At 60.0% G+C, this 56,384-nt stretch carries 53 protein-coding genes and 2 pseudogenes (1 of these 55 running past the window's edge); 26 read left to right on the top strand and 29 right to left on the bottom strand.

What is annotated here, in order from left to right; all coding sequences use genetic code 11:
- Positions 1-466 carry the 3' portion of a LysR family transcriptional regulator gene (locus tag ACM6I5_RS05235; protein WP_017335902.1) on the top strand. Its footprint begins 425 nt before the window's first position, so 466 of the gene's 891 nt are visible here — the last part of the coding sequence; its start codon lies off the left edge, out of view; its stop codon occupies positions 464-466.
- 163 nt (positions 467-629) lie between these two features.
- Entirely contained in the window at positions 630-1,667 is a 1,038-nt protein-coding gene (gene mgrA, locus ACM6I5_RS05230; protein ID WP_017335903.1) for an L-glyceraldehyde 3-phosphate reductase, read from the top strand.
- Positions 1,668-1,830: 163 nt separating this feature from the next.
- Here mgrA and tauD read toward each other — a convergent pair whose 3' ends face one another.
- From tauD to ACM6I5_RS05195, 7 genes are all read right to left on the bottom strand, one after another.
- Positions 1,831-2,673: a taurine dioxygenase gene (gene tauD, locus ACM6I5_RS05225; protein ID WP_414883316.1), complete on the bottom strand. Its 843-nt coding sequence runs from the start codon at positions 2,671-2,673 to the stop codon at positions 1,831-1,833.
- Between the two features lie 54 nt (positions 2,674-2,727).
- Entirely contained in the window at positions 2,728-3,561 is an 834-nt protein-coding gene (tauC, locus tag ACM6I5_RS05220; protein ID WP_414883315.1) for a taurine ABC transporter permease TauC, read from the bottom strand.
- Positions 3,558-4,352: a taurine ABC transporter ATP-binding subunit gene (gene tauB, locus ACM6I5_RS05215; RefSeq protein ID WP_414879888.1), complete on the bottom strand. Its 795-nt coding sequence runs from the start codon at positions 4,350-4,352 to the stop codon at positions 3,558-3,560. The genes tauC and tauB overlap by 4 nt, the downstream gene beginning before the upstream one ends.
- A gap of 16 nt (positions 4,353-4,368) precedes the next feature.
- Positions 4,369-5,346 carry a taurine ABC transporter substrate-binding protein gene (gene tauA / locus ACM6I5_RS05210; RefSeq protein ID WP_414883314.1) on the bottom strand — a complete coding sequence of 326 codons (978 nt, stop codon included), beginning with the start codon at positions 5,344-5,346 and terminating at the stop codon, positions 4,369-4,371.
- 304 nt (positions 5,347-5,650) lie between these two features.
- Positions 5,651-7,234 (bottom strand): glutamate--cysteine ligase, encoded by a 1,584-nt coding sequence (gene gshA / locus ACM6I5_RS05205; RefSeq protein ID WP_031318224.1) that lies wholly within the window; start codon positions 7,232-7,234, stop codon positions 5,651-5,653.
- Between the two features lie 272 nt (positions 7,235-7,506).
- The gene (locus ACM6I5_RS05200; RefSeq protein ID WP_017335909.1) at positions 7,507-7,890 is read right to left on the bottom strand and encodes a PaaI family thioesterase; all 384 of its coding nucleotides are present in this window, start codon (positions 7,888-7,890) and stop codon (positions 7,507-7,509) included.
- On the bottom strand, positions 7,890-10,214 hold the full coding sequence (locus ACM6I5_RS05195; RefSeq protein ID WP_414883313.1) for a Tex family protein: 2,325 nt from the start codon (positions 10,212-10,214) through the stop codon (positions 7,890-7,892). Before ACM6I5_RS05195 ends, ACM6I5_RS05200 begins: the two co-directional genes overlap by 1 nt.
- Before the next feature lie 360 nt (positions 10,215-10,574).
- Between ACM6I5_RS05195 and ompR the strand changes: the two genes are divergently transcribed.
- Both ompR and ACM6I5_RS05185 read left to right on the top strand, forming a co-directional pair.
- Complete coding sequence (ompR, locus tag ACM6I5_RS05190) at positions 10,575-11,315, top strand: two-component system response regulator OmpR (RefSeq protein ID WP_008149284.1); 741 nt, start codon at positions 10,575-10,577, stop codon at positions 11,313-11,315.
- A gap of 103 nt (positions 11,316-11,418) precedes the next feature.
- Positions 11,419-12,732, top strand: a complete 1,314-nt coding sequence (locus ACM6I5_RS05185; protein ID WP_017335911.1) for an ATP-binding protein — start codon at positions 11,419-11,421, stop codon at positions 12,730-12,732.
- 129 nt (positions 12,733-12,861) lie between these two features.
- On the opposite strand, the gene rimK is transcribed toward ACM6I5_RS05185, so the two are convergent.
- The 3 genes from rimK to ACM6I5_RS05170 are packed head-to-tail and all read right to left on the bottom strand — an operon-like array spanning position 12,862 to position 15,039.
- A complete protein-coding gene (gene rimK, locus ACM6I5_RS05180) occupies positions 12,862-13,767 on the bottom strand; it encodes a 30S ribosomal protein S6--L-glutamate ligase (protein ID WP_007949201.1) in 906 nt (301 codons plus the stop codon).
- Positions 13,764-14,225 (bottom strand): ATP-dependent zinc protease, encoded by a 462-nt coding sequence (locus tag ACM6I5_RS05175; RefSeq protein WP_193393014.1) that lies wholly within the window; start codon positions 14,223-14,225, stop codon positions 13,764-13,766. The genes rimK and ACM6I5_RS05175 overlap by 4 nt, the downstream gene beginning before the upstream one ends.
- A gap of 34 nt (positions 14,226-14,259) precedes the next feature.
- The gene (locus tag ACM6I5_RS05170; RefSeq protein WP_017335913.1) at positions 14,260-15,039 is read right to left on the bottom strand and encodes an EAL domain-containing protein; all 780 of its coding nucleotides are present in this window, start codon (positions 15,037-15,039) and stop codon (positions 14,260-14,262) included.
- A gap of 116 nt (positions 15,040-15,155) precedes the next feature.
- Here ACM6I5_RS05170 and ACM6I5_RS05165 point away from each other — a divergent pair, with 116 nt between their 5' ends.
- Positions 15,156-15,563, top strand: a complete 408-nt coding sequence (locus tag ACM6I5_RS05165) for an RNA-binding S4 domain-containing protein (RefSeq protein ID WP_017335914.1) — start codon at positions 15,156-15,158, stop codon at positions 15,561-15,563.
- Positions 15,564-15,775: 212 nt separating this feature from the next.
- On the opposite strand, the pseudogene ACM6I5_RS05160 reads toward ACM6I5_RS05165, so the two are convergent.
- Positions 15,776-16,012 (bottom strand): annotated as a pseudogene (locus ACM6I5_RS05160) (phosphoesterase); the annotation flags it as partial.
- Between the two features lie 101 nt (positions 16,013-16,113).
- Between ACM6I5_RS05160 and hslO the strand changes: the two are divergent.
- The gene (hslO, locus tag ACM6I5_RS05155; RefSeq protein ID WP_017335916.1) at positions 16,114-17,016 is read left to right on the top strand and encodes an Hsp33 family molecular chaperone HslO; all 903 of its coding nucleotides are present in this window, start codon (positions 16,114-16,116) and stop codon (positions 17,014-17,016) included.
- A 182-nt stretch (positions 17,017-17,198) separates the two neighbouring features.
- Positions 17,199-18,740 carry a phosphoenolpyruvate carboxykinase gene (locus tag ACM6I5_RS05150; protein WP_017335917.1) on the top strand — a complete coding sequence of 514 codons (1,542 nt, stop codon included), beginning with the start codon at positions 17,199-17,201 and terminating at the stop codon, positions 18,738-18,740.
- A 143-nt stretch (positions 18,741-18,883) separates the two neighbouring features.
- Here ACM6I5_RS05150 and ACM6I5_RS05145 read toward each other — a convergent pair whose 3' ends face one another.
- The 5 genes from ACM6I5_RS05145 to ACM6I5_RS05125 form a co-directional block, all read right to left on the bottom strand.
- Positions 18,884-19,237, bottom strand: coding sequence for a DUF1493 family protein (locus tag ACM6I5_RS05145; protein WP_017335918.1), 354 nt, complete (start codon positions 19,235-19,237; stop codon positions 18,884-18,886).
- 101 nt (positions 19,238-19,338) lie between these two features.
- Positions 19,339-19,638: a type II toxin-antitoxin system RelE/ParE family toxin gene (locus tag ACM6I5_RS05140; RefSeq protein ID WP_017335919.1), complete on the bottom strand. Its 300-nt coding sequence runs from the start codon at positions 19,636-19,638 to the stop codon at positions 19,339-19,341.
- On the bottom strand, positions 19,638-20,081 hold the full coding sequence (locus tag ACM6I5_RS05135; protein ID WP_031318228.1) for a hypothetical protein: 444 nt from the start codon (positions 20,079-20,081) through the stop codon (positions 19,638-19,640). Before ACM6I5_RS05135 ends, ACM6I5_RS05140 begins: the two co-directional genes overlap by 1 nt.
- Before the next feature lie 153 nt (positions 20,082-20,234).
- Positions 20,235-20,531 carry a hypothetical protein gene (locus ACM6I5_RS05130; protein WP_017335921.1) on the bottom strand — a complete coding sequence of 99 codons (297 nt, stop codon included), beginning with the start codon at positions 20,529-20,531 and terminating at the stop codon, positions 20,235-20,237.
- A gap of 280 nt (positions 20,532-20,811) precedes the next feature.
- Positions 20,812-21,087, bottom strand: a complete 276-nt coding sequence (locus ACM6I5_RS05125) for a hypothetical protein (RefSeq protein ID WP_414883312.1) — start codon at positions 21,085-21,087, stop codon at positions 20,812-20,814.
- 295 nt (positions 21,088-21,382) lie between these two features.
- On the opposite strand from ACM6I5_RS05125, the gene ACM6I5_RS05120 reads away from it, so the two are divergent.
- On the top strand, positions 21,383-21,886 hold the full coding sequence (locus ACM6I5_RS05120; protein WP_414883311.1) for a polysaccharide deacetylase: 504 nt from the start codon (positions 21,383-21,385) through the stop codon (positions 21,884-21,886).
- Positions 21,887-21,932: 46 nt separating this feature from the next.
- On the opposite strand, the pseudogene ACM6I5_RS05115 reads toward ACM6I5_RS05120, so the two are convergent.
- Positions 21,933-22,996: pseudogene (locus ACM6I5_RS05115) on the bottom strand (S8 family peptidase).
- A gap of 273 nt (positions 22,997-23,269) precedes the next feature.
- Between ACM6I5_RS05115 and ACM6I5_RS05110 the strand changes: the two are divergent.
- The 3 genes from ACM6I5_RS05110 to ACM6I5_RS05100 all read left to right on the top strand — a co-directional run bounded on the left by ACM6I5_RS05110 (position 23,270) and on the right by ACM6I5_RS05100 (position 27,057).
- A complete protein-coding gene (locus tag ACM6I5_RS05110; RefSeq protein WP_414883310.1) occupies positions 23,270-25,204 on the top strand; it encodes an ATP-dependent DNA helicase RecQ in 1,935 nt (644 codons plus the stop codon).
- A gap of 102 nt (positions 25,205-25,306) precedes the next feature.
- A complete protein-coding gene (locus ACM6I5_RS05105) occupies positions 25,307-26,533 on the top strand; it encodes a 3-hydroxyacyl-CoA dehydrogenase NAD-binding domain-containing protein (RefSeq protein WP_414883309.1) in 1,227 nt (408 codons plus the stop codon).
- Between the two features lie 92 nt (positions 26,534-26,625).
- Positions 26,626-27,057, top strand: coding sequence for an acyl-CoA thioesterase (locus ACM6I5_RS05100; RefSeq protein WP_017335927.1), 432 nt, complete (start codon positions 26,626-26,628; stop codon positions 27,055-27,057).
- A gap of 69 nt (positions 27,058-27,126) precedes the next feature.
- Here the strand turns inward: ACM6I5_RS05100 and ACM6I5_RS05095 are convergent, their stop codons facing one another.
- The 4 genes from ACM6I5_RS05095 to ACM6I5_RS05080 all read right to left on the bottom strand — a co-directional run bounded on the left by ACM6I5_RS05095 (position 27,127) and on the right by ACM6I5_RS05080 (position 32,112).
- Positions 27,127-27,606 carry a glycine zipper domain-containing protein gene (locus ACM6I5_RS05095; protein ID WP_414879894.1) on the bottom strand — a complete coding sequence of 160 codons (480 nt, stop codon included), beginning with the start codon at positions 27,604-27,606 and terminating at the stop codon, positions 27,127-27,129.
- 339 nt (positions 27,607-27,945) lie between these two features.
- Positions 27,946-30,294, bottom strand: coding sequence for an FdhF/YdeP family oxidoreductase (locus ACM6I5_RS05090; RefSeq protein ID WP_017335929.1), 2,349 nt, complete (start codon positions 30,292-30,294; stop codon positions 27,946-27,948).
- Complete coding sequence (gene fdhD / locus ACM6I5_RS05085; protein ID WP_017335930.1) at positions 30,291-31,130, bottom strand: formate dehydrogenase accessory sulfurtransferase FdhD; 840 nt, start codon at positions 31,128-31,130, stop codon at positions 30,291-30,293. Before fdhD ends, ACM6I5_RS05090 begins: the two co-directional genes overlap by 4 nt.
- 94 nt (positions 31,131-31,224) lie before the next feature.
- Entirely contained in the window at positions 31,225-32,112 is an 888-nt protein-coding gene (locus tag ACM6I5_RS05080; protein ID WP_017335931.1) for a LysR family transcriptional regulator, read from the bottom strand.
- A 136-nt stretch (positions 32,113-32,248) separates the two neighbouring features.
- On the opposite strand from ACM6I5_RS05080, the gene lysM reads away from it, so the two are divergent.
- Positions 32,249-32,689, top strand: a complete 441-nt coding sequence (gene lysM, locus ACM6I5_RS05075) for a peptidoglycan-binding protein LysM (RefSeq protein ID WP_017335932.1) — start codon at positions 32,249-32,251, stop codon at positions 32,687-32,689.
- 144 nt (positions 32,690-32,833) lie between these two features.
- On the opposite strand, the gene yrfG is transcribed toward lysM, so the two are convergent.
- Positions 32,834-33,496, bottom strand: coding sequence for a GMP/IMP nucleotidase (gene yrfG / locus ACM6I5_RS05070; protein ID WP_017335933.1), 663 nt, complete (start codon positions 33,494-33,496; stop codon positions 32,834-32,836).
- A 90-nt stretch (positions 33,497-33,586) separates the two neighbouring features.
- On the opposite strand from yrfG, the gene nudE reads away from it, so the two are divergent.
- Both nudE and cysQ read left to right on the top strand, forming a co-directional pair.
- Positions 33,587-34,153 (top strand): ADP compounds hydrolase NudE, encoded by a 567-nt coding sequence (gene nudE, locus ACM6I5_RS05065; protein ID WP_017335934.1) that lies wholly within the window; start codon positions 33,587-33,589, stop codon positions 34,151-34,153.
- Positions 34,150-34,977, top strand: a complete 828-nt coding sequence (gene cysQ / locus ACM6I5_RS05060; RefSeq protein ID WP_414883308.1) for a 3'(2'),5'-bisphosphate nucleotidase CysQ — start codon at positions 34,150-34,152, stop codon at positions 34,975-34,977. The genes nudE and cysQ overlap by 4 nt, the downstream gene beginning before the upstream one ends.
- A gap of 174 nt (positions 34,978-35,151) precedes the next feature.
- On the opposite strand, the gene ACM6I5_RS05055 is transcribed toward cysQ, so the two are convergent.
- From ACM6I5_RS05055 to rfbB, 7 genes are read right to left on the bottom strand one after another with little or no spacing between them, the layout of a single operon-like run.
- Positions 35,152-35,607: a thioesterase domain-containing protein gene (locus ACM6I5_RS05055; RefSeq protein ID WP_414883307.1), complete on the bottom strand. Its 456-nt coding sequence runs from the start codon at positions 35,605-35,607 to the stop codon at positions 35,152-35,154.
- 40 nt (positions 35,608-35,647) lie between these two features.
- Positions 35,648-37,033 (bottom strand): sigma-54-dependent transcriptional regulator, encoded by a 1,386-nt coding sequence (locus ACM6I5_RS05050; protein WP_414883306.1) that lies wholly within the window; start codon positions 37,031-37,033, stop codon positions 35,648-35,650.
- Positions 37,030-38,838, bottom strand: a complete 1,809-nt coding sequence (locus ACM6I5_RS05045) for a sensor histidine kinase (protein ID WP_031318232.1) — start codon at positions 38,836-38,838, stop codon at positions 37,030-37,032. Before ACM6I5_RS05045 ends, ACM6I5_RS05050 begins: the two co-directional genes overlap by 4 nt.
- Positions 38,839-38,874: 36 nt before the next feature.
- The gene (rfbD, locus tag ACM6I5_RS05040; RefSeq protein ID WP_414883305.1) at positions 38,875-39,744 is read right to left on the bottom strand and encodes a dTDP-4-dehydrorhamnose reductase; all 870 of its coding nucleotides are present in this window, start codon (positions 39,742-39,744) and stop codon (positions 38,875-38,877) included.
- Positions 39,741-40,286 (bottom strand): dTDP-4-dehydrorhamnose 3,5-epimerase, encoded by a 546-nt coding sequence (rfbC, locus tag ACM6I5_RS05035; RefSeq protein WP_414883304.1) that lies wholly within the window; start codon positions 40,284-40,286, stop codon positions 39,741-39,743. Before rfbC ends, rfbD begins: the two co-directional genes overlap by 4 nt.
- Complete coding sequence (gene rfbA / locus ACM6I5_RS05030) at positions 40,283-41,158, bottom strand: glucose-1-phosphate thymidylyltransferase RfbA (protein WP_017335941.1); 876 nt, start codon at positions 41,156-41,158, stop codon at positions 40,283-40,285. The genes rfbC and rfbA overlap by 4 nt, the downstream gene beginning before the upstream one ends.
- Positions 41,155-42,237, bottom strand: a complete 1,083-nt coding sequence (rfbB, locus tag ACM6I5_RS05025; protein ID WP_017335942.1) for a dTDP-glucose 4,6-dehydratase — start codon at positions 42,235-42,237, stop codon at positions 41,155-41,157. Before rfbB ends, rfbA begins: the two co-directional genes overlap by 4 nt.
- Positions 42,238-42,413: 176 nt before the next feature.
- Here rfbB and ACM6I5_RS05020 point away from each other — a divergent pair, with 176 nt between their 5' ends.
- From ACM6I5_RS05020 to ACM6I5_RS04965, 12 genes are all read left to right on the top strand, one after another.
- A complete protein-coding gene (locus tag ACM6I5_RS05020; protein ID WP_414883303.1) occupies positions 42,414-45,326 on the top strand; it encodes an aminotransferase in 2,913 nt (970 codons plus the stop codon).
- Between the two features lie 311 nt (positions 45,327-45,637).
- Positions 45,638-46,516 carry an N-carbamoylputrescine amidase gene (gene aguB / locus ACM6I5_RS05015; RefSeq protein ID WP_017335944.1) on the top strand — a complete coding sequence of 293 codons (879 nt, stop codon included), beginning with the start codon at positions 45,638-45,640 and terminating at the stop codon, positions 46,514-46,516.
- A 4-nt stretch (positions 46,517-46,520) separates the two neighbouring features.
- Positions 46,521-47,627, top strand: coding sequence for an agmatine deiminase (gene aguA / locus ACM6I5_RS05010; RefSeq protein WP_414883302.1), 1,107 nt, complete (start codon positions 46,521-46,523; stop codon positions 47,625-47,627).
- A gap of 244 nt (positions 47,628-47,871) precedes the next feature.
- The gene (locus ACM6I5_RS05005; RefSeq protein WP_414883301.1) at positions 47,872-48,084 is read left to right on the top strand and encodes a hypothetical protein; all 213 of its coding nucleotides are present in this window, start codon (positions 47,872-47,874) and stop codon (positions 48,082-48,084) included.
- 314 nt (positions 48,085-48,398) lie between these two features.
- Entirely contained in the window at positions 48,399-49,067 is a 669-nt protein-coding gene (locus ACM6I5_RS05000; RefSeq protein WP_414883299.1) for a DsbA family protein, read from the top strand.
- Positions 49,068-49,309: 242 nt separating this feature from the next.
- Positions 49,310-50,596 carry an OprD family porin gene (locus ACM6I5_RS04995; protein WP_017335948.1) on the top strand — a complete coding sequence of 429 codons (1,287 nt, stop codon included), beginning with the start codon at positions 49,310-49,312 and terminating at the stop codon, positions 50,594-50,596.
- A gap of 330 nt (positions 50,597-50,926) precedes the next feature.
- Positions 50,927-51,217 (top strand): type II toxin-antitoxin system RelB/DinJ family antitoxin, encoded by a 291-nt coding sequence (locus ACM6I5_RS04990; RefSeq protein WP_017335949.1) that lies wholly within the window; start codon positions 50,927-50,929, stop codon positions 51,215-51,217.
- Positions 51,183-51,497, top strand: coding sequence for a type II toxin-antitoxin system YafQ family toxin (locus ACM6I5_RS04985; RefSeq protein WP_033037147.1), 315 nt, complete (start codon positions 51,183-51,185; stop codon positions 51,495-51,497). Before ACM6I5_RS04990 ends, ACM6I5_RS04985 begins: the two co-directional genes overlap by 35 nt.
- A 472-nt stretch (positions 51,498-51,969) precedes the next feature.
- A complete protein-coding gene (locus tag ACM6I5_RS04980) occupies positions 51,970-52,983 on the top strand; it encodes a 2-keto-3-deoxygluconate permease (RefSeq protein ID WP_017335951.1) in 1,014 nt (337 codons plus the stop codon).
- Positions 52,980-54,260, top strand: a complete 1,281-nt coding sequence (locus ACM6I5_RS04975) for a four-carbon acid sugar kinase family protein (RefSeq protein WP_414883298.1) — start codon at positions 52,980-52,982, stop codon at positions 54,258-54,260. The genes ACM6I5_RS04980 and ACM6I5_RS04975 overlap by 4 nt, the downstream gene beginning before the upstream one ends.
- 5 nt (positions 54,261-54,265) lie before the next feature.
- Positions 54,266-55,267: a 4-hydroxythreonine-4-phosphate dehydrogenase PdxA gene (gene pdxA / locus ACM6I5_RS04970; protein ID WP_414883371.1), complete on the top strand. Its 1,002-nt coding sequence runs from the start codon at positions 54,266-54,268 to the stop codon at positions 55,265-55,267.
- 55 nt (positions 55,268-55,322) lie between these two features.
- Entirely contained in the window at positions 55,323-56,096 is a 774-nt protein-coding gene (locus ACM6I5_RS04965) for a DeoR/GlpR family DNA-binding transcription regulator (RefSeq protein ID WP_017335954.1), read from the top strand.
- The last annotated feature ends 288 nt before the right edge of the window (positions 56,097-56,384 follow it).

Here is a 56,384-nt window from a genome sequence, read left to right as displayed (position 1 = left end):
CGCCGGCACCCTCGGCGACTCGGCGCTGATCGGCAAGCGTGTCGCCAACCTGCGGCAGATCACCTGCGCCAGTCCTGCATATCTGCGCAAATACGGCGAACCGAGAACCCTCGAAGACCTGAAACACCATCGCGCGGTGAACTACGTCTCGCGCACCACGGCCAAGTTGTTTCCATTCGAGTTCATGGTTGATGGCGAGCTGAAGGAAGTGGCCATCGACGGCGCGATTTCAGTATTCGGCGCGGAAATCTATGCCGCGTCGGCCATCGCCGGACTGGGCTTGATCCAGTGCCCGCATTACCGAATGGCAACGCTGATTGCTCAGGGGCTGGTGCAGGAAATCCTCATCGACACCCCTCCGCCGCCGATGCCGGTTTCAGTGCTGTATCCGCACAACCGACACCTGTCGCCACGGGTTCGGGTGTTTGTGGATTGGTTGGGGGAGGTGTTTGCGGGGGCCGTTTGAACGAAGGCTGCGATCCTGGCGATGGTTGTACCGCCGAAGATGAATAATGTGAAACGTTTCAGCATTTCCTCGAGTCGGAGGTTTATCGACGTTTGTCTGGGCGTATGCTGGGCAACTTGCGAAGCAGTCGATGCCAACTTCAAGACAGACAAGAGAGGATTCGATGACCTACACCGCTGCCGAAAACCGCTACGACTCCATTCCTTACCGCCGCGTCGGCCGCAGCGGTCTGGTGCTGCCGGCGTTGTCCCTGGGCCTGTGGCACAACTTCGGCGACAGCACGCCGATCGACACCCAGCGTTCGTTGCTGCGCACGGCGTTCGATCTGGGGATCAACCACTTCGACCTGGCCAACAATTACGGCCCGCCGTACGGCAGCGCCGAGATCAACTTCGGCCGTTTGCTGCGCGAAGACTTCAAGCAGTATCGCGACGAGCTGATCATTTCCAGCAAGGCCGGTTGGGACATGTGGCCCGGTCCTTACGGGCAGGGCGGCGGTTCGCGCAAATACGTGCTGGCCAGTCTTGATCAGAGCCTGCAGCGCCTGGGCCTGGATTATGTGGATATTTTCTATTCCCACCGTTTCGATCCGGATACTCCGCTGGAGGAAACTGCCAGCGCATTGGCTACGGCGGTGCAGCAGGGCAAGGCGCTGTACATCGGCATCTCGTCGTATTCCGGGGTGAAAACCCGTGAGATGGCGGCGCTGTTGAAAGAGTGGAAAGTGCCGTTGCTGATTCACCAGCCGGCCTACAACCTGCTCAATCGCTGGGTAGAAAAGGACCTGCTGGAGGTCACCGACGAACTGGGCACCGGCGTGATTGCGTTCACGCCGTTGGCGCAGGGCCTGTTGACCGACAAATACCTCAATGGCATTCCGAAGGACGCGCGGGTCAATCGTCCGGGCGGTGGTTCTTTGCAGTCCTCGCATCTGTCGGAGGCCAACATCGCCCATGTGCGTGGGCTCAACGAAATCGCCAAGCGTCGCGGCCAGAGCCTCGCGCAACTGGCGCTGGCGTGGACGCTGCGCGATCCGCGGGTGACCTCGGCGCTGATTGGTGCGAGCCGGCCGGAGCAGATCATCGAGAACGTCGGGGCCTTGAAGAATTTGAGCTTCACTGTGGAGGAGTTGGCGGAGATTGACCGGTTTGCCCAGGAGGGCGGGATCAATCTTTGGGAGAAACCTTCGACGGCTGAGTAAGGGTTTGGCGCCAGAATCTTTGGCGCCTTTTAGACCGCTATCGCGAGCAGGCTCGCTCCCACAGTGGTTGGGGGTTGACCACAAAATGTGTGGCCGGCCGATCACTCTGTGGGAGCGAGCCTGCTCGCGATGGGGCCAGTACAGTCAATGGAAAAATCAGGATTTACCTGAAAAACGGCACATCCCCCAACACCGTCGCCCGCTGCATCACTCGCCGCGCCGGTCGGTAATCATCCACCGCGTAATGCTGCGTCACGCGGTTATCCCAGAACGCTACGTCGTCCTTCTGCCAGCGCCAGCGAATGGTGAACTCCGGCCGCGTGGCATGGGCGAACAGAAATTTCAGAATCACCTCGCTCTCGGTTTCCGACAGCTCATTGATCTTCGAGGTGAAGCCTTCATTGACGAACAATGACCGGCGCCCGCTCACCGGGTGTGTGCGGATCACCGGGTGCGACAGCGGCGGATTCCTGCGGCGTGCTTCTTCCCACTGAGCCAGCGCCTCAGGCGTATTGCCATAGCGTTCCAGCGGAAACGAACGGGTGAAATCGTGAGTCGCGGTCAGCCCTTCAAGCAAACTCTTCATCGGCGCTGACAACGCTTCATAAGCCGCAATGCCGCTGGCCCACAACGTGTCGCCACCAAACTCCGGCAGCAATTTCGCGCTGAGCACCGCACCCATCGCCGGGGTCGGGAGGAAGGTCACGTCGGTGTGCCAGATCGCGTTGTCGCGCACGTCGGTGACGGCCGTGTCGAGGATCAGCACTTCCGGTTGTTCCGGTACATTCGGGTAGATCGGATGAATATGCAGGTCGCCGAAATGGGCGGCGAACCGTGCCTGTTGCTGCGGCGTGATCGGCTGGTCGCGGAAGAACAGCACCTGATACTGGAGCAGCGCCTGCTCGATGGCATTGCGCTGTTCCAGGGTCAGCGGCTGACTGATGTCGATGCCGCTGATTTGCGCGCCGAGCGCGTAGCTGAGAGAGACGATTGTCAGGTGGCTCATGGTGGTTCTCTTAATCCGGGGTGCCGAACTGTCGGCGTGTTCAATGACAAGTCTTTAGTGAGCCTGGCCGTGCCACGGCACCAGTTTGCGTTGCAGAGCACGCAGGCCCATCTCCATGGCAAAGGCGATCAGCGCAATCACCAGAATCCCCAGCACCACCACGTCGGTAACCAGAAACTGCGCGGCCGACTGGACCATGAAGCCCAAACCGCTGGTGGCGGCGATCAGCTCGGCGGCGACCAGCGTCGACCAACCCACCCCCAGACCAATACGCACGCCCGTCAAAATGTCCGGCAACGCGCTTGGCAAAATCACATGGCGAATCAACTGCGCCCGGGTCGCGCCCAAAGACTGCGCAGCGCGCAACTTGGCCGGGTCGACGGTGCGCACGCCGGTGGCGGTGGCGATGGCGATCGGGGCGAAAATCGCCAGGTAGATCAGCAAGACTTTCGACAGCTCGCCAATGCCGCACCAGATGACGATCAGCGGCAAATAGGCCAGCGGTGGAATCGGGCGGTAGAACTCGATCAGCGGATCGAGAATGCCCCGCGCGATACGGTTGGCACCGATCGCAATGCCGACCGGCACGGCGGTCAGCACGGCAAAGCCGAGGCCCAGACCGATGCGGCCGAGGCTCGCGCCCAGGTGCTGCCACAACGTTGAATCCATGTAGCCGGTGGTCACCAGCAGCCAGCCCTTTTGCAGCACGGCAGACGGTGGCGGCAGAAACAGCGGCTCGATCATTCCGGTAGCAGTCACGGCCCACCAAAGGGCAACCAGCGCGACCAGGGTCAGCACGCTGATCCAGCGCGTGCTCACACTGCGACGAACAGGAATGACCGTCGAACCCGGTTTCACCGTCACTGCCGGAATTTCATAGCTGCTCATGCGCGCTCCTGCCGCGTGGCGGCGCTGCGTTGGGAGAAGACTTTGGCGAGTACGTGTTCGCGGGTTTCGATAAAGCGCCGGTCGGATTTGATCGCCCGTGCGGATTCGCCAGCGGCATAACGCTGACCAAAATCCAGGCTCAGTCGCTCGACGATTTGCCCGGGGTTTGGCGCCAGCAGAATCAGGTCCGTGGCGAGAAACACCGCTTCTTCGATGTCGTGGGTAATCAGGAAAACGGGTTTGGCTGTGCGCTTCCACACCTGCAACAGCAGCTCCTGCATCTGTTCGCGGGTGAAGGCGTCGAGGGCGCCGAAGGGTTCGTCCATCAGCAGCACGCGAGGATCGGCGGCGAGCGCACGGGCCAGGCCGACACGCTGTTTCTGGCCACCCGATAATTGCCAGATGCGGCGATGTTCGAAACCGGAAAGGTCCACCAGCGCGAGCATTTCCCGAGCGCGGCTTTCACGTTTGTCGCGGGAAACACCCGCCAGTTCCAGACCGAAACCGACGTTGGCCAGCACGTCCTGCCAAGGCAGCAGCGCGTCGTCCTGGAACACCACGCCACGTTCTGCGCTCGGGCCTTTGACCGGCGCACCATCAAGGGTGATGCGCCCGGCGCTGGGTTCGACGAAACCGGCAATCAGGTTCAACAGCGAAGTCTTGCCACTGCCGGAAGGGCCGAGGGCCACCAGCAATTGCTGGGGGCCAAGGCTCAAGGAAATATCCGCCAGCACCGGTTCCGGGCTGCCAGGGTACTGTGCGCTGATGCGCTCCAGCTGTAGCAAAGCCATCGCGATTCACTCCCGATCAGTTGGTGATGAACTTGGCGCTGACGTACGGCGCGTAGTCCGGCAGTACGGCCTCGACTTTGCCTTGTTCCTTGAGGAACACGGCGGTGTCGGTGATGGCTTTGGTGGTCGGCGCACCGAGGGTGATCACCTGATCAGCCGCCAGCGGATAGACGTTGCCTTGCAGCAACAGCGGAATGTCGCTGGCCTTGGCGCCGGACAGCTTCACCAGTTTGTCGACGTTGGACTGATTGGCGAGCCAGGCTTGCGGATCCTTGCGGTAATCGGCGTAGGCGTCGAGGGTGACTTTAGCGAACGCGGTGACGATTTCCGGGTGCTTCTGGGCGAAGTCTTTACGCACGATCCATGCATCGAAAGTCGGTGCGCCGAACTTGGCCAGTTCGCCGGAGGTGATCAGTACTTTGCCGTTTTCCTTGGCTACACCGAGCGCCGGATCCCAAACGTAAGTGGCGTCGATGTCACCGCGTTTCCACGCCGCAATGATCGCCGGCGGCGCGAGGTTGAGCACCGTGACTTTCGACGGGTCAATGTTCCAGTGCTTCAACGCGGCCAGCAGGCTGTAGTGACCGGTGGAAACGAACGGCACGGCAATTTTCTTGCCGATCAGGTCTTGCGGCGTCTTGATCCCGGACCCGTCGCGGGCGACCAAGGCTTCCGCGGCGCCGATTTGCGTGGCAATCAGAAAGGTTTCTACGGGAACTTTACGAGTGATCGCAGCCGTCAGGGGGCTGGAGCCGAGGTAACCGATCTGCACATCAACGGACGCGATGGCGGCGATGATGTCGGCGCCGTTGTCGAATTTGCGCCAGTCGATTTTGGCGTTGGTGGCTTTTTCGTACGCGCCGTCGGCCTGGGCGACTTTCGCCGGGTCTACGGTGGTCTGGTAAGCGACGGTCACGTCAGCCGCCTGGGCAAAGAAACTCGCCGCCGCCAAAGACGCGGCTGCCAGGAGGCGAAGAGGGGAATTCAGTTTCATTGGGAAGCTCCTTTTCAGACGAACCGAGAGTCGGCGTGAAAACGAGACTAAATGATATAAGAATCCGAAAATAAATAACTTTTTCGAATGAGCTTATGAGCGGAAAATTCTAAGAGAGAGTCGTTGTCGACCGCTTTCGTGGCGAGGGAGCTTGCTCCCGCGGGAGGCCGAAGGACTCCCGATCCAGACAATCGCATTCTGGAAGATAAAACAGGGTTGTCTGGTTGTGCGGCTGCTGTGCAGCCAAGCGGGAGCAAGCTCCCTCGCCACAATGATTTGCAGTGACTGAGGGAGCGTGTGCAGGTTAGTTGCTGATTGCCAGAATGCTCGCCTGATACGAACCGACAAACACATCGAAATCGCCGACTTCGTTCTGTTCCAGCTCTACTTGCTCAGCCAGCGAGGTACGTGCACGGTCTTCAAATTTCGCCTGGTCTTCGCCTGAAAGCGGCTCGCTGCGGAAAAATTCCGCGTGGGCCTCGCTCTGACGCAGGGAGAACTGGCTGAAGCTTTCCTTGTGCTCGGCCATCGCCGCCAGCACCTGGGCCGATGGCGTCAGGGACGGGTCCTTGACCTTGGCCAGTTGCGCATCCAGCGCCTTGCTGTGCGCATCGCCGCCATGGCTCTGATCCAGTAACGCGGCCAGTGGTGCAATTTTCTCTAACAGATCGCCAGCCCACTCTTTCAGGTCAACCGGTTGACCGTCGCGCTGCAGTTGCAGGCCCGGACGGCGACCTTCCTTGACCACGCTGAGGAAGTTCGAGGTGGCGTTGCCGCATGAAGTATTGGTCAGCAGTGGGCTGTCGTTCAGCGCGCAATACAGCAGGAACGCATCGAGGAAGCGCGATTCGGTGAGGTCGATGCCCATCGGCAGGAACGGGTTGATGTCCAGGCAACGGACTTCAACGTACTGGATGCCGCGGGCCACCAGCGCCTGGATCGGTCGTTCGCCGGTGTAGGTCACGCGTTTCGGGCGGATGTTGGAGTAGTACTCGTTTTCGATCTGCAGGATGTTGGTGTTGAGCTGAACCCACTCACCGTCCTGATGGGTACCGATTTCAACGTAAGGTGGGTACGGCGTAGCTACCGCTTTGCGCAGGCTGTCGGTGTAGCTGGTCAGATCGTTGTAGCACGGCGTCAGACCGGCCTGGGCGTTGCTCTGGTAACCCAGGTCGCTCATGCGCAGGCTGGTGGCGTACGGCAGGTACAAAGTGTCCGGGTCCAGTTGCTCCAACTGGTGCGAGCGACCGCGCAGGAAACCGGCGTCCAGCGCTGGAGAGGCACCGAACAGGTACATCAGCAGCCAGCTGTAGCGACGGAAGTTGCGGATCAGGGCGATGTAGGCCGACGACTGATAGTCGCGGTCAGTGCCGACAAAGCCTTCGGCTTCTTTGAGCAGCGGCCAGAGTTTTTCCGGCAGGGAAAAGTTGTAGTGAATCCCGGCGATGCACTGCATGGTCTTGCCGTAGCGAAGGGCCAGGCCCTTGCGGTAAACATACTTGAGCTTGCCGATGTTGGACGTGCCGTAATAGGCGATCGGGATATCTTCCTCGGCCGGCAACGGGCACGGCATCGACGGACTCCACAGGTACTCGTTGCCGAGCTTGCTGTAGGCAAAACGGTGAATCTTGTCCAGGCTCGCCAGGGTGTCGGCCGGGTCGGGCAGGGCGGGGGTGATGAACTCCAGCAGTGACTCGGAATAGTCAGTGGTGATTTGTTCGTTGGTCAGCGCGGAACCCAATTCTTCCGGGTGCGGCGTTTGCGCCAGGCGACCTTCGCCGGTCACGCGCAGGCATTCACGTTCGATGCCGTGAAGGCACTGTTCGAGCAGAGAGAGGTTAGCGCGCTCGCCGAGCAGAGCCAGGCGGCGGTTGAGAAGTTCGCTCAAGTTGGATTCCTTCACGCGTCAGTCGCCCCAATATGGGGGTGGGCAAGACGGTCTACAAGGGTGAAGTTGAAACTGGCGTTTTCGCCTGGTTTTTGAGCCGCTCAGGCCATATGCCGGTCAGTCAGTAACCGCACAATCCCTGTGGGAGCGAGTCTGCTCGCGATGAGGGAGTGTCAGGCAACATTTTTGTCGGCTGACACACCCTCATCGCGAGCAGGCTCGCTCCCACAGGATTCGTTGCGCTGAAATTAACTCAAAATGATGGCAATCATCTACAGGACAGCGAACGTGCCTTGTGCTTTTGCGACGAGTTTGTCGCCCTGCATCACGTCGGCTTCGACCACCAGCGTGCGGCGACCCGGATGAATCACCCGCGCCGTGCACATCACCTCACCGTCTGCGACGGCGCGGATGTAGTTGATCTTGCACTCGATGGTCGCGCTCTGCTGGTCAAAGCCGTGGGTGCTGGAACAGGCCAGCCCCATGGCAATGTCCACCAGGCTGAACAGGGCCCCGCCGTGCAGCTTGCCGCCGCGATTGCGCAGTTCTGGTTCCAGCGCCAGGGCGACTTGCGCCACCCCGGCCTCCAGACTGTGCAAGCGACATCCCAGCAACTTGAAAAAAGCGCTTTCGGTCAGCCCGGCCGGAATGTCCATCAGCGTTTCTTCAATTGCTTGGCGTTGGCGAACAGCGAAGCCATGGCGTTGTTGGCCGGGGCCGCCGCCGTGGTTTCCTTGCGTGGTGCAGTGTTCTGGGACTGGCGCGGTGCCGACCCCGGACGCGCACCACGGGCGCCGTCGATTTTCTCGCCCGGAGTGTCGCTCATGCGCATCGACAGGCCTACGCGTTTGCGCGGGATATCGACTTCCATGACCTTCACTTTCACCACGTCACCGGCCTTCACCGCTTCGCGCGGATCCTTGATGAACTTCTCCGAAAGCGCGGAGATGTGCACCAAACCGTCCTGATGCACGCCGATGTCGACGAACGCGCCGAAGTTGGTCACGTTGGTCACGACGCCTTCGAGGATCATGCCCAACTGCAGGTCCTTGAGGTCTTCGACGCCTTCCTGGAACTCGGCGGTCTTGAACTCGGGACGCGGGTCACGGCCCGGTTTTTCCAGTTCTTGCAGGATGTCGGTAACCGTTGGCAGACCAAAGGTTTCGTCGGTGTACTTCTTCGGGTCGAGACGCTTGAGGAAGCTCGCATCACCAATCAGCGAGCGGATATCGCGGTCGGTTTCAGCGGCAATACGCTGCACCAGCGGATAGGCTTCCGGGTGAACGGCGGACGAATCCAGCGGGTTGTCGCCGTTCATCACGCGTAGGAAGCCGGCTGCCTGTTCGAACGTTTTCTCGCCCAGACGCGCGACTTTCTTCAACGCTGCCCGGGTTTTGAACGCGCCGTGCTCGTCGCGGTGGCTGACGATGTTCTGCGCCAAAGTGGCGTTGAGGCCGGAAATACGGGCCAGCAGCGCCACGGAAGCGGTGTTCACGTCCACGCCCACGGCGTTCACGCAGTCTTCGACTACCGCGTCCAGGCCGCGCGCCAGTTTCAGCTGCGACACGTCGTGCTGGTACTGGCCGACGCCGATGGATTTCGGATCGATCTTCACCAGCTCGGCCAGTGGATCCTGCAAGCGACGAGCGATGGATACCGCGCCACGGATCGACACGTCGAGGTCCGGGAATTCCTTGGAGGCCAGTTCCGACGCCGAGTAAACCGATGCGCCGGCCTCGGACACCATGACTTTGGTCATTTTCATGGCCGGGTATTTTTTGATCAGTTCAGCGGCCAGCTTGTCGGTCTCGCGGCTGGCGGTGCCGTTGCCGATGGCAATCAGGTCCACCGAGTGCTTGGCGCACAGGGCTGCAAGTATCGCGAGGGTCTGGTCCCATTTGTTGTGTGGCACGTGCGGGTAAACCGTGGCGTGATCCAGCAGCTTGCCGGTGGCATCGACCACGGCGACCTTGCAACCGGTGCGCAGGCCCGGGTCGAGGCCCAGCGTGGCTCGCGGGCCGGCCGGAGCCGACAGCAGCAGGTCGTGCAGGTTGTGCGCGAACACGTTGATCGCTTCGGTTTCCGCACCGTCGCGCAGTTCGCCCAACAGGTCGGTTTCCAAGTGGGTGTAGAGCTTGACCTTCCAGGTCCAGCGCACCACTTCACCCAGCCATTTGTCGGCAGGGCGGTTCTGGTTCTGGATGCCGAACTGCTGGCCGATCATGCCTTCGCACGGGTGCATGGTGCCCGGCAGTTCGTCGCCGACTTTCAGCGCGGAGCTGAGAATGCCTTCGTTGCGGCCACGGAAAATCGCCAGCGCGCGGTGCGACGGCATGCTTTTCAGCGGTTCATCATGTTCGAAATAATCGCGGAACTTGGCACCTTCCTCTTCCTTGCCGGCAATCACGCGGGCACTGAGGGTGGCTTCCTGCTTGAGGTAGCTGCGCAGCTTGTCCAGCAAACCGGCGTCTTCGGCGAAGCGTTCCATCAGGATGTATTTGGCGCCTTCGAGGGCAGCCTTCACATCGGCGACGCCTTTTTCGGCATCAACGAAGCGCGCAGCTTCGGTGTCTGGCGTCAGGGTCGGGTCGTTGAACAGGCCGTCGGCCAGCTCGCCGAGGCCGGCTTCCAGGGCGATCTGGCCCTTGGTGCGGCGCTTCTGCTTGTACGGCAGGTACAAGTCTTCGAGGCGGGTCTTGGTGTCGGCGAGCTTGATGTCGCGTTCAAGTTGCGGGGTCAGCTTGCCTTGCTCCTGGATGCTGGCAAGGATGCTGATGCGCCGTTCGTCGAGTTCTCGCAGGTAGCGCAGACGCTCTTCCAGATGACGCAACTGGATGTCATCGAGGCTGCCGGTCACTTCTTTCCGGTAACGGGCGATGAAGGGAACGGTAGAGCCTTCATCGAGTAGCGCGACGGCCGCTTCGACCTGTTGTGGGCGTACGCCGAGTTCCTCGGCGATGCGGCTGTTGATGCTGTCCATAAAACCACCTGACAAATTGTGAAAGCAGGCTCGCGGGCGCATGAATAAAGGCTCGGCGAGTCTGGTTGAGCGGCCTGGCCTGCGCCGCTACCTGAATCAACAGGCATCCCGTTGACCCGTGAAATCGAACAAATACTGCCAGCGCCTTGAAAATAAAAAGCGGCTGCCGCAGTAATGATCAGACGTTGCCTGACACAAAAGGCCGCGCATTATAACCAGCGTTCTGTCATTCGGGGGCATCACAGGCTGTAGGCACAATGCCCGGATTCCTGGCGGTGAAGGAAAAATCTGCTAACAATGCACACGGTGCGTATAACGGCAGCTACGCCATAATGCGCGCCGAGATCAAAGGAGCATCCAATGAGCAGCACTGCAAACATTGCTGAAGGCGAAAAAATTCTTATCGTTGACGACGATCCGGGGCTCAGCAGCCTGCTGGAACGCTTTTTCGTCAGCAAGGGCTATCGCGCCCGCGCCGTACCGAACACTGAGCAAATGGACCGCCTGCTGGCGCGTGAAGTGTTCAACCTGGTCGTCCTCGACCTGATGCTGCCCGGCGAAGACGGTCTGACCGCCTGCCGCCGCCTGCGCACGGCGAACAATCAGATTCCGATCATCATGCTCACCGCCAAGGGCGACGAGCTGAGCCGCATCAAGGGCCTGGAGCTGGGCGCCGACGATTACCTGGCCAAGCCGTTCAACCCGGACGAGCTGATGGCGCGCGTCAAAGCCGTCCTGCGTCGTCAGTCCGCTCCGGTGCCGGGCGCTCCGGGCAGCGAAGACGAAAGCGTGACCTTCGGTGACTATGAACTGTCGCTGGCCACTCGCGAACTGAAACGCGGTGACGAAGTGCACATGCTCACCACCGGTGAGTTTGCGGTGCTCAAGGCGTTGGTCATGAACGCGCGTCAGCCTCTGACTCGCGACAAACTGATGAACCTGGCCCGAGGCCGCGAGTGGGATGCCCTGGAGCGTTCCATCGACGTGCAGATATCCCGTCTGCGTCGGATGATCGAACCCGATCCATCCAAGCCGCGTTACATCCAGACCGTCTGGGGCGTGGGCTACGTGTTCGTTCCGGATGGCGCCGCCACCAAGTGATCGGCGATTTGTAGGAGCGGGTCGTGCGGATGATGTTGTCCGCAGACTCGCGATCCGCAATATGCGAGCATCGCTCGCTCCTGCAAGTGTGTAGCGGTTATCCATGAAAACCCCCGTTTGGTTCCCCCAGAGTTTCTTCTCCCGCACCCTGTGGCTGGTGCTGATCGTCGTCCTGTTCTCCAAGGCGCTGACCCTGGTTTATCTGTTGATGAACGAAGACGTGCTGGTGGATCGCCAATACAGCCACGGCGTCGCCCTGACGCTACGCGCCTATTGGGCGGCGGATGAAAACAACCGTGAAAAGATTGCCGAAGCCGCGACTCTGATCCGGGTGGTGGGTGCCGGCGTGCCGGAAGGCGAGCAACACTGGCCTTACAGCGAGATCTACCAGCGGCAGATGCAGGCAGAGCTTGGCGCCGACACCGAGGTGCGATTGCGCATGCACTCGCCACCGGCCCTGTGGGTTCGGGCGCCCAGTCTCGGTGATGGCTGGCTGAAAGTGCCGCTGTACCCGCATCCTTTGCGCGGCCAGAAAATCTGGAACGTGCTCGGCTGGTTCCTTGCCATCGGCTTGCTGTCCACCGCCTCGGCGTGGATCTTCGTCAGTCAACTCAATCAACCTTTGAAACGCCTGGTCTATGCCGCGAGGCAACTCGGCCAGGGCCGTAGTGTGCGTCTGCCGATCAGCGATACGCCAAGCGAGATGACCGAGGTGTATCGCGCCTTCAACCAGATGGCTGAAGACGTCGAACAGGCCGGCCGCGAGCGCGAGCTGATGCTGGCCGGCGTGTCCCATGACTTGCGTACGCCACTGACGCGATTGCGGCTGTCCCTGGAACTGATGGGCGACCACAGCGACCTGACGGACGACATGGTGCGCGACATCGAAGACATGGACGCGATTCTCGACCAGTTCCTCGCGTTCATTCGCGATGGTCGCGATGAATCGGTGGAAGAGGTGGATTTGACCGACCTGGTGCGTGAAGTCGCCGCGCCGTACAACCAGAATGAAGAGAAAGTGCGCCTGCGCCTGGAGCCGATTCAGCCGTTCCCGTTGCGTCGGGTGTCAATGAAGCGCCTGCTGAACAACCTGATCGGCAACGCGCTGCATCATGCTGGCAGTGGGGTCGAAGTGGCGGCTTATGTTTCCGGGGATGTGAGCGCTCCTTACGTGGTGCTGAGCGTCATGGACCGTGGTGCGGGCATTGATCCGTCGGAGCTGGAGGCGATCTTCAATCCGTTCACTCGTGGGGATCGAGCTCGCGGTGGTAAAGGGACCGGGTTGGGCCTGGCGATCGTGAAGCGGATTGCTTCGATGCATGGTGGGAATGTCGAGTTGCGCAACCGGTCGGGTGGCGGACTGGAAGCGCGGGTGCGGTTACCGCTTGGGTTGATGTTGCCGCGGGATGCGGTTTAAAGACCAGCATTGTCAGTGGGGCTTAAGGCCTCATCGCGAGCGGGCTCGCTCTCACATTGAAATACGTTTCCCTTGTGGGAGCGAGCCTGCTCGCGAAGGCGGTCTTCCGACCGCCATAAATCTCAGGGTTTAACCTTTCCCTTTGGTCCGCGTCATATTCGGCCCGCCATTCTTCTCAAGATGCTCAATGATGATCCCCGCCACATTCTTTCCGGTGGTGGTTTCAATCCCTTCCAGACCGGGCGAAGAATTCACTTCCATCACCAGCGGCCCGTGATTGGAACGCAGGATATCCACGCCCGCCACCGCCAAACCCATCACTTTCGCTGCACGCAACGCAGTCATGCGTTCTTCCGGTGTGATCTTGATCAGGCTGGCGCTGCCACCGCGATGCAGGTTGGAGCGAAACTCCCCGGGCTTGGCCTGACGCTTCATCGCCGCAATCACCTTGTCGCCCACCACGAAGCAACGAATGTCCGCACCGCCGGCTTCCTTGATGTACTCCTGAACCATGATGTTCTGCTTGAGGCCCATGAACGCCTCGATCACCGATTCCGCCGCCGTCGCGGTTTCACACAGCACTACGCCAATCCCCTGGGTGCCTTCCAGCACCTTGATCACCAGCGGTGCGCCGTTGACCATGTCGATCAGGTCGGGAATGTCATCCGGGGAATGCGCAAATCCGGTGACCGGCAAACCGATTCCACGGCGAGACAGCAATTGCAGCGAACGCAGTTTGTCCCGCGAGCGGGCAATGGCCACCGATTCGTTGAGCGGAAACACCCCCATCATTTCGAACTGGCGCAACACCGCGCAGCCATAGAACGTTACCGATGCACCGATCCGCGGGATCACCGCGTCGAAACCTTCCAGCGGTTTGCCGCGGTAGTGGATCTGCGGCTTGTGACTGGCAATGTTCATGTAGGCGCGCAGGGTGTCGATCACCACCATTTCATGGCCACGCTCGGTACCGGCTTCGACCAGACGACGAGTGGAATACAGACGCGGGTTCCGCGACAGCACAGCGATCTTCATGCAACACCTGTGGAAGAGGTAGATACCGGGAACACCGGCTTGTCTTGTACATATTTAATGCCCGGATTGACCACCAACTGGCCGTCGATCAGGGCTTTGGAACCGAGTAACAGGCGATAACGCATGGACTTGCGACAGGCGAGGGTGAACTCGACCCGCCAGACCCGATCACCGAGGGCCAGGGTGGTGCTGACCACGTAACGCTTCTGCGCATGGCCGTTGGAGCTTTTGATGGTTTTCATCGTCACCAGTGGTGCTTCGCAGCGGCGGTGACGCAGTTGCACGACCGTGCCCAGGTGCGCGGTGAAGCGCACCCAGCTCTCGCCTTCGCGCTCGAACGGCTCGATGTCGGTGGCGTGCAGGCTGGAGGTGCTGGCGCCAGTGTCGATTTTTGCCCGCAGGCCCGCGACTCCCAAATCCGGGAGCGCCACCCACTCGCGCAGACCGATAACGGTCAAATGGTCAAATGTCTTCAATAGGAAAAACCGGCGATTATCGCGTCCAGGCTTCAGGTGGTACCTGAGCCAACGCTTTGAATGCAGGTTTGGCGAACCAGTAACCCTGCATCAGAAAAATTCCACAGTCCGCCAGGAAATCCCGTTCTCCGGCGCTTTCAATGCCTTCGGCGATGACTGTAACGTCCAACTCCGCACAGATTGTGACAATCCCCCGAACGATAGCCTGACGAACACGATCGCGGTCGACATCGCGGATCAGCGCCATGTCGAGTTTGATCAGGTCCGGTTGGAAATCAGCCAGCAGATTGAGCCCCGAGTAGCCCGCGCCGAAATCGTCGATGGCGGTCTTGAAGCCGAATTCGCGGTATTCACGCAGAATATTAGTCAAATGGCGATAGTTATCTACGTGCTCGCTTTCCAGGGTTTCGAAAATCAGACGGTCGATGGGGAAGCTGTGTGTTTTCGCGGCCTCTAGCGTGCTGCGGATACAGAGTTCGGGGCGGTAGACAGCGTTGGGCATGAAGTTGATCGATAAGTGTGTCTGCATGTTTAGACGAGCCGCGCCTGCAATAGCTCGAGTCCGGCAGAGCTGGTCAAAGCGGTAGCGATTCGCTTCTGTAATCTGCTCAAGCACAGACAGAGCGCCTTCCCCCGCGATGCCGCGTACCAAGGCTTCATGGGCGAAAACCGACTGATCCCGCAAGTCGACGATCGGTTGGTAGGCAAAGGCAAAGTCGAAGCCCAGCGGCTCGCTTTGCTGACAGCCCTGGCAACCATTTTGAGGCGAGGTCAATGAAGCCGGAAATATAGTCACTCGATCACTCCATGCCGGGGATCCGGCCTTGGTCACAGTCTATCTGGAGAGCCGGGTTGTTGCGCCCGACAGAAACGGTAGTACAGTTCCGACTATTGGCGGAAAGAGGAATTCAAGTGGCACAAAAACAGGAAGAAGACGACAAGGTCCGTCTCGATAAATGGTTGTGGGCCGCGCGTTTTTATAAAACACGTGCCTTGGCCAAGGCCGCGATTGAAAGCGGCAAGGTGCATTGCCGGGGCGAGCGCTGCAAGCCGGGCAAGGAGCCCAGGATTGGCGACGAGTTTCAGATTCGTACCGGGTTCGAGGAGCGCACGGTGGTGGTCCAGGCGTTGTCGATCGTGCGCCGTGGCGCGCCGGAGGCTCAGGCGTTGTACGCCGAAACCGAAGCCAGCATCGCCAAGCGCGAAGCGGCTGCGGCCATGCGCAAGGCCGGTTCGTTGGGCGTGAGCACCGATGGCAAGCCGAGCAAGAAACAGCGGCGGGATCTGTTTAAGTTTCGTGGGAGCAGTAACGACGAGTAGGGCTGGCAGATGTGTGTTGCCTGCAAAAAGATCGCAGCCTTCGGCAGCTCCTACGGGTGTACGCATTCCCATGTAGGCGCTGCCGAAGGCTGCGGTCTTTCAGGATCACCGCGTTACCCAGCCGAAGCGCTACACCACACTCATCCGCGAAACCATCGGCATTTTTCCCAGCAGTCCGAACAACGCCAGCCCCCGGATCACCAGTGAAGCTAGATCATCCCGACCACCGCATCGAACGGGCGCAGACTTGCAATTGCCCAGCTGTGCAGCCATATCGGGTGAGTCGCCAGCGGCGAATTGAGTGGGTGAAACAGCCACTCGTCGAAAATCACACACAGCCTTTGACCCGTAGGCCATAACCAGAAGGCCAGCAGTGCCAGAGGCACAACATTGCAGAACGCCAACCGGCGGGTGTTCCACCTTGCTTGGAACAAACCCGGATTGTTCATAAAATGCCTCCCTTGGCTGAACGTCGCGCACCAAAACGGTGCCGTGTAGGCGCAATTTCACGTTCTGCAATTATTTGTCATTACTTCAGATACCCAGACCTATGACCGAGCTACCGGATACCGACTACACCCAACGCTTCATCTTCGATGACAGCGACACCCGCGGCGAGCTGGTGTCGTTGGAGCGCAGCTACGCCGAAGTCCTCGCCAAACACGCGTACCCGGAGCCGGTAAAACAACTGCTCGGCGAACTGATGGCCGCGGCTTCGTTGCTGGTCGGCACCTTGAAGTTCGATGGGTTGCTGATTCTCCAGGCCCGCTCCGATGGCCCGGTGCCGTTGCTGATGATCGAATGTTCCAGCGAGCGCGAAATCCGTGGCCTGGCCCGTTACGAGGCCGACCAGATCGCCCCCGACGCAACCCTCGCCGACCTGATGCCCAACGGTGTATTGGCGCTGACCGTCGACCCGACCCAAGGCCAGCGCTACCAGGGCATCGTCGACCTGGATGGCGAAACCCTGTCGGAGTGCTTCACCAATTATTTCGTCATGTCCCAGCAGGTGGGTACGCGTTTCTGGCTGTACGCCGATGGCCGTCGCGCCCGGGGCCTGCTGCTGCAGCAACTGCCCGCCGACCGTCTGAAAGACGAAGAAGAACGCGCCGCCAGTTGGCAGCATGTCACTGCATTGGCCGGCACCCTGACCGCCGATGAATTGCTCAGCCTGGACAACGAAACCGTGCTCCATCGCCTCTACCACGAAGAGCAGGTTCGGCTGTTTGATGTGCAGAAGCTACGCTTCCGTTGCAGCTGCTCGCGCGAACGTTCTGCCAATGCACTGGTCAGTTTGGGTCAGGAAGATGCCCAGGCACTGGTCATCGAACACGGTGGCCACATCGAGATCGATTGCCAGTTCTGTAACCAGCGCTACCTGTTCGACGCCGCCGATATCAGTCAATTGTTCGCTGGCGCAGGTGTCGAGACGCCGTCAGATACCCGGCACTAAAACGGTTCAGCGCAGGTAAATTCACTGGATAGCGCCGGAATAACGCCGTTCTGACGGGAGGGCCCTACTATTTTTGGGCGTTTCTGGCATAATCCGGCCCACTTTTTGTCGCGGTAGTAGTGCACGACTTTCTACTACAAAACGTTTGGAGCACACTCGGCCACTGGCCGACGGGGAATCTCATGACGCAAGCCAATAACGCCGTGTACACCGATCTGAGTGTTGATGATCTGGTAAAAGAAGCTCTGAATCGCGGTGAAGGCGAGCTTGCCGACACTGGCGCACTGGTTGTTCGCACCGGTCACCGTACCGGCCGCTCGCCAGTCGACCGTTTCATCGTTGAAGAGCCGACCACCCAGGCCGCGATCGCCTGGGGCCCTATCAACCGCAAGTTCCCGGCCGACAAGTTCGATGCCCTGTGGGCTCGCGTCGAGGCGTTCAACAACGCGCAAGAGCATTTCGTTTCCCACGTTCATGTAGGTGCGTCTGAAGACCACTACCTGGCCGTGAAAATGACCACCCAGACTGCCTGGCAGAACCTGTTCGGTCGTTGCCTGTTCATCAACCCGGAAAAATACAACCCGGCTGGCCGTGATGAGTGGCAAGTGCTCAACGTTGCCAACTTCGAATGCGTGCCAGAGCGTGACGGCACCAACTCCGATGGTTGCGTGATCCTCAACTTCGCCCAGAAGAAAGTGCTGATCGCTGGCATGCGCTACGCCGGCGAAATGAAAAAAGCCATGTTCTCGGTGCAGAACTTCCTGCTGCCGGCTGCCGACGTACTGCCGATGCACTGCGCCGCCAACATCGGCGAAGCCGGCGACGTGACCCTGTTCTTCGGCCTGTCCGGCACCGGTAAAACCACCCTGTCCGCCGACGAAAGCCGCTACCTGATCGGTGACGACGAACACGGCTGGGGCGAAGGCGTTGTCTTCAACATCGAAGGCGGCTGCTACGCCAAGTGCATCGACCTGTCGGAGAAGAACGAGCCGGTCATCTGGAAAGCCATCAAGCACGGCGCCGTCCTGGAAAACGTCGTGATCGACGACGCCAAGCACGCCGACTACGCCGATGTCAGCCTGACCCAGAACAGCCGCGCCGCCTACCCGCTGGAGCACGTCGCCAAGCGTTCCGAGAAAAACCTCGGTGGCGAGCCAAACGCTGTGATCTTCCTGACCTGCGACCTGACCGGCGTCCTGCCGCCCGTCTCGATCCTCAGCGAAGAACAAGCGGCCTACCACTTCCTGTCCGGCTACACCGCACTGGTGGGCTCGACTGAGATGGGTTCCGGCAGCGGCATCAAGTCGACCTTCTCCACCTGCTTCGGCGCTCCGTTCTTCCCGCGTCCGGCCGGTGAATACGCAGAGCTGCTGATCAAGCGCATCCGCGGCTTCGGCTCCAAGGTCTACCTGGTCAACACCGGCTGGACCGGCGGCGGCTACGGCGTCGGCAAACGCTTCAACATCCCGACCACTCGCGGCGTGATCGCAGCGATCCAGAGCGGCGCGTTGATCGGTGTTGAAACCGAGCACCTCGACACCATCAACCTCGACGTGCCACTGGCCGTACCGGGCGTTGAGACTGGCCTGTTGAACCCACGTAATACCTGGGCTGACAAGGCTGCTTATGATGAAGCCGCTAAAGCACTGGCCGGGTTGTTCGTTGAGAACTTCAAGAAGTTCGAAGTGAGCGACGCGATCAAGGCTGCTGGGCCGAAGTTGTGAGAGCTGGTTTGATGGAATGAGAAAGCCGCCCTTTGGGGCGGCTTTTTTGTATGTGCAATTCAGGCTGTCAGGCACACCGTAACTGCCATTATTCCAACCGAAAAGGCACTAAACGACCAGAATAATGGCACTTACGCGTTCGGCTAGATGCCTTCCAATTCCTGTGTCTCCCACCGTTGCACTTTGATCGCTTGGTAAAGCATTCCGATGGTTAGCGGGACTTTGTCACCGCGCCCCTTCGCCCGGCGCTTTTGAAACACATCAAACCCTTCCGGTTGGAAGTAGCGATAAGCGTCGTAGTCGATGAAGTCGATTCCAAACTGTTCTTCCAGGGCTTCCATCAGGTTTCGCGCATCGGCGCCGTCACAGCCCAGGTCGAAGTTGATCGAGGTGTTGAGGCTGATAGTTTTGCGTTCGGGCAGGCCGAGTTCTTCGTGCAGCAACTGCATGAGCAGGTGCATGGCGTGATCGTCGGGGAAGTTGGAAGCGAGGTTCATGATTGAGTCCAGTTGAAGGCAAGGCTGGCGCCGATGCTTATCAGCGCCTCCTGACACGCGCTGTTGAGTAGGTCCTTCAGAGCTCTTGAAGCCCTCAGGACTCAAGATGACCCTGCGGTTGACTCAGTCCACGGCCACTTCTGTCTAGCATGCAGTATCCGCACTACTTCTACCGTTTCATCCAGGACCATGTAGACCATGATGTAATTCGATGTGGCGACGATTTCATGAGTACCAAAAACTCTACCCCTTCTATACAGCTTTGGTCGCTGACGTGCTTGGTCTGCTTTGAGCTCAAAGATTTCGTCTAAAACAAGGGCCGCGTCAGGGTTGTCCTGACAAATATGATTCATGATGTTATCCCGGTCAGTCAGCGCCGAGGGGCGCCAAACTACCCGCATCAGCGCGCCCGTTGACGTATGGCATCACGTTTGGCAGCAAAGATTCGGCGCGCCTCTTCGTCGCTAACACTTGGCCGAGGATCATCAATGCTGGCCTGAACCTGTTTCCTGAACCACTCCTCGTAAGCAGCCGCTTCGTGAACTTGCTTCATTGCGTCGGAGCGGTCAGGGCGAGAATAGGTTTTTACTTGAAGGGGGTCATAGCTCGAAGCGTCGACATCGAAATGATTGATGCCTATTCCTTGCAAATAGATCACTAGGGTTTCGAGTCGTTTGAATAGGCGTATTTGCTGGCTGCGTTGCGCTGCCAGAGAATGCTTTTTTGATCCATGTTGGACCTGAATCGCCCAACCACCTTGCTTGGCTACGATGTGAATGGCGCTAACAGCGTCGCTTTCAACCAGTTTGACGAGTGCGCTGTGATCAATCGTTTCGGTTGTCATAAGAAGGAGCCTATGGCTGATCAGTGGCTCACATGCTACGCAATCAATAATAGTTTGCAATCTTCTGTCTCCATTAAGGATGTAGGAATTAGTATCCTTTTTCGTGGGCAGCCAGCTCACAGTGAGGCTGGCATACCCTGTGAACACGGTGTGTCAGGCCGGTGCTTTCCAGCCCATCATGCGTTGTTGGGCGACTTTCAGTAGGTCGCAGCCGTCCTGAGTCAACAGGTAGAGGGCGTGGGTGATATGCGGGATGTCTTCGACGTCACCGTTTTTGAAGCATTGGCAATGTAGGGTTTTGAGTAGGTCGCTGGAAGCGCGGATGCGCTGGAGGGCGGCTTCGAGGATGTCTTGCGGATTGGCCTCTGTGTCGATGATCAGGGGCGGGGAATCGGTGAGGTTTGTTTCGAGTGGGCGGTAGCGGTTTGGAAACGGATTTAATATGGTCACTGAAGAACACCTCTAATTAATTGGGAATATGCGTTCTCTTTGTCGAGTGACCAAGCCCGAGTCGCTGATTTGGCAGCGACGGTCTGACTATAGGTGTGAGTCGCCGGTTGGCGATAGGCGACAAGGTGCCTTCTGTTGTAGGACCGGGATGAAGCTTTGATAGGGCGTTGCCTACGTACTTATCCCCCGTCGAATTTCTCTCGTTTATTGATATGCAGGCACACCGCGTTATCGTTCTTCGCGGGCAAGCCTCGCTCCTCCAGGGGGGTGTGGGTGGGCATTAACCTGCGGTGATTTTTGGCAGGCGTTGGCGGGCGATGTCGAGGAGTTCGTTGCCGTCCTGGGTCAGCAGGTAAAGCGCGTTGACGATGTTGGGAATGTCGCTCGCGTCCGCCTGTTTGAAGCACAGGCAGTACAGCGTTTCGAGCAGGTCGCTGGCGGCGCGGATGCGTTGTCGGGCGGCGTCGAGGATTTCGTGCGGATCGGCCTCGGTGTCAATGACCAGGACCGGGGTGTCGCTGTAGCGGCTTTTGAGTGGGCAATAGCGGTCTTGCATCTGGGTCCGTCCTGTAGGAAGTCTGGCAGGCCGACACTGTTTCAGCCGCGCCGAAAACTATGAAGCGGACGACGCGTTGCGGCAATACGGCTGCAATCGACACAGTTTGTAGGGGATTTACTGGCCTTCGGGCATTCGCCCTACGCGTTTCCCGAGGTTTTTTTAATCGAAACCCTTACAGGTGAATTTTCCTACGTGTTTCTCAGGCGCAGCGCAGCAAACCTCTGTATCGTGCGCGCCAGAATCTGTAGGGCATTTCGAAAATGCCTGGTTAAGCACTTAAAGGGAATTAGGTATGCAGTGGCTACGTATGGCCTCGGTTTTGTTGTTGTGGGCGGGGGCGTGTCGTTTGACCGGCGCGGCTGACGCGGGTAACTCGATGGTGCTGGCCAACATGGACCGCACGGGCTGGCCGGACGCGCTCACCACTCAGGCGAACATGGACACCGCGTCTCGCGCTGAGGTGTTGATGTTCGGCAAGGCGCTGCTGGCCAGCGAAGCGCTGGACGAACAGGGTCTGAAACAACGCCTGGGCGTGCAGGCGGTGAAGCTCAAGTCTGTACGCCAGATGCGTGATGGCTTGTGGGATCGATTGCTGACCACCTACCGCAATGCCAGCCAAGACTGCGACGGCGAACCGTTCTGCCCCCGTGTGCGAAGCGTCGCTGATTTGCGTCAGTTGGCCGCGGCGTTCACCGGCGAAATCAGCCCGGCCCACGCGGCGTGGGCGAGCAAGAGCCAGGTGTTTCATGAGCAGGCGTTGAATGAGCAACTTCGGGTGGCGGTGTTGGTGCCCTAGTGCTGTCTAGGGCAAGTCCCGGTGACGCTGTCCTCCCCGTTTCGGCTTAGTTGATCGTGGATTTCGGAGCCTGGCGCGAAGCCGCTTCAAGATCCATCAAACCTCGACCGTACGCCTCACTGTTGGCATAGATACCTGTTCGGTTCGCTGTTGCCAGCAGGCGTTCGCGTACTTGTTGCGCGGTAAGTTCGGGGTATCGGCTTTGCAATGCTGCCAGGGCTCCGCTGACCATGGCGGCAGCCGGCGAGGTGCCGGCGGTCTGCACGTACTTTCCGTCCTTGCTGGTGGTCAGCAGTCCTTGCCCAGCGCCGGAATCGCCGCCCGGTACCGCGATGCACCAGGCCGCCGCCACGCCGCAATAGTTGGACTTGGCATTGATGGCGCTGCCGTCGTTTTTCAGTGCAACCACGGCGATCCAGCCCTTTTCCAGTTCGGGTATGGCGATCGGCAAGCCGGGTTCAGCCAACGGTTCCCGTTTCAGTTCGTTACCCGTCGGGAACACAAAAACAGCGCCGTCCTGAACCAGTTTCCGGGCAGTCACCAACGACTCCGGCATGACCTGCTTGTAACGCGCCTCATTGATCTCTGTCGCCGGAATGGCATTGGCCCACGAGTTGTTGAGAATGCGCGCACCTTTGTCGAAGCCGGCCTGCCAGGATTGTGCAATCTCGGTGTCGAAGAAAAATGGCTCGTTGTCGTCGCCGAAACGAAAGGGTTCAGTTGTGCGTTGAAGGCGACACCGTGCATGCCCTGGTCATCTTTGTTGGCGGCGAGAATGCCGGCCATCTGGGTACCGTGACCCACCCGGTCGAAGGTGCCGGCACGGTTCTCGACATAGTCAAAACCCGGGTCAGCGATTCTTCCCTGAAATTCCGGCAAGTTGCTGTTCAGGCCTGAGTCGACAAGCGCTACGGCCACCCCCTGGCCAGTGCCGCCTCGGGCGTAGAGGGCTGACGCGTTAATCACCGCCAGGCCTTGCTGGCCCTGATATTCCAGTGTCTCGAACGGGGTCGGGTCGATGGACGGCTGCGTGGGGTTCGTCAGGCAGCCGCTTAACAAAAAGGGCAATGCGAGCACGGGGGGGAGTAAAAAAATGGGTCGTTGAGGCATGGTCGTTCCTTCGTAAATCTCCGCGCACATCAGGCTTTCCTGCCGTGTTGAACATTGCGCGAAGAGGGCAATTTTTTTGAAGGTGAACCTTACCGGTGAAAAGGGGTGAAGCGTCAGGGAGGCAAAGTGCCCCGTTTGTTTCAACCTGTGGCGAAGGTTTGGCCTGATGGACGCTGTATCATCCCGTATCGTTTTTGCCCCCGACCTTTTCTCGACTCGCTGCGATCACCGGCTAGGCTTTGGGCTTCGCAGCGGTCAACGGAGTGACAGCTTATGCACAACACCCTGGAACAGGTTTTCGGTTATCCACAGTTTCGGCCCGGCCAGGAGGCGACGATCAGCGCTGTACTGGCCGGGCGTTCGGCGGCGGCGATTTTCCCCACGGGTTCAGGCAAGTCCCTGTGTTACCAGATGTCGGCGGTATTGCTGCCGCACCTGACGCTGGTGGTCTCGCCGCTGTTGGCATTGATGCAGGACCAGTTGGCGTTTCTTCAGCGACACGGGATCGCAGCGGGCAGTATCGATTCGGCCCAGAGCCGCGACGACGCCAGCGATGTGATGGCTCGCGCCAAGTCCGGCGAGCTGAAGATTCTGATGATTTCCGTGGAGCGCCTGAAGAACGAGCGCTTTCGCCATTTCTTGCAGCAGGTGCCGATCTCGCTGCTGGTGGTGGACGAGGCGCATTGCATCTCGGAGTGGGGTCATAACTTCCGCCCCGACTATCTCAAGCTCCCGGACTACCAGCGCCAGTTCAACATCCCTCAGGCGTTGCTGCTGACCGCCACCGCGACCCCGAAAGTGATCGCGGATATGGAAGCGAAATTTTCCATCGCTCCTGAAGACGTGGTCACCACCGGTTTCTATCGGCCGAACCTCAACTTGCTGGTGGAGCCGGTGCGCGGCCAGGACAAACGTCGACGCCTGGTCGAATGGATGAGGGAGCGTCCCGACCAGCCGAGCATCGTCTACGTCACCTTGCAGAAAACCGCCGAGCACATCGCCGAACACCTGGGGCGCAACGGCGTGCAGGCCGAGGCCTATCACGCCGGTTTGCCCCATGAACAACGGGAAGCGATTCAAAAGCGCTTCATGGGCGGTCAGTCCAATTGCATCGTCGCTACCATCGCTTTTGGCATGGGCATCGACAAGAGCGACATTCGCAACGTGGTGCATTTCGACTTGCCCAAATCCATCGAAAACTACAGTCAGGAAATCGGTCGCGCCGGGCGTGACGGGCAACCGTCGGACTGCCTGGTACTGGCCAACCGCGACAGCCTCAACGTGCTGGAAAACTTCGTCTACGGCGACACGCCGGAATTGGACGGCATCCGTCACGTACTCGACGAATTGCAAGCCGCTGCACCCGAGGGGCAATGGGAGTTTCTGCTGGGACCGTTGGCCGATCAGAGCAATATCCGCCAGTTACCGCTCAAGACCTTGCTGGTGCAATTGGAGCTACGCAGGATCATCGCCCCGCGTTACGCCTATTACGCCGAATACCGCTTCAAGTATTTGCAGGAGCCGGAAGACTTGCTGGCCCGCTTCGAGGGTGAGCGCAAGGACTTCGTAGCGGCAATCATCCAGACTTCCACCCGCGCGCGGACCTGGGCCACGGTGAATTTCGATGCGTTGTACGAGCAGCATCGGGCCGAGCGCGATCGGGTGGTCAAGGCACTGGATTATTTCCAGGAAAAGGGCTGGGTCGAGCTGGAAAGCAAACAGATGACCGAGGTCTACAGCCTGCTGCAAACGGACTTCGACAGTCAGGCACTGAGTGCCGAACTGCATGCTTGTTTCACCCAGCATGAACGCACCGAGATCGCGCGAATCCACGCCATGCTGGATCTGTTCGCCACCGAGCATTGCCTGGGTTATCGCCTGGCCGAGTATTTCGGCGACGAAAATGCGCCGCAGCAGTGCGGGCACTGTTCGGTGTGTCACGGGCATGTGGCGCGGCTGCCCGCACCGCCAGAGTTGCCGGCGCTTGTGGATAAAAACTTCGAGGCGCTGTGCGGTGAATTTATCCACAGGCATGAACAGCACGTCGGCAGCGTTCCCTCAGCGGAGCGCGTGACGCGGTTTTTGTGCGGGATCAGCGTGCCACTGTTTACCAAGCTCAAGGCCCGATCGATTCCAGGGTTTGCAGCGCTGGAGGATTATCCGTATGGCGATGTGCGGAGTTGGGCCGAGGCGCATTTGCCGGGTTAGATCCATCCGCTGAATGTCCCCCATCACAGGAATAAATTTCAAAAATGCCCGGTGGCTGACTATGGTGGGGACTGTCTTTGGATCGCCAACAAGAGAACAATCATGAGCCAGACACCGTTCAACATTCAGCGCGCCGCCGTCATCGGTGCGGGCACCATGGGCCGTGGCATTGTCATGTGCCTGGCCAACGCCGGGGTGCCGGTGCAATGGGTGGATAACAATCCGCAGATGCTTGAGCAAGCGCTGGCCAGCGTGGCCGAGACCTGCGCGCACAACGTGCGTCAGGGGCGGATCGATCAGGCCGAGGCGGACGCTCGTATTGCGCGGATCTCGGCGGCTGCCGATTACGCAGCGATCCGCGATGTCGATCTGGTGATTGAGGCGGTGTACGAAAACCTTGAGCTCAAGCAGAAAATTTTCCGTGAGCTCGATGGCCTGCTCAAACCCGAAGCCATTCTGGCGAGCAACACGTCAGCGCTGGATATCGACGCGATCGCTGCGGCCACTCGTCGTCCGCAACAAGTGCTGGGCCTGCACTTCTTCAGCCCGGCGCACATCATGAAACTGCTGGAAATCGTTCGTGGCGCACAGACTGCGCCGGCGGTACTGGATGCCGCGCTGGAGCTGGGCAAGCGCATGGGCAAGGTCAGCGTGGTGTCGGGCAACTGCGAGGGGTTCATCGGTAACCGCATGCTCAATACCTACGTGCTCGAAGCGCGCAAGATGCTGCTCGAGGGCGCTTATCCCTATCAGGTGGATGCGGCGTTGCAGGGCTTCGGTTTCGCCATGGGGCCGTTTCGCATGTTCGATGTGGTCGGCATCGACCTGCAATGGCGCGCTCGAGAACTGGCCGGTGTCGGGCAGGATGCGCCGCAGGTCCAGGTGGACAACCGCCTGTGCGAACTGGGGCGTTTCGGCCAGAAGAGTGGCAACGGTTATTACCACTACGAAGCCGGCAGTCGCCAGGCTGAGCACGATGTGGAAGTGGATGCGCTGGTGCTGCAAGTCAGCGAGGGATTAGGCTTCCAGCGTCGTGAAATCGGCCCTGAGGAGATTCTGGAGCGCTGCTTGCTGGCGCTGGTCAACGAGGGCGCGAAAATCCTTCAGGAAGGGGTTGCTGCAACGGCGCACGACATCGATCTGGTGTACCTCAACGGCTATGGGTTCCCGGCGGACAAGGGCGGGCCGATGGCCTGGGCGGATCAGCAAGGGTTGACGGACATTCATCAGCGGTTGTTGGCGCTGGAGACCCGGCAGGGTGATCACTGGCAGCCGGCGCGGTTGATTGGGGAGTTGGCGGCGGTGGGTAAGGGGTTTGCTGATTTGTAGTGTCTTTAATGACGCCATCGCGAGCAGGCTTGCGATGAGTACGACGCGGTTTCCGCCTTAAACTCGCCATCCAACTCCAGGAATCGAACCTGATGTCCAACCCGATGCCTCAACGCACCGACTACCCGCACTTCCAGCCCATCACCACTCGCTGGCACGACAACGATGCTTACGGTCACGTCAACAACGTCACCTACTACAGCTTTTTCGACACGGCGGTGAACACGTATCTGATCGAAGTCGGCGGCCTGGATATTCATGACGGCGAAGTCGTGGGTTTTGTCGTGAGTTCGGCGTGCGATTACTTTGCCTCCATCGCTTTCCCCGACCGGATCGAGATCGGTTTGCGGGTGGGCAAGCTGGGCAACAGCTCTGTGCAATACGAACTGGCGGTGTTCAAGGCGGGTGAAGACGACGCCTGTGCGGCGGGGCGCTTCGTACATGTGTTCGTGGATCGGACATCGAATCAGCCGGTGGCGATTCCTGGCGGATTGCGCGGTGCGCTGGAGCGGTTGGTGGTTTGACCGGCAAAAAAAATCGCAGCCCGTGGGCTGCGACTTTTTGATCTACCGGTAAACGAGGCGATTCAAGCCTCAGTCGCGATAGCGATGTTTGTGCTTGCGATGACCGTAGTGGTGGCCACGATCATGGTGACCATCACGGTAGTAGCGACGATCACCGCCACGATGAGAGCGACGATCATCGTCCTCATCGCTCTTGTTGCCCATGTAGTTACCCAGCGCGCCACCGGCGCCGCCGCCTGCCGCGGAGCCGATCAGGCTGCCGGTGGTGCCGCCCATGCTGCGACCGACCACGTTACCGCCCGCTGCGCCCAACGCACCGCCAATGGCCGCTTCGCCACGGCTGCGTTTGTCTGCGCCGACTGCGCTACCACCCGCGCCGCCCAGGGCTGCGCCGATGGTGGAACCTGTGTTGCCGCCTAACGATTGACCGACGACCGAGCCCAAAACCCCACCCAATGCGCCGCCCACACCTGCTTCGGTGGTGCCTCCGGCAGAAGCTAAGCCACTGACCAGGCCAAGGGACAACAAGAGAATCGAGGAGAACTTCATAGAGGAACCTCAAGGGGATGACGGCGCGATCCTGAGGCTGAGGCAGGGTGCTTACAATCGAAATCCGACGAATGACACGACTTCAGCAGATATACCTAAGTTACTGTTTTTTGGGCGGAACTTAAGTGTTTTTCGCCGGTCTTTAGCTACTTCGGACAGGCCGTTTTTGTGAAAAAACGGCCTTTTTTGTGGGCGTTGGGAAAGTTGGCTTGCCGCTGAAAATCAGGCGCGTACATCGTCTTGTGGCGAGGGAGCTTGCTCCCGCTGGGTCGCGAAGCGGCCCCAAAAAAAGCAGCGGTGCGGCGTTCCGACAAGCTCCCTCGCCACAGGGTGTGCGCGTTAAGCTGACTTGGCCATGATCAACCCGGTCTCACTCGCCGCTTCCAACCGGATCGCCACAAACTTCGACGTCGGCGTATGGCTGCCATCCCCGGTGCTCTCCAGAGGCACCAGCGGGTTCACTTCCGGGTAATACGCAGCCGCTTGCCCCGCAGGAATATCAAACGCCAGCAGCGTGAAGCCCTTCACCCGACGCTCTACGCCATCGTCCCAGATCGACACGATGTCGGCCTTCTGCCCAGGCTTGAAGCCCAGGCGAATAATGTCGGCTTCGTTGACGAACAACACGTCACGCTGACCTTTCACGCCGCGATAACGGTCATTCAAGCCATAGATCGTCGTGTTGTATTGATCGTGGGAACGCATTGACTGCAGGATCAGGTCCGGCAATACGCCAGTGGCGCGGGTGCGTTCGTGCACCAGGTCCTTGGGCAATACGTTCGGGCGGAAATTGGCCCGGCCTGATGCAGTGTTCCATTTGCGCGCACCGGCACTGTTGCCGAGGTAAAAACCACCAGGGTTCTTGATCCTCTCGTTGAAGTCCTTGAAGTTGGGAATGGTGTCGGCAATCAAGTCGCGGATGCGGTTGTAGTCCGCTACCAGCCAATTCCAGTCCACGGGGTGGCTGCCCAGCGTGGCGGCCGCGATACCGGCAAGAATCGCCGGCTCCGAGCGCATCTGGTTCGACAGCGGCTCCAACTGGCCATTGGAGGCGTGGACCATGCTGAACGAGTCTTCGACGGTCACTGCTTGAGGGCCTTCGGTTTGCCGGTCGATGTCGGTCCGGCCCAGGCACGGCAGGATCAGCGCGTCTTTACCGTGGGCCAGGTGGCTGCGGTTGAGCTTGGTGCTGATCTGCACGGTCAGGTCACAATTGCTCAGCGCCTGGAAGGTCCGCGGACTGTCAGGGGTGGCTTGGGCGAAGTTGCCACCCAGGGCGATGAACACTTTTGCCCGACCTTCGGCCATGGCGTGAATCGCTTCAACCACGTTGTGGCCGTTTTCACGCGGCACCTTGAACTGGAAACGACGTTCCAGGGCGTCGAGGAACGCCACCGGCGGACGCTCGTTGATACCCATGGTCCGGTCGCCCTGCACATTACTGTGGCCACGCACCGGGCACAGGCCCGCGCCCGGCCGCCCGATGTTGCCGCGCAAGAGCATCAGGTTGGCGATTTCCTGGATGGTCGCCACCGAATGACGATGCTGGGTGATACCCATGGCCCAGCACATGATGACGTTCTTGCCTTTGGCGTACATGCGCGCGGCTTTTTCGATTTCGACTAGGGGCAGGCCAGATTGCTCGACGATCTGCTCCCACGAGGTGTCGTCGACGACGCCCAGGTAGTCCAGCACGTTGACGCTGTGTTCATTGAGGAAGTCGTGGTCGAACACGGCAGGCTCACCCGCCTTCTGCGCATCGCGCTCCCATTGCAGCAGGAACTTGGCCATGCCGCGCATGATCGCCATGTCGCCGCCCAGTGCCGGACGGAAGTACGCGGTGTTGGTCGGCTTGTCGCCGTTGGTGAGCATTTCGAGCGGGTGTTGCGGGTGCTGGAAACGTTCCAGTCCCCGTTCTTTCAGCGGGTTGATACACACCACTTGAGCGCCACGTTTGACCGCTTCGCGCAACGGTTCGAGCATCCGTGGGTGGTTGGTGCCGGGGTTCTGGCCCCAGACGAAAATCGCATCGGCGTGCTCGAAGTCATCGAAGGTCACGGTGCCTTTGCCGACGCCAACGCTCTGCGACAACGCAACACCGCTGGCCTCGTGGCACATGTTCGAGCAGTCGGGGAAGTTGTTGGTGCCGTAGGCGCGCACGAACAATTGATAGAGGTACGCCGCTTCGTTGCTGGCACGTCCCGAGGTGTAGAACTCGGCCTGGTCCGGGCTCGACAAACCGCGCAGATGCTTGGCGATCAGGGCAAACGCATCGTCCCAGCTGATCGGTTGGTAGCGATCGGTTTCGGCGTTGTAGCTCAATGGCTCGGTCAGGCGGCCCTGATATTCAAGCCAGTAGTCGCTCTGCTCCAGCAGCTGGGTGACGCTGTGTTTGGCGAAGAACTTGCCGTCGACACGGCGTTTGGTCGCTTCCCAGTTCACCGCTTTGGCGCCGTTCTCGCAGAACGCCACCATGCCGGCTTCATTGGAATCGCCCCAGGCGCAACCGGGGCAGTCGAAGCCGCCGTTCTTGTTGGTCTTGAGCATCATGCGCAGGTTTTTCAGCGCGTTGTCGCTGGTCAACCAGGCCTGGGCAACGCTGATCAGCGCGCCCCAACCACCGGCCGGGCCTTTGTAGGGCTTGTAGCGGGGGACGGGTGTCTGGTCGGCTTGACGATGTTGACTCACGCTTGATTCTCCAACGCAGGGCTATATACCCGCGGCGCACTTTTCTGCGGCAGGTGGATGAGATTGAGGTTATGGCGGCGGGCCCATTGCACGGCCAGGCCCGTGGGCGAGGACAGGCTGACGAGGGTCTGGATGCCTGCGCGCAACACTTTCTGGATCAATTCGAGGCTGCAACGGCTGGTGACAATCGCCAGGCCGCCGGTGGTCGGGATTTTTTGCCGGATCAGCCCGCCGATCAGTTTGTCGAGGGCGTTGTGCCGGCCAATGTCTTCGCGACCCAGCAGCAATTCGCCTTCGGCGTTCATGAACACCGCCGCATGCACCGCGCCGCAATGCTGACCCAGAGGCTGAAACGCGCTGATGCGCTGGCGCAAGCCGTCAAGCCATTCGGCGGGTGGTAGGGGGGCGCCGGGCAACACCTTGAGGTCCGGCAAGGCTTGCTCCACCGCTTCCACGCCACACAGTCCGCAACCGCTGGTGCCGGCCAATTGCCGACGCTGCTGCTTGAGGTTCCAGAAGGCGCGGTTGGCGATGGTCACTTGCGCGTATTGCGCCGAACCCGAGCCGCTGAGTTGCAGGTCATAAATGTCGGAGGCGTCTTCGATGATGCCGCTGCCGAGGCTGAAACCGACAATGAAGTCTTCCAGATCCGTTGGCGTCACCAGCATCACCGCCTGGCTGATGCCGTTGAAGGCAATCGCCAGCGCGACTTCTTCGGCCAGCGCGGTACTGGCCGATTCGGTGTATTGAAGATCGCTGTAACTGTAGGTTTGGCTGGCGGCGGGCGCGGGCGCTTCGAGGGCTGGCGCCGCGCAAACAGGGCGCTTGGCTTTCATCAGGCATCACCGACGGTTTAGTCAGGTTTAAGCCTATGCGCGTCAAAGTGTCGCGTCTAATCGCTATTACTGATCTGCCGATAGATGACGTCGATCAAGAGATGGTTGGCGATTTCTGATAGATCGCAAAACAGGCTTCCGCCAGCGCTGACCGCGGCGCGCTGCGACGCATGATCAGCCCCAGTTGGCCGAGGGTCTGCGCGTTTTCGATCGGTTGCAAACGCAGATGATCGGTCAGGTTTTCCAGCCCACCGTCCAGCGGCATCACGGCGCAACACAAACCACCGTGCACAGCTTGTAACAGTTGATGCACGGCATCGGTCTGCAACAGCGGCTGGGGGGTGAGGCCGCGGCTGTGGAAATTGTGATCGATGGACTGGCGGAAATGCATGCCGCTGGTGAGCATGCCCAGCGGCAGTTCAATCAACGACTCCCAGCTCAGCGGTGCCTCGCCGAACGTGAAAAAGCGCTGATCGTAGAGCAGGCCCATGCGGGTTTCGCTGAAGGTGAGGGAGTCGAAGCGTTCGGCGTCCAGGCGTTCCAGGTACGACACACCGAGGTCCAGGCGATTGTTCGCCAGTTGTTCGAGGATCTGCTCGGAGCTCAGCGCAGAGAGTTCGAAACGCAGGTTCGGGTGTTCGGTGTGCAGGCGTTGTAGCAGGGGCAGCGGATCGAAACTCGACAAGGGCACCACGCCCAGACGCAGCGTACCGACCAGGTTGCCGCGACAGGCGGCGGCCTCGGCCTGCAAACCGTCACAGGCCGCCAGCACGGTGCGCGCCCAGGCCAGCACCCGCTCGCCAGGCGCGGTAAAGCCTTCGAAGCGTTGGCCGCGGTTGACCAATGGCAGCTCCAGCTCTTCTTCGAGGCTGCGCAGACGCATGGACAAGGTCGGCTGGGTGATGTGACAACGTGCGGCGGCCTGGCCGAAGTGACGGGTTTCGTCGAGGGCGATGAGGAATTTCAGTTGCTTGATGTCCATCTTCGCTCCAGGGCGCGGGAAGGTCGGGATTCTAGCGCCTGGGGGCAAGCGGCGTCATTGGTCGGGTGAGAACCGAGGGTTGCAACCTTGGTCTAGGCTTTTGCGTCTGGAACCCTAAACCCAAGGAGCGTGCACCATGAGTATTTTTAGCTTTGTGAAAGAAGCAGGCGAAAAACTTATCGATCTGCTGACACCCGGCAACGCCAATGCCAGCGAGCAGTTGAAGGAACACATCAGCAAGGTCGGCCTGGGTAACCCGAATGTGCAGGCGACAGTGGATGGCGACAAGGTCACGGTGACAGGTGAAGTCGGCAGTCAGGAAGAGAAGGAGAAGATTCTGTTGGCGGTGGGCAATATCGCCGGCGTCGGGAGCGTGGATGACCAGATTACGGTGACCGGGCCGGTGGTGAAGGCTGCGACCTTTGTCACGGTTGTGAAGGGCGACACCCTGAGTGCGATTTCCTTGCGCGTATATGGCGATGCCAACAAGTATCAGAAAATCTTCGAGGCCAACAAGCCGATGCTCAAGGATGTGAACAAGATTTATCCGGGGCAGTCGTTGCGGATTCCGGAGTAACACATAAACCTGTGGCGAGGGAGCTTGTCGGAACGCCGCACCGTCCCGCTCGGCTGCGCAGCAGCCGCAATTCTCTGAAGGAAACTTCAGTCAGATTGGGAGCGCTTTGCACTCCAGCGGGAGCAAGCTCCCTCGCCACAAGTCTCAAAGCCCGGCAATCAGCTCCCGATAATCGATCACCGCCACAAACTCCGCCGTGTCTTTCGGCCCTTTGCGGCTGTCCGGTTCCCGCACTGCCAACAAATGCGCAACACCGAAATCCCGCGCACTGCGCAGGATCGGCAACGTATCGTCGATAAACAGGCTGCGCGCCGGATCGAAGCCGATGTCCGCCTGCAAGGCCTCCCAAAACTGTGGATTCTCCTTGGGGAAGCCGTAATCGTGAGAGCTGATCAGCCGCTCGAAGTAGGGCGCCAGTTCAATTCGTTCCAGCTTCAGTGACAACGAGTCCCGGTGCGCATTGGTGATCATCACTACCCGTTTGCCCGCCTTCCTGATCGCCTCCAGAAATGTATCCGCATCGGGGCGCAAAGCGATCAGGTGCGCGGTTTCCAGTTTCAGTTCGCGCACCGGCAGCTTCAGCTCGGCGCTCCAGAAATCCAGGCAATACCACTGCAACTGGCCGGCGTTGCGTTCGAACAGCGGCTGCAATTCCATCTCGGCCATGGCCCGGCTCACCCCGTGCAACTCGGCGTAACGCTGGGGCAAATGCTCCAGCCAGAAATGATTGTCGAAGTGCAGGTCCAGCAGCGTGCCGTCCATGTCCAGCAGAACGGTGTCGATGTCGCGCCACGGCAGCAGTGACATAAAAAACTTCTCCAACGGTAAAAAAGATATCCGAGGTCAACAATCAGGATAGGCCGGGTATAGTAACGCGTTCACGCCAAGGAGCTTTTCATGCGCCAGAAACCCACCGTCCTCGCCCGCGAGATTGTCGCCACCAGCCGTTTATTCTGCGTCGAAGAGCTGAAACTGCGCTTTTCCAATGGCGTGGAGCGCACATATGAACGACTGGTCGGCAAGGGCGCCGGGTATGGCGCGGTGATGATCGTGGCGATGATCGATGCAGACCACGCGGTGCTGGTCGAGGAATATTGCGGCGGCACCGATGAATACGAGCTGTCTTTGCCCAAGGGCTTGATCGAACCGGGTGAAGACGTGTTGGCGGCGGCGGAGCGCGAGCTCAAGGAAGAAGCCGGTTATGGCGCGCGACAGCTGGAGCATCTGACCGAGTTGTCCTTGTCGCCGGGTTACATGAGCCAGAAAATTCAGGTGGTCCTGGCCACCGACTTGTACGAAGAACGGCTAGAGGGCGACGAGCCCGAACCTATGGGCGTGGACAAGATCAATCTGCGTGAACTGTCCGGCCTGGCACAGAACCCGCGATTCACTGAGGGCCGTGCCTTGGCGGCGCTGTACCTGGCCCGCGATCTGCTGACTCAGCGCGGGGTATTCCTGCCATGAATTTTCCGCATCCCTTGATGGCGCCGGTGGTTGAACTGGCATTGAAGGCGGGCGACGCCATCCTGCCGTTTTGGCGTACCGGCACTGCGGTGACCGCCAAGGCTGACGATTCACCGGTCACCGCGGCCGACCTTGCCGCTCATCATCTGATTCTGGCCGGGCTGACCGCGCTGGACCCAAGCATTCCGGTGTTGTCCGAAGAGGACGCCAACATCCCGCAGAGCGTGCGTGCCGCCTGGCAGCGCTGGTGGCTGGTCGATCCGCTGGACGGGACCAAGGAGTTCATCTCGGGCAGCGAAGAGTTCACCGTCAACATCGCGCTGATCGAGCAAGGTCGCGTGGTGTTTGGTGTGGTGTCGATGCCGACCAACGGGCGTTTCTATGTTGGCGGTGCCGGGCTGGGTGCGTGGCGTGGCGATAAAGACGCCGAGCCATCGCCGATTCAGGTTCGCAATGCTCTGGCTCCTGGAGAGGCGTTCACGGTCGTTGCCAGTCGTCGGCATTCAAGCCCTGAACAAGAACGCTTGCTGGCCGGACTGAGCGACAGCCTCGGTGAGTTGCAACTGGCCAATATCGGCAGTTCGCTGAAATTTTGCCTGCTGGCGGAAGGCGCGGCCGATTGTTATCCGCGCCTGGCACCGACTTCGCAGTGGGATACGGCGGCGGCCCAAGGTGTGCTGGAAGGAGCCGGCGGTGAAGTGCTGGAGTTGAGCGGCGTGCCGTTCAGTTATCCGGCGCGGGAGTCTTTGCTGAACGAGTTTTTCCTGGCGCTGCCGGCGAAGGCTGCCTGGCGGGAAAAACTGCTGGAACTCGCCCGTTCCTGATCTGCGCACACGCCTTGTGGCGAGGGAGCTTGTCGGAACGCCGCACCGTCCCGCTCGGCTGCGCAGCAGCCGCAATTCAGGCACCGGGATTTAAATGATATTGCGCGGTGGCTGGCCTTGGGGCCGCTCCGCGACCCGGCGGGAGCAAGCTCCCTCGCCACAGGTGTTGTGTCGTTAGCGGTGAAGGACGTACTGCCCGGTGAACGTTACTGCATCGTCATCGCTATCGGCATTCACAATCCGAGAGTGCAACGTCAACCGCGCCCGCCCATAGCGTCCATACATCGCCAAGAACTTCTTCCATACCGCCGCACTCGGCGCCTGGCAAATCGCCGTCGCGTCCATGGTCACCGGCAGCGGATAGCTGATCTGCCCTTCCTGGATCACGATGTGCCCGTCCTCAATCCCTTCCTCGCGCAGACGCAAGTGCAGCCAGCCCCAGCCCGCCAGCACCGCGCCGCAATACAGGCTGCCGCCGAACATGGTGCTCTTGTGATTGACGTTGGCTTCCAGCGGCAAGTACAGGCGCAATTGCTGCTCATGCCAGTCGAGCACTTTGACGCCCATGGCCTGCGTCAGGGGAATGTCGCGGTGCAGGACTGATTCCAGATGACGACTGTCGCGGTTCATGAATGGGCCTTTTGCTTGAGGAGTAAGGATTGCCGGTCACTCAATCGAGTTCGTCGGTCGGGTGATGGTCGGCAAAGTTCAGCCCGTGCTTGCGCAGTTTGTCGTGCAAGGTCTTGCGCGGAATGCCGAGGGCTTCGGCGAGGCTGCGGACCGAGCTGTGAGAGCGCGCCAGTTCGGCGGCAATCAGCGATTTCTCGAAGTTTTCCACCTGTTCGCTCAATCCGCCGCTGAACGCTTCAACCGTTGTGCTCGCTCCAGCCTCCGGCGCGTTGTTGTCCAGTGCCAGTTCCAGGCCCAGGGCGAAGCGTTCGGCGGCGTTCTGCAATTCCCGCACGTTACCCGGCCAGGTGTGACGCAGCAGCAGCGCCCGTTGCCCCGGCTGCAGTTCATGGGGCGGCAAGCCATGGCGAGCGCTGGCTTCATCGGCAAAATGCTGGAACAGCATCAGCGCGTCTTCACCGCGTTCGCGCAGCGGCGGAATCCGCAGCGGTGCGACGTTGAGACGGTAATACAAGTCGGCGCGGAAGCGTCCCTGATCGGCGGACTGGCGCAGGTCTTCCTTGGTCGCGGCGATGATGCGGATGTCCAGCGGGATCAGCTGATTGCCCCCCAGACGCTCGACCACCCGCTCTTGCAGCAAGCGCAGCAGCTTCACCTGCACGTCCAGGCTCATGCTTTCGATTTCATCGAGGAAGACTGTGCCGCCGCTGGCGAATTCGAACTTGCCGATACGGCGCTTCTGCGCCCCGGTAAACGCGCCCGGTTCATGACCGAACAACTCGCTTTCCACCACGGATTCGGCGAGGGCCCCGGCGTTAATGGCCACGAACGGGCCGTTACGCCGGTTCGACAAATCGTGCAGGGCCCTGGCCACGACTTCTTTGCCGGCACCGGTTTCGCCGAGGATCAGCACGTCGGCCTTGGTCGCGGCCAGTGCACCGATCTGTTCGCGCAAACGCAGCATCGGCGCCGATTGCCCGACCAGTCTTGCGCTCAGTTCATTGCGGTCGCTCAGGGCCAGACGCAGACTGCGGTTGTCCAGCACCAGCCGGCGCAAGGCCAATGCACGGCGCACGCTGTCGAGCAGGGCGTCGCTGGCGAAGGGTTTTTCCAGAAAGTCATAAGCTCCGGTGCGCATCGCTTGCACGGCCAGCGGCACGTCGCCGTGACCGGTGATCAGCAGCACGGGCAGCTCCGGGTCTTGCGCGTGCAGTTCGGTCAGTAACTCAAGACCGTCCATGCCCGGCATGCGAATGTCGCTGACCACTACTCCCGGCCAGTCACGTTCCAGTTGCCCGGCCACGCCCTTGGCTTCGGCGAGCGGCAGGATTTTCAGGCCCGCCAGGTCCAGCGTCTGGCTCAAGGCTTGGCGCAGATGCGGATCGTCGTCGATCAACACGACCTGGATGCGGTTGTCGATGGTCATGCACTTCGGTCCTCGGACGGTTGCAGGCTCACGCCCGGTGCGCCTGCGCGCAGTTTCAGGGTAATCAAGGCACCGCCTTCCTTGTGGTTGGCGAACGACAGTTCACCCCCGAAGGCGCGCATCAGGGTCTCGCAAATCGCCAGCCCCAGGCCCAGGCCCTGCGTGCGGGTCTTGGTGGTGTAGAAAGGCTCGCTGGCGCGGCCGAGGGCTTCCATGCAAAAGCCAGGGCCGTTGTCGCGAATGTACAGAATGACGCCATCGGCGGTGGATTGGGCACTCAACCAGAGTTTACGCGGCGGGCCTTTTTCCGTCAGCGCGTCCAGCGCGTTGGCCAGCAGGTTGCCGAGCACCTGACGCAAACGGGTTTCCCCGGCTTCGACCCACAGCGTGGCGGCCGGCAAATCTCGGATCAACTCGACCTCCATGCTCCGCCGGCGCTTGGCCAACAGCGCCAGCGCGTCATCCAGCGCCGGTTGCAGCGCAACGCTTTCCGGGGCGTGGCGATCACGCCGGGCAAAGGCACGCAGGTGCGCGATGATCGAGGCCATGCGCCCGGTCAGTTCGCTGATCAGCTTGAGGTTGCCGCGCGCATCGTCGGTGCGCTCGTGATCAAGCAGCACTTCGGCGTTTTCCGCGTAGCTGCGAATCGCCGCCAGCGGTTGATTGAGTTCGTGGCTGATGCTCGCCGACATGGTCCCGAGCGCCGACAGCTTGCCCGCCTGCACCAGATCATCCTGGGCGCGCACCAATTCCTGCTGGGCATTTTCACGCTCCAGCACTTCCTGTTTCAGCCGACGGTTGAGGCCTTCGAGGTCGCTGGTGCGTTCGGCGACGCGGCCCTCCAGTTCCCGACGGGCCTTGGCTTCGAAGGCGATTCGATCGAGGTAGTGGCGGCGGCGTTGCATCATCAGGCCGAGCAGCAGCATCAACACCAGCAGCGTCGCGCCGCCAATGGCGACCACCGTGCGCACCGGGCGGTCGATCAGGGTGCGCGGCGCAAGGATGCTGACGCTCCAGCCGGTTTCATCGATCTGCCGGGTCTGGGTCAGCCACGCGTCCGGATCAAGGTTCAACGGCTTGGGTTCTCGGGTCGGGTAGGGCTGAATCGCGGTGATCGCCTCGCGTTCCGCGTCGCTCAACGGACGGGTCGCGCGAAAACGCCATTCCGGCCGCGAAGTGAGAATGACCACGCCGTTGTGGTCAGTCACCAGCAGTTGTTCCGGGGTTTTGCCCCAGAGGCTTTCGGTGTGGTCCAGGTCAACCTTGACCACCAGCACGCCGATGATTTTTTCGCGATCCCGGACCGCGGCTGCGAAGAAGTAGCCACGTTTGGCCGACGTGGTGCCCAGGCCGAAGAAGCGCCCCAGACGCCCGGCCATGGCTTCACTGAAATACGGCCGAAAGGCGAAATTGCGCCCGACGAAACTGTCGTGTTTGTCCCAGTTGGAGGCGGCGAGCGTCTTGCCCGTGGTGTCCATCAGGTACATGACTTCGGCGCCGGTCTGGGCGCTGATGTTTTTCAGCAGCCGGTTGGCGTTGCCTTGGATGACGCCATCATCCGGTGCAGACAGGTCAGCACGCAGGGCCGGCAGGTCGCCAAGAATCTGCGGCAGCACTTCATAGCGATGCAGTGTGCCCAGCAGGTTGGCGACGTACAGGTCGAGGGTCTGACGGTTCTGCCCGGCCAGTTCGCTGCGGTAATAACGCTCGGCCAGATGCTCCAGCGGCCACAGCAATGGCGCGAGGCACAGCGCAAGCAGAGCCAGGCTGCGCCAGCGGGGTCGGCGTGGAAGGGTCGAGTTCATGAGCATCAGGCGCCTGTGGGTACAGGCGCATTATGCCTAGGCTTGTCCGGCAAGACACTCGCGCAGCGCGGTTTGCCAGTCAGGTTGACTGACGCCCCATTCGCGCTGCAGGCGACTGCAATCCAGGCGCGAGTTCAGCGGGCGGCTGGCGGGTGTCGGGTAGTCGCTGGTGGTAATCGGCAGCAGGTTTGCGCAAGGCTTTCCCTGTTCCCGAAGCGCTTCGCCGATGGCCTGGGCGAAACCGAACCACGAGGTCTGACCCTGCGCGGTCAGGTGATAAGTGCCCCAGGCGCCAGTCTCGCCGGCCTGCCAGCGTTCGATCAGGGCGAGGGTGCTGTTGGCGATCGTGCCGGCCCAGGTGGGTGCTCCAATCTGGTCGGCGACGATGCGCAGCTCCGGTTTTTCCTGCAGAAGACGTTGCATGGTCAGCAGGAAGTTGCGGCCGTGGGTCGAATAGACCCAACTGGTGCGCAAGATCAGGTGCTTGCCCTGTGCCGCGGTTATGGCGTGTTCGCCCGCCAGTTTGCTCTGGCCGTAAACGCCCAGCGGGTGAGGTTCGTCAGCTTCGTTGTAAGGCGCAGTCTTGCTGCCGTCGAACACGTAATCGGTGGAGTAGTGGATCAGCGGGATGCCCAGCGCCGCCGCTTCTTCCGCCAGAATGCCTGGGGCCTCCGCGTTGACGGAGAACGCCGCTGCTTTCTCGCTTTCAGCCTTGTCGACCGCCGTATAAGCCGCGGCGTTGATGATCAGGTCGGGACGAACACGCCGCACCTGCTGGCGGATCTGTTCCGGTTGCGCCAGGTCAAGCTGATCGCGACCCGGAACCACCAACTCCCCCAAAACCGTCAGGCGTTTCTGCAACTCGCTTGAAACCTGTCCATGTTGACCGCTAATAAGAATTCTCATGGAAACAGATCGATCTCTTGCAAGGTTTTGCCTAGTTGGTCTTTGGCCGAAAGCTGGGGGGCTTCATCCAGTTGCCAATCGATGGCAAGCGTCGGGTCGTCCCAACGGATGCAACGTTCGGCGGACGGGTTGTAGTAGTCCGTGGTCTTGTAGAGGAACTCGGCGACGTCGCTCAGTACTACAAATCCATGGGCAAAACCTTCCGGTACCCAGAGTTGGTGACGGTTTTCCGCGGTCAGACGCACCGCCACCCATTTGCCGAAATTCGCTGAGCTGCGACGAACATCCACCGCGACATCGAGCACTTCGCCAACCGTTACCCGCACCAGTTTTCCCTGGGTGTTTTCCAGTTGGTAGTGCAGGCCGCGCAGGACGCCTTTTTGCGAGCGAGAGTGGTTGTCCTGAACGAACTGTCTCTTCAGGCCGGTCGCCTCTTCGAAGGCCCTGGCATTGAAGCTTTCGTAGAAAAAGCCGCGCTCATCCCCGAAGACCTTGGGTTCAAGGATCAACACACCGGGCAACGCGGTTTCAATCACATTCATTGTCCACCCTCAGCCAGTTTGTAAAGGTACTGACCATAACCGGTCTTGCCAAAATACTTGGCGCGCTCGAGCAAATGCTCGCGGTCGATCCAGTCTTTTTCGTAAGCGATTTCTTCGAGGCAGGCGACTTTCAACCCTTGGCGATGCTCGATGGTCTGCACATACTGGGACGCTTCGAGCAAGCTGTCGTGAGTGCCGGTGTCCAGCCAGGCAAATCCGCGGCCGAAGCGCTCGACCTGCAGATCGCCACGCTTGAGGTAGGCATTGTTGACGTCGGTGATCTCCAGTTCGCCGCGAGGCGAGGGCTTCACGGCCTTGGCGATCTCGATCACATCGTTGTCGTAGAAATACAGGCCGGTCACGGCATAGCTGGATTTCGGGGCTTTCGGCTTTTCTTCGATCGACAGGGCACGGCCTTCGTCGTCGAAATCGATCACGCCGAAGCGCTCCGGGTCTTTGACCCAGTAGCCGAACACGGTGGCGCCAGAAGGACGATTGACGGCGTTAATCAATTGCTCGCTAAAGCGTTGACCATGGAAGATGTTGTCGCCGAGGATCAGGCACACCGGATCCTTGCCAATGAATTCCTCACCAATCAGAAAGGCCTGGGCCAGGCCATCGGGCGAAGGCTGTTCGGCATAGCTGAAATGCACGCCGAACTGACTGCCGTCCCCCAACAGGCCGCGATATTGCGGCAGGTCCTGCGGTGTGGAGATCACCAGGATTTCCTTGATGCCGGCCAGCATCAGGACCGAGATCGGGTAGTAGATCATCGGTTTGTCGTAGATCGGCAGCAGCTGTTTGGACACGCCCAGCGTAATCGGGTGCAGACGCGTGCCCGAGCCCCCGGCCAACACAATTCCTTTCATCATGCGATCAACTCCTTGGTATTGATGGCGCCCAGTCGTTCACCCTGATAGCTGCCGTCCTGAACTCGGCGGCACCACTCCAGGTTTTCCAGATACCACTGGACGGTTTTGCGCAGGCCGGTCTCGAAGGTTTCTTCGGGCGTCCAGCCAAGTTCGCGCTCAATCTTGCTGGCATCGATCGCGTAGCGCAGGTCATGGCCAGGACGGTCCTGGACGAAAGTGATCAGGTCGGCGAAATGCGCGACGCCTTCAGGTTTGTTTGGCGCCAGCTCTTCGAGCAGCGCGCAGATGCCACGCACTACATCAATGTTCTTCTGCTCGTTGTGACCGCCGATGTTGTAGGTCTCGCCGACCACGCCTTCGGTGACCACTTTGAACAGTGCGCGGGCGTGATCCTCGACAAACAGCCAGTCGCGAACCTGCAGGCCGTTACCGTAGACAGGCAGCGGCTTGCCGGCGAGGGCGTTGAGAATCACCAGCGGGATCAGTTTTTCGGGGAAGTGGAACGGCCCGTAGTTGTTCGAGCAGTTGGTCAGCAACACCGGCAGGCCGTAGGTGCGTTGCCAGGCGCGGACCAGATGGTCGGAGGCCGCCTTGCTGGCGGAATACGGTGAACTTGGCGCGTACGGGGTTGTTTCCGTGAACAGGTCATCGACGCCATGCAGGTCGCCGTACACCTCGTCCGTGGAAATGTGGTGAAAACGGAAAGCGCTTTTTTCGGGCTCGGCCAGGGTCTGCCAGTAGGCGCGGGTTGCCTCGAGCAGGCTGTACGTGCCGACGATATTGGTTTGAATGAAATCCGACGGACCGTCGATGGAACGGTCGACATGGGACTCGGCCGCCAGATGCATGATCGCATGCGGCTGGAAACGGGCCAGTACGGCACTGACGGTGGCCTGATCCACGATATCGGCCTGCACGAATTCGTAGCGTGTGTCGTTGGCAATGCTGGTCAGCGATTCCAGATTGCCGGCGTAGGTCAGTTTGTCCAGGTTGAGCACTTCATGCTCAGTATGCCGGATCAAGTGACGAACCAGGGCAGAGCCAATGAAACCGGCACCGCCGGTGATGAGAATACGCATGTTGGCCAGCCTTTATCTGTAAGACGATTGAAGCAAATGAGCATAGCTTGTCGGCAGGAGAGGGGTGGTGCAATAGGGTTGTGACAGCTATTTGGGTTTTGTTGGGGACGCGGGGGTTGATTATCGACCGACGTGGTGGCGATATAAGCGACTAATAAAATTTCAGGGGTCGTTGTATGCCGCTCGCCACGTTGATTCATCGCGCCAGTTTGCCCAGCCCGCAGGTCTCTGCGGCGCAAGCGCTCGAGCTGCTCGAAGGGCATTACGGGCTGAGCGGAAAGCTGCAGGCGCTCGGCAGCCAGCAGGACCTCAACTACCGCGTTGACAGCCAGCATGGACGTTTCGTCCTGAAAATCTGCCGGGGCGACTATTCGGCGCTGGAACTGCAAGCCCAGCATGCGGGGCTCAAGCATCTGGCCGAGCACTCCAAGGTGCCGGTGCCGCAAGTGATTTCCGCCCAGAACGGCGCTGACCTGCTGTCACTTGAAGTCGGCGGACAACCGGTGCATGTGCGCCTGCTCGAATACATCGAGGGCCAGTCGCTCACACACCTGGATCATTTGCCTGGGGCCGTGGTGGCCGGTTTCGGCCGGCTCTGCGGTGAAATGGACCAGGCGCTGGCCGATTTCAACCATGCGGGTCTTGAACGCACCCTTCAGTGGGACGCGCGCCATGCCAAGGCGTTGATCGCGCATTTGCTACCGGTCATCGAGGATGACGCGCAGCGAGCGTTGATCGCGCAAGTGGCCGAAGAGGCCGAGCGGCATTTGCAGCCGCTGGTGGACAAGTTGCCGGTGCAGGCCATCCACATGGACATCACCGATGACAACGTGGTCTGGCAGCGCGATTCGCAACGCCAGTGGCAACTGCAAGGCGTGATCGATTTCGGCGACCTGGTCCGCACCTGGCGCATCACTGACCTGTCGGTGACTTGCGCGGCGTTGCTGCACCATGCCGGTGGCGATCCGTTCTACATCTTGCCGGCGGTTCAGGCCTATCACGCGGTCAACCCGTTGCAACACGAAGAACTGCAGGCCCTGTGGCCATTGATCGTCGCGCGGGCGGCGGTGCTGGTGCTCAGCGGCGAACAGCAGATCAGCATCGACCCGGGTAACCAATACAGTCGCGACAACCTGACCCACGAGTGGGAGATTTTCCGCGTGGCGACCTCAGTGCCGCTGGCGTTGATGGAAGCGGCGATCCTCACTGCTGTCGGCCAGAGCCTGCCAGCCATCGGCAGTGAAGGCTTTGCGCCACTGCTGCCGAGCCTGGTCGGACGTGAATTTGCCTTGATCGACCTGGGTGTACTCAGCCCGCATTTCGAGGCCGGTAACTGGGAGCAGGAAGGGATCGATCAACGCCTGTTGAGCGAAGCGGCGGCGGCTCACGGTCTGGCCGCAAGCCGTTACGGACAATACCGTTTGTCCCGTACCCGCCCCGACAGTGCCAGCGAACCGGACACGTGCCCGCTGCATGTCGAGTTGCGGGTGCCCGATGGCACCGCGGTCGAATCGCCATTTGCCGGCGTGGTCCATCAACCGGCGCCGGGTGTGTTGCAACTCGACGGCCCACAGCTGAGCGTGCGGCTGTGGGGCGTGACGCCGTCGCTGCACACCGGCGCGGCGCTGGTCAAAGGCCAGGTGTTGGGCGCGGTAAGCGGTCCGTTGCGGGTGCAGTTGTGCCGAGGCGCTTCGTTCGATGCGCCGTTGTTCTGCACGCCGTCTCGTGCGGCGGCCTGGCAAGCGTTGTGTCCATCGCCGGCGGTGTTGCTGGGGTTGGCTTGCGATGCGGAGGTTGAGCTTGATTCGCAGACTTTGCTGGAGCGCCGCGACGCCAGTTTCGCCCGGACGCAGAAACACTATTACGTCGACCCGCCACGCATCGAACGCGGCTGGCGCAACCATTTGATCGACATGCAGGGCCGCTCCTACCTCGACATGCTCAACAACGTCGCGGTGCTCGGTCATGGTCATCCACGCATGGCCGCAGTGGCCAGCCGCCAGTGGTCGCTGCTCAATACCAACTCGCGCTTCAATTACGCGGCGGTTGCCGAATTTTCCGAGCGTTTGCTGAGGTTGTCTCCGGATGGCATGGACCGGGTGTTCCTGGTCAACAGCGGCAGCGAGGCCAATGACCTGGCGATCCGTCTGGCATGGGCCTACAGCGGCGGTCGCGACATTGTCAGCGTGCTGGAGGCTTATCACGGCTGGACAGTGGGCGCGGACGCGGTCTCGACGTCGATTGCCGACAACCCCAGGGCCTTGAGCAGCCGTCCGGACTGGGTGCACCCGGTGACGGCACCGAACACCTATCGCGGTGAATTCCGGGGCCCGGACAGTGCGCCGGATTATGTGCGCAGCGTCGAGCACAACCTGGCGAAAATCGCCGCGCAAGGACGCCAGCTGGCCGGTTTCATTTGCGAGCCGGTGTACGGCAATGCCGGCGGCATCTCGCTGCCGCCGGGGTATTTGAAACAGGTCTACGGGATGGTTCGCGCCCAGGGCGGCGTGTGCATCGCCGACGAAGTGCAGGTCGGTTACGGGCGCATGGGTCACTTCTTCTGGGGCTTCGAAGAACAGGGCGTGGTGCCGGACATCATCACCATGGCCAAGGGCATGGGCAACGGTCAACCGCTGGGCGCTGTGATTACCCGTCGGGAAATCGCCGAGGCGCTGGAAGCCGAAGGTTATTTCTTCTCATCGGCGGGTGGCAGCCCGGTCAGTTGCCAGATCGGCATGGCCGTTCTGGATGTGATGGAAGAGGAAAAACTTTGGGATAACGCCCAGGTCGTGGGCGGGTATTTCAAGGAGCGTCTGGAAGCGCTGATCGATATTCATCCGCTGGTGGGTGCGGTGCACGGGTCCGGTTTTTATCTGGGCGTTGAATTGATCCGCGACCGCGAGACCCTGGAACCGGCGACCGAAGAAACCACGGCGTTGTGTGATCGCCTGCGGGAATTGGGGATCTTCATGCAGCCGACGGGGGATTATCTGAACGTCCTCAAGATCAAACCGCCGATGGTGACCTCGCGCCGCAGTGTGGATTTCTTTGTCGATATGTTGGCGAAGGTGCTCGCGGAGGGGCTGTAAATACATCTCCCCTGTGGGAGCGAGACGGGCTTGCCGGCGATATCGATCGAACATTCAAAATTTGTATCGACTGACCCACCGCGATCGCCGGCAAGCCGGTCTCGCTCCCACAAGAGGGAGTGCTTAATTCGATTATTATCTGGTTTGAGTGCTGTTTTTTTCGACGCAAGGAAGATTAATCGCTTTTAAAGCCGATTTTTATCGGCTATAAAGTCGCCATTGCCGCGGCGTGCCTCATCACGCCCGCCACTTCCCTTTCTGTCATCGGTCGATGGGAAACTCGACCCACAGCACTTGCCCGGAGATGATTCATGAGCCGTATCGTTACCGTCGCCGCCACCCAGATGGCCTGTTCCTGGGACCTTGAAGCCAACCTCGAAACCGCTGAAAGGCTGGTCCGTGAGGCTGCGGCCAAAGGCGCGCAGATCATCCTGATCCAGGAACTGTTCGAGGCGCCGTACTTTTGCCAGAAGCCCAATCCGGATTACCTGCAACTGGCCACAACGGTGGAAGAGAACGTCGCCATCAAGCATTTCCAGAAAATCGCCAGGGAACTGCAAGTGGTGCTGCCGATCAGCTTCTACGAACGGGCCGGCCGTGCGCGTTTCAACAGCATCGCGATCATTGATGCCGACGGCAGCAACCTCGGGATTTATCGTAAAAGCCACATCCCGGACGGCCCTGGCTACCACGAGAAGTACTACTTCAACCCGGGCGACACCGGTTTCAAAGTGTGGAACACCCGTTACGCGAAAATCGGCGTGGGCATCTGCTGGGATCAGTGGTTCCCCGAGTGCGCCCGCAGCATGGCGTTGCTGGGTGCGGAGATCCTGTTCTACCCGACCGCCATCGGCAGCGAACCGCACGACAAGACCATTTCGTCCCGCGACCATTGGCAGCGTGTGCAGCAGGGCCATGCCGGCGCCAACCTGATGCCGTTGATCGCCAGCAACCGTATCGGCAACGAGGAGCAGGACGGGTACGACATCACCTTCTACGGCTCGTCGTTTATCGCCAACCAGTTCGGCGAGAAGGTCCAGGAACTCGATAAAACCGAAGAAGGCGTGCTGGTTCACAGCTTCGACCTCGACGAGCTGGAGCACATTCGCAGCGCGTGGGGCTCGTTCCGTGATCGTCGCCCGAACCTATACAATGCGCTCAAAACCCTCGACGGTTCCCTGGAGTCCTGACTGCATGACCACTTTAAACAGCACCCCGCGCGCCGACGGCTTCTACATGCCCGCCGAGTGGGCGCCACAAACCCAGACCTGGATGATCTGGCCCGAGCGTCCGGACAACTGGCGCCTGGGCGGCAAACCGGCGCAAGCCGCGCATGTGGCGGTGGCCAAGGCCATCGCGCGTTTCGAACCGGTCACCGTGGCGGTGTCCGCCGGTCAATACGAAAATGCTCGGGCGCGTCTGGACGTGCCGAATATTCGTGTGGTCGAGATGTCCAGCGACGACGCCTGGGTCCGCGACACCGGCCCGACATTCGTCATCAATAACCGCGGTGAAGTCCGTGGCGTGAACTGGGACTTCAACGCATGGGGCGGTTTTGACGGTGGGCTGTATTCGCCGTGGAACCGTGATTCGCAGGTCGGCGGCAAGATCCTCGAGATTGAACGCAGCTCGCGTTATCGCACCGAGGGCTTTGTGCTCGAAGGCGGTTCGATCCACGTTGATGGTGAAGGCACGCTGATCACTACTGAAGAATGCCTGCTTAACCGCAATCGCAACCCGCACTTGAACCGTGCAGAAATCGAAGCGGTGCTCAGCGCGAACCTGGCTGTGGATAAAATCATCTGGCTGCCGGACGGTTTGTTCAACGATGAAACCGACGGCCATGTGGATAACTTCTGCTGTTACGTGCGTCCGGGCGAAGTGTTGCTGGCCTGGACCGACGACCCGCAAGACCCGAACTACCCGCGCTGCCAGGCGGCGATGAAAGTGCTCGAAAGCAGCACCGACGCCAAGGGTCGCCCATTCACGGTGCACAAGATGCCGATTCCTGGGCCGCTGTATGCGACCGAAGAAGAATGCGCCGGTGTGGACCCGGTAGACGGAACCCAGGAACGCAATCCGACCGTTCGTCTGGCCGGTTCCTATGTGAACTTCCTCATCGTCAACGGCGGCATCATCGCGCCGAGCTTCGACGATCCGCTGGACGGCCCGGCCAAAGAGATTTTGCAGAGCCTGTTCCCGCAGCATGAAGTGGTCATGGTCCCGGGCCGCGAACTGTTACTGGGCGGCGGTAATATCCACTGCCTTACCCAACAGCAGCCTGCGCCGCACAAGGAGTGAGTGCCGTTGTAACAGCCTGAGTTGATTGAGAAATCACTCAGGCAACGGTTTTACTTCGGCACCTTGCAAGAAGCCCGCAGCCCGTCAGGACTGCGGGCTTTTTTGTATCCGCTGGTCGACTGTCCTGACACATTGGCACAGCTCTTGTATCTCTCCTGACGAGAAACAGGGAGGGGAGAACTTCGATGTTCTGTCATAAACCTTGGATAAGTTAGCCGCTCACAAACCAGGAGAGAGCGCGGAAATGAACGCCGAAATGAACGTAGTGAGCGAGCGGACACTGCATCCCCTGGCAGTAAACAGCGAAGCGCTCCAGATCCTGGCGCACTGGTTGAAGTCCAATGGAACGCGTCAGATCAGGGAACCTGATCCGCGCCGGATGATGATCGAGCGCTACCCCGCTGGTTTATTCAGCGAAGCGGAGCTGGATGCGTTGTGGGATGTGATGGAAGGATAAAAAAGAACAACAACGGATTGATAAAAGCGCTGCCGGGAAGGTGGCGCTTTTTTTATGGGCGATGGTTTTGTGATCACTACGGTGCCACTCGAACACGATAGCTGCGGCTCACACCAGGCCCGCAGTGTTTAGACGCGGTAAGAGCGGGTCATTGGGTTTGCCCGATCTCCAATTCGTGTCTTGGTAGTGACAGAACGAGGGCGGTATTCGACCGATTCCTGAAACAGTTTGAAAGCTATTCCGACGTTTTTCAGAAATAGAAGGAGGACTAATCTGCCGGCATCGAATTTCCTACCCTTTCGCCGGAGCCTCCCATGATCCTTCATTACATTTACGACCCGTTGTGCGGCTGGTGCTACGGCGCAAAACCACTGGTGCAAACAGCCCGGGCAATTCTTCCGGTGATTGCCCATGGCGGCGGCATGATGACCGGCGCCCACCGCAAGAACGTCTCGCCACAGTTGCGCAACTACGTGATGCCCCACGATCGGCGAATCGCCGAGTACACCGCGCAGCCATTCGGTGAGGCCTACTTCGAAGGTTTGCTGCGCGATGAGACGGCGGTGTTCGATTCTGCGCCGCCGATTGCCGCCGTACTGGCGGCTGATCAGGTCGCTGACCGTGGACTGGCGTTGCTGGGCCGTTTGCAGAGCGCGCATTACGTGGAAGGTCGGCGCATTGCCGATGAAGCGGTGTTGTTTGAACTCGCCCACGAGATCGGCCTGGAACCTGAAGCCTTTCAGACCGCATTCAAAAACGCCGACACCGATCGCCACATCAAGGCCAGTCGCGACCTGTTGGCCAGCATCGGTGGTCATGGTTTCCCGACCTTCGCACTGGAGCAGGGTGGCCAGTTCACGCTGGTCGACATCGGGCCGTGGTTCGGCAAGCCGCAAGCCTTTGCGGCCTGGCTTAGGCAGTCGCTTCCCGCACACGCGGCTTCATCCGGGTTTCAAACCTGTGGGCTCAACGGCTGCAATTAGAAAATTCTTAGACGATTTTCGCCTATTCACAGACGATTCATGAAATTGACACAGGGTTCAGGGCGGGACTAGGATTCGCCTCAACGCCTGTGGCCAACCGCCATGACTCAAAAATAATAAAAAGGCCCGCCGCGATTTTTCGTGGGCGGGCCTTTTTGTTTCGGGGTGAAAAAAGAGTGCGATAGCGCCGTTTCAGCCGTTCGACACAGCGCGTATCAACCCGTAATAAGGAAAAGAACAAAATGTTGAACAAGCGAATCAGCCTGATCGCTCTGGGGATGTTGAGCGCGACACAGGCCATGGCAAACGACCAGGCCGAATCCAAGGGTTTTGTTGAAGACAGCAGCCTCAAAGTGCTGCTGCGCAATGCCTACATGAACCGTGATTACAAAGACGGCCGACCGGACAAAGCCGAGTGGGGCCAAGCGGCCATCGGCACGTTCTCGTCCGGTTTCACCCAAGGCACCGTCGGTGTGGGTGTGGACGCGTTCGGTCTGTACGCATTGCGTCTGGATGGCGGCAAGGGCCGCACCGGCGCACAAGGTATCGACTTCTTCAAAAAAGGCGACAGCGGCAACGCGGCAGATGACCTGTCCAAAGGTGGCGCAGCGGTCAAATTCCGCCTCTCCAGCACCACGCTGACTTACGGCGACCAGATGCCGGCCCTGCCGGTGTTGAGCTACGACAACTCGCGCCTGCTGCCGGAAAGCTACACCGGCACCTTGATCACCTCCAAGGAGATCAAAGGCCTGGAGCTGAACGCCGGTCGCTTCACTGCCGAATCGCGCAAGAGCGCTGAAGGCCGTGACAGCGGTGGCTTGAAGTCGATCAACGTATTGGGCGGCAGCTACCAGTTCACCGAACAGTTCAAGGCGGCGGTGTACGCGTCTGACGTTGAAGACGTATTGAAGAAACAATACGTGAACGCCAACTACGTGTTCCCGATCGACAAGGATCAGTCCCTGACCCTGGACTTCAACGGCTACCGCACCAAGCTGGAAGATTCCTACGTCCGCGAAAGCGGTGCGACCGGTGACGACAACAAGATCTGGAGCCTGGCAGCGACCTTCGCCACCGGCCCGCACTCGTTCACCGTCGCGCACCAGCGCAGCACCGGCGACAGCAACCTGGGCTACGCCTACGGCGGCTATCAGAAGGATCAAGGTCGCGTCGGTGATGGCGGCAACACCATCTACCTGGCGAACTCCTACTGGTCCGACTTCAACGCCGAAGACGAACGCAGCTGGCAGCTGGGCTACGGTCTGGATTTCAGCACGTTCGGCGTTCCTGGTCTGAGCTACAACGTGGCTTACGTGCGCGGCGACAACATCACCACTTCCACCAGCGAAGGCGGTACCGAGCGCGAAATCTTCAACCAGTTCAAGTACGTCGTGCAAAGCGGCCCGGCCAAAGACCTGAGCATCAAACTGCGTAGCTCGATCCTGCGCGTGGCGCAGAAATCCAGCGAATACAACGTCAGCGGCAACGAAGTACGTGTGTTCGTGGACTACCCGATCAACATTTTCTGATGATCGGTTGCAGTATCGACGCCTGATTCAAGGCTGAGAAAGATGAGCCCCGACATGTTCGGGGCTTTTTTTCGCCTACCAATAAGCGTTCAGGCGCTTAGGTTATTTCCTGCATCGGATCAGGACAGTTCCCAGTACCGAAGGGGAACAAGCCGATATTCATCACTGGATTAATCGATTGAAATACCGGACGAGAAATTCAGTTGATTGTCAGCGCTCCTCAAACGGTGGAGCCGTCCATCACGCTGAAGTTGACCCCCAATAGCCTGCTCAACCAAAATGCTTGAGGTAGCGCCAATGTAGCTACAAATTAGAAATGAGGTCATTACCATGGGTGTATTGCTGAAAACCACCGACGTGCGTTGCCGCATTGATGAGGAATTGAAAGCGCGTGCTACTGAAGTCCTGAACGCTTGCGGCCTGAGCATCAGTGACGCCATGCGGCTTTTTCTTCGTCAGGTCGTAGCGACCCAGGGCCTCCCGTTTGAGGTACGCGTGCCTTCGGAAAAAACGGCCCGCGCCATGAGAGAAGCACGTGAGATTCGCCAGCGGTTCGACTCGATAGACGACATGTTGAGGGACGCTGATGGCGAAACCGGAGAAAAAGCAAAAGCGCGCTGAGCTGCCCAGGCAATGTGCACAAACGTCAGAATTCAAGAAGTCGTGGGACCGTTACAAGCGTGCCGGGCGCCGTGACATGAATGAAGTTCGCCAAGTGATGGTCATGCTGTTTCTGGGTGAACCGTTGCCACCGGAATACCTGGACCATGCCTTGATGGGTGATTGGGCTGGTTTTCGAGAGTGTCATATAGGCGGTGATTTCTTGATGATTTATGAGCACACACGCTCCGATTTCATCACATTTGTTGATCTAGGAAGTCATTCAGAGTTGTTCAAGTAGCGTCTGTAAAGAAAAGCCCCGACATGTTCGTAATGCTGTTCACTTAAGCGCGCTCTTGAATCGTGCATACCTTTGTGGCGAGCGAGCTTGCTCGCGCTGGGCTGCGTAGCGGCCCCAAAAATCTGACAGCTATTGCCGAGTTTTGTGAGTGCTACGCACTCAAGCGGGAGCAAGCTCCCTCGCCACAAGTTTCCTTTGATTCAAGACACTCTTAAGTGAACAACATTGCGACATGTTCGGGGCTTTTTTGTGAGCGCTGCAAGGCTCTGGACCGCTTCACAGGACGACTCGATTGACCTTTCCCAGCCAGGTTTTCCTATTCAAATGATCAAAACGATCATTTGAATGATTGGTTTGCGCATTCTATAGCGAGAGCTTAAGATAAATTTGACTGAATCAATCATTGCTTGATTGTTTCAGTCAGTTTCGAGGTGAAACACGTCTTACCCCACAATTATAAAAGGAGACCCTCGTGGCCCAATTCCCTATCAAGCGCACCATTGAACGCATCCCGGGCGGCATGATGATCGTGCCCCTGCTGATCGGTTCGCTGGTCGCCACCTTCATGCCTGACACGCCCAAGTTTTTCGGCTCCTTCACCAATGCACTGTTCACCGGGGCGCTGCCTATCCTCGCGGTGTTCTATGTCTGCATGGGCGCGAGCATCAACATCAAAGCCACGCCTTACTTGCTCAAGAAGGGCGGCACGCTGCTCATCACCAAAGTCGGCATCGCCGTGCTCATCGGCATTGTGCTCGGGCATTTTCTCGGCGAGCAGCCGATTTCGTCCGGCCTGTTCGCCGGCATCTCGACGCTGGCAGTGGTCGCCGCGATGAACGACACCAACGGTGGCTTGTACATGGCGCTGATGGGGCAGTACGGTCGGTCCGAAGACGTCGGTGCCTACTCGGTGATGTCCCTGGAGTCCGGGCCTTTTCTGACCATGGTCACCCTGGGCATCGCCGGTCTGTCGGCATTCCCGTGGCCGACGCTGGTGGGCAGCATCCTGCCGCTGGCGCTGGGCATGTTGTTGGGCAATCTCGACCGTGACATGCGCGACTTCCTGGCCAAGGCTGTCCCAGTGATGATCCCGTTCTTCGCGTTGGCGCTGGGGGCCAGCCTGGACCTGCACAACGTCTGGCAGGCCGGTTTGCTGGGTCTGGGCATGGGGGTTGCGGTGGTTGTGCTGACCGGTATTCCGCTGTTCTTCGCTGATCGTTTGACCGGTGGCACAGGCGTCGCCGGTGTTGCTGCGGCCACCACCGCCGGGAACGCTGCAGCCGTTCCTGCGCTGATCGCAGCGGCGAATCCCGTTTACGCCGAAGCCGCCAAGAGCGCGACCATATTGGTAGCGGCCTGCGTGGTGGTCACCGCGATCCTTGCGCCGATACTCACCGCCGCTGTTGCCAAGCGCGTGCAACAACGCAACGCCGTCGTCATCCCTGAGCAGGAGATCGAACCCCAAAAGCAGGAGGCCCTGCGATGAGGATTCTGATCATCGCGGATGATCTGTCCGGTGCGGCGGATTGCGCCATCGGTTTTGCGAGCGTCGGGCTGCAAACGGTGGTTACGCTCGATCCCTTGAACGACAAGGCCGATGCTCAGGTGATTGCCGCCGACACAGACACTCGGCGCCTGTCACCGGATCGAGCCGCCGAGCGCACCGTTGCGGCATTCAAGGCACTGCATCAGCCTGGGCAGCGGCTGTACAAGAAAATCGATTCGACCCTGCGCGGCAACTGGGCGGCGGAGGTCGCCGCCCTGCAACCCTTGGCCGGACTGGCCATCGTCGCCCCGGCGTTCCCCGCTACAGGTCGCACGTTGCGCGGCGGGCGGGTGTTCGTGAACGGCCAGCCGCTGGAAACCACCGACACCTGGAAACTCGAAAACGCCGATCGCCCGGCTGACGTCGAAGCCATGCTCATCGCCGCCGGCCTGAGCACCGCGAAGCTGGACCTCGACACCTTGCGCGGCAACGAAAAGGCGCTCGCGCACCACATCGCCGAAGTCGCCCGCAGCGGCACCCAGGCGTTGATCGTCGATGCGCAAACCGAAGACGATCTGCTGACCCTCGCTCGCCTGACCGCGTCGATGGATCAGCCGTTGTTCTGGATCGGCTCGGGCGGCCTGGCGCGGGAAATCGCCAGCCTTTCTGATTTCTCCGAAGCGCGGTTCACAACCCTGGAACCGACCGCGCAGGAAAAAAGCCAGGCATCCATTCTGATCCTCGTCGGCAGCCTGTCCGGCGTTTGCGAGCGGCAATGCGCGTTGCTCAAGGAACGTGGTGGCGTCAGCGAACTGGTCGTCCCGCCCGAGGTCCTTCGCCAAGGCACAACCCATGGCGACTGGGCGTTGTGGCAAGCGCGGATCGGCGAGCAACTGGACGGCTGGAGCGACCTGCTGCTGCGCATCGGCCGCGATGAAGCGTTCGATCCGCAGGAAGGCGCGCAACTCTCGAACATGCTGGCCGTATTGGTAGAACCACACTTCGCCAAGGTCGGCGGCCTGATCGCCACGGGCGGCGAGACGGCACGGGCCATATTGACCACCGTCGGCATCGACAGCCTGCAACTACTCACCGAAATCGAAGCCGGCGTCGCCTTTGCCCGCCCGACCGTTTCCCGGCAGGGCCATCGCCCCGGCATTGTGACCAAGGCCGGCGCATTCGGCACCGATAACGCCTTGTATGCGGCATGGCTACACCTGAGCGACAGCGCCGATCGCTCCCCGCCCCAACGCACACGAATCCAAGGACTCGAATGAACACTATGAGCAACTACCTGCCCGTCATCGGTATCACCATGGGCGACGCCTCGGGTGTCGGTCCGGAAATCATCGTCAAGAGCCTGACTCACGACATCGTCTATCAACAATGCCGGCCGCTGGTGATCGGCGATGCGCGACGTCTCGAACAAGCCAATGTCATCGTCGGCGGCAACGCCAAAGTGCGCCGCATCAAGGACGCGTCCGAAGCGCGTTACGAGGCCGGCATCATCGACTGCATCGACCTCGACCTGATCCCCGACGACCTGCCGTTCGGCGAACTGTCGGCCATCGCCGGTGACGCTGCCTATCAATACATTGCCCGCGCCGTGCAACTGGCCGAAGCCAGCCAGATTGATGCCATTTGTACCGCACCATTGAACAAGGAAGCGCTGCACGCCGGCGGCCATAAATACCCCGGCCACACCGAAATGCTCGCGCACCTGACCAACGTCGACGAAGTGTCGATGATGCTGGTGGCGCCGCAACTGCGGGTGATTCACGTCACGACCCACATCGGCATCATCGACGCGATCCGCAAGATCGAGCCGGGCCTGGTCCAGCGCACCATCGAGCGCGGCAACGCGACACTGATCAAGGCCGGCATTGCCCGTCCACGCATCGGCGTGTGCGGGATCAACCCGCATGCCGGTGAAAATGGCCTGTTCGGTTACGGCGAAGAGGAAGAAAAAATCATCCCGGCGGTGAAGCTGTTGCAGGAACGCGGCCTCGACGTCACCGGTCCGCTGCCGGCCGACACGCTGTTCTTCCGCGCTGGCCGCGGCGACTTCGATCTGGTGGTCGCGATGTATCACGATCAGGGTCACGGCCCGGTCAAAGTGCTCGGTCTTGAAGCTGGCGTGAACGTCACCGTCGGCCTGGACGTGATCCGCACCTCGGTCGACCACGGCACCGCGTTCGACATCGCCGGCAAAGGCATCGCCGATGAACGCAGCCTGCTCGAAGCGCTGCGCCAGGGTGCAGAGCTGGCCACGCGACGGGGATGAGCCGCACGGGCGCTGTCGTGTAAGATCGACCACCGTCCACCACGCGAGACCCGCCATGAAAGCCTCCGAACGCCACCGCGCCATCCTCGACCTCGTACGCATTGGCGATGCCAACGTCGAGCAATTGAGCGCGGCGCTCGGGGTTTCGGAAGCCACGGTGCGACGCGACCTCACCATGCTCGCCAAACAGCGACACCTGGTGCGCACCTATGGCGGCGCCACCTCCGTGGTCGGCGTTCATGAGCCGGAAGCTTCCCTCGAAGAACGCAAAACCAGCCAGTGGGAACAGAAGGACGCCATCGCCCAAGCGGCTGCGGCCCACGTCCAGGACGGCGATACCGTGCTGCTCGACGGCGGCACCACCTGCGCCGCGCTGGCCCATCATTTGTGCTCGCGACAAGACGTGCACGTGGTCACCAATAACCTGCTGGCCGTGATGACCCTCGCCAACGCGCCGGGTATTCGCCTGACCTTGATCGGCGGCGATTTGCGCGGTTCGAGCATGAGCACGCTGGGGCCGTTGGCCGAGCTGACGTTGAGCCGGTTGAGTGTCGACAAAGCCTTCCTCGGTGCGGACGGCGTGGTCGCGGAATTTGGATTGTGCGAGGCGAGCGCGCAGCAGGCGTATCTCAAGGAATGCATCATCAAACGGGCTGCGCAGATTGTGGTGTTAGCGGATACCGACAAACTCGGCCGCGCCCGTCAGCAACACTGGACGCCGATTGAGCGGGAGTGGCGGTTGATCACCGGTGCCACCGCCGATGAAGCTGCTCTCGCACCGTTTCATGCCCTCAAGCAAATCACCGTGGAAACCGTAACCATCGAATAATTGCACCCCCTGTGGCGAGCGAGCTTGCTCGCGCTGGGTCGCGTAGCGGCCCCAAAAAATCTCGCAAGCAACGCCGTTTTTTTTGCACTCAAGGCGGCAGCAACCTCCCTCTCTACAAGGCTCATGTCGCAGAAATCCAATTTCGGCGACACGTTCCTCCAACATGTCGTTCGCAGCGACACGTTCTCAAGACGTGTCGCAAAAAGTGAAAAATTGCGACACGTTATGGCCTCATGCGCTGCGAAGCGGACGCATTGAATGCAAAAAGCCCCGATTGATTCGTAATGC

The organism is Pseudomonas sp. IT-P171 (assembly GCF_949767765.1).
Classification (GTDB): domain Bacteria; phylum Pseudomonadota; class Gammaproteobacteria; order Pseudomonadales; family Pseudomonadaceae; genus Aquipseudomonas; species Aquipseudomonas fluorescens_B.
The sequence above is the reverse complement of the archived record's forward strand: the minus strand, read 5'-3'. Positions and strand labels throughout refer to the sequence as shown.

Bases quoted from the DNA above. Each gene is read 5' to 3' on its own strand.
- mgrA (WP_017335903.1), top strand. From the start codon at position 630: ATGACCTACACCGCTGCCGAAAACCGCTACGACTCCATTCCTTACCGC.
- tauD (WP_414883316.1), bottom strand. From the start codon at position 2,673: ATGAGCCACCTGACAATCGTCTCTCTCAGCTACGCGCTCGGCGCGCAA.
- tauC (WP_414883315.1), bottom strand. From the start codon at position 3,561: ATGAGCAGCTATGAAATTCCGGCAGTGACGGTGAAACCGGGTTCGACG.
- tauB (WP_414879888.1), bottom strand. From the start codon at position 4,352: ATGGCTTTGCTACAGCTGGAGCGCATCAGCGCACAGTACCCTGGCAGC.
- tauA (WP_414883314.1), bottom strand. From the start codon at position 5,346: ATGAAACTGAATTCCCCTCTTCGCCTCCTGGCAGCCGCGTCTTTGGCG.
- ACM6I5_RS05200 (WP_017335909.1), bottom strand. From the start codon at position 7,890: ATGGACATTCCGGCCGGGCTGACCGAAAGCGCTTTTTTCAAGTTGCTG.
- ACM6I5_RS05195 (WP_414883313.1), bottom strand. From the start codon at position 10,214: ATGGACAGCATCAACAGCCGCATCGCCGAGGAACTCGGCGTACGCCCA.
- ompR (WP_008149284.1), top strand. From the start codon at position 10,575: ATGAGCAGCACTGCAAACATTGCTGAAGGCGAAAAAATTCTTATCGTT.
- ACM6I5_RS05185 (WP_017335911.1), top strand. From the start codon at position 11,419: ATGAAAACCCCCGTTTGGTTCCCCCAGAGTTTCTTCTCCCGCACCCTG.
- rimK (WP_007949201.1), bottom strand. From the start codon at position 13,767: ATGAAGATCGCTGTGCTGTCGCGGAACCCGCGTCTGTATTCCACTCGT.
- hslO (WP_017335916.1), top strand. From the start codon at position 16,114: ATGACCGAGCTACCGGATACCGACTACACCCAACGCTTCATCTTCGAT.
- ACM6I5_RS05150 (WP_017335917.1), top strand. From the start codon at position 17,199: ATGACGCAAGCCAATAACGCCGTGTACACCGATCTGAGTGTTGATGAT.
- ACM6I5_RS05145 (WP_017335918.1), bottom strand. From the start codon at position 19,237: ATGAACCTCGCTTCCAACTTCCCCGACGATCACGCCATGCACCTGCTC.
- ACM6I5_RS05140 (WP_017335919.1), bottom strand. From the start codon at position 19,638: ATGCGGGTAGTTTGGCGCCCCTCGGCGCTGACTGACCGGGATAACATC.
- ACM6I5_RS05135 (WP_031318228.1), bottom strand. From the start codon at position 20,081: ATGACAACCGAAACGATTGATCACAGCGCACTCGTCAAACTGGTTGAA.
- ACM6I5_RS05125 (WP_414883312.1), bottom strand. From the start codon at position 21,087: ATGCAAGACCGCTATTGCCCACTCAAAAGCCGCTACAGCGACACCCCG.
- ACM6I5_RS05120 (WP_414883311.1), top strand. From the start codon at position 21,383: ATGCAGTGGCTACGTATGGCCTCGGTTTTGTTGTTGTGGGCGGGGGCG.
- ACM6I5_RS05110 (WP_414883310.1), top strand. From the start codon at position 23,270: ATGCACAACACCCTGGAACAGGTTTTCGGTTATCCACAGTTTCGGCCC.
- ACM6I5_RS05105 (WP_414883309.1), top strand. From the start codon at position 25,307: ATGAGCCAGACACCGTTCAACATTCAGCGCGCCGCCGTCATCGGTGCG.
- ACM6I5_RS05100 (WP_017335927.1), top strand. From the start codon at position 26,626: ATGTCCAACCCGATGCCTCAACGCACCGACTACCCGCACTTCCAGCCC.
- ACM6I5_RS05095 (WP_414879894.1), bottom strand. From the start codon at position 27,606: ATGAAGTTCTCCTCGATTCTCTTGTTGTCCCTTGGCCTGGTCAGTGGC.
- fdhD (WP_017335930.1), bottom strand. From the start codon at position 31,130: ATGAAAGCCAAGCGCCCTGTTTGCGCGGCGCCAGCCCTCGAAGCGCCC.
- ACM6I5_RS05080 (WP_017335931.1), bottom strand. From the start codon at position 32,112: ATGGACATCAAGCAACTGAAATTCCTCATCGCCCTCGACGAAACCCGT.
- lysM (WP_017335932.1), top strand. From the start codon at position 32,249: ATGAGTATTTTTAGCTTTGTGAAAGAAGCAGGCGAAAAACTTATCGAT.
- yrfG (WP_017335933.1), bottom strand. From the start codon at position 33,496: ATGTCACTGCTGCCGTGGCGCGACATCGACACCGTTCTGCTGGACATG.
- nudE (WP_017335934.1), top strand. From the start codon at position 33,587: ATGCGCCAGAAACCCACCGTCCTCGCCCGCGAGATTGTCGCCACCAGC.
- cysQ (WP_414883308.1), top strand. From the start codon at position 34,150: ATGAATTTTCCGCATCCCTTGATGGCGCCGGTGGTTGAACTGGCATTG.
- ACM6I5_RS05055 (WP_414883307.1), bottom strand. From the start codon at position 35,607: ATGAACCGCGACAGTCGTCATCTGGAATCAGTCCTGCACCGCGACATT.
- ACM6I5_RS05050 (WP_414883306.1), bottom strand. From the start codon at position 37,033: ATGACCATCGACAACCGCATCCAGGTCGTGTTGATCGACGACGATCCG.
- ACM6I5_RS05045 (WP_031318232.1), bottom strand. From the start codon at position 38,838: ATGAACTCGACCCTTCCACGCCGACCCCGCTGGCGCAGCCTGGCTCTG.
- rfbD (WP_414883305.1), bottom strand. From the start codon at position 39,744: ATGAGAATTCTTATTAGCGGTCAACATGGACAGGTTTCAAGCGAGTTG.
- rfbC (WP_414883304.1), bottom strand. From the start codon at position 40,286: ATGAATGTGATTGAAACCGCGTTGCCCGGTGTGTTGATCCTTGAACCC.
- rfbA (WP_017335941.1), bottom strand. From the start codon at position 41,158: ATGATGAAAGGAATTGTGTTGGCCGGGGGCTCGGGCACGCGTCTGCAC.
- rfbB (WP_017335942.1), bottom strand. From the start codon at position 42,237: ATGCGTATTCTCATCACCGGCGGTGCCGGTTTCATTGGCTCTGCCCTG.
- ACM6I5_RS05020 (WP_414883303.1), top strand. From the start codon at position 42,414: ATGCCGCTCGCCACGTTGATTCATCGCGCCAGTTTGCCCAGCCCGCAG.
- aguB (WP_017335944.1), top strand. From the start codon at position 45,638: ATGAGCCGTATCGTTACCGTCGCCGCCACCCAGATGGCCTGTTCCTGG.
- aguA (WP_414883302.1), top strand. From the start codon at position 46,521: ATGACCACTTTAAACAGCACCCCGCGCGCCGACGGCTTCTACATGCCC.
- ACM6I5_RS05005 (WP_414883301.1), top strand. From the start codon at position 47,872: ATGAACGCCGAAATGAACGTAGTGAGCGAGCGGACACTGCATCCCCTG.
- ACM6I5_RS05000 (WP_414883299.1), top strand. From the start codon at position 48,399: ATGATCCTTCATTACATTTACGACCCGTTGTGCGGCTGGTGCTACGGC.
- ACM6I5_RS04995 (WP_017335948.1), top strand. From the start codon at position 49,310: ATGTTGAACAAGCGAATCAGCCTGATCGCTCTGGGGATGTTGAGCGCG.
- ACM6I5_RS04990 (WP_017335949.1), top strand. From the start codon at position 50,927: ATGGGTGTATTGCTGAAAACCACCGACGTGCGTTGCCGCATTGATGAG.
- ACM6I5_RS04985 (WP_033037147.1), top strand. From the start codon at position 51,183: ATGGCGAAACCGGAGAAAAAGCAAAAGCGCGCTGAGCTGCCCAGGCAA.
- ACM6I5_RS04975 (WP_414883298.1), top strand. From the start codon at position 52,980: ATGAGGATTCTGATCATCGCGGATGATCTGTCCGGTGCGGCGGATTGC.
- pdxA (WP_414883371.1), top strand. From the start codon at position 54,266: ATGAGCAACTACCTGCCCGTCATCGGTATCACCATGGGCGACGCCTCG.
- ACM6I5_RS04965 (WP_017335954.1), top strand. From the start codon at position 55,323: ATGAAAGCCTCCGAACGCCACCGCGCCATCCTCGACCTCGTACGCATT.